The organism is Catenuloplanes atrovinosus (assembly GCF_031458235.1).
Taxonomy (GTDB): domain Bacteria; phylum Actinomycetota; class Actinomycetes; order Mycobacteriales; family Micromonosporaceae; genus Catenuloplanes; species Catenuloplanes atrovinosus.
Window position 1 is genome coordinate 4760001 of sequence record NZ_JAVDYB010000001.1, and the last position, 57386, is coordinate 4817386.

The 57386-nt window shown below is 73.1% G+C and carries 51 protein-coding genes (2 of these 51 cut by a window edge); 30 read left to right on the top strand and 21 right to left on the bottom strand.

Annotated elements, in window-relative coordinates; all coding sequences use genetic code 11:
• The 5 genes from J2S41_RS21105 to J2S41_RS21125 form a co-directional block, all read left to right on the top strand.
• On the top strand, positions 1 to 875 hold the 3' portion of the coding sequence (locus tag J2S41_RS21105; protein ID WP_310369757.1) for an OmpA family protein. It extends 94 nt beyond the left edge of the window; only the last 875 of its 969 coding nucleotides appear in the window; its start codon lies beyond the left edge, outside the window; its stop codon occupies positions 873 to 875.
• A gap of 137 nt (positions 876 to 1012) precedes the next feature.
• Positions 1013 to 1672 carry a bifunctional 4-hydroxy-2-oxoglutarate aldolase/2-dehydro-3-deoxy-phosphogluconate aldolase gene (locus J2S41_RS21110; protein ID WP_310369759.1) on the top strand — a complete coding sequence of 220 codons (660 nt, stop codon included), beginning with the start codon at positions 1013 to 1015 and terminating at the stop codon, positions 1670 to 1672.
• 156 nt (positions 1673 to 1828) lie between these two features.
• A complete protein-coding gene (locus J2S41_RS21115) occupies positions 1829 to 2098 on the top strand; it encodes a hypothetical protein (protein WP_310369760.1) in 270 nt (89 codons plus the stop codon).
• Positions 2091 to 2708 carry a DUF6879 family protein gene (locus J2S41_RS21120; protein WP_310369763.1) on the top strand — a complete coding sequence of 206 codons (618 nt, stop codon included), beginning with the start codon at positions 2091 to 2093 and terminating at the stop codon, positions 2706 to 2708. Before J2S41_RS21115 ends, J2S41_RS21120 begins: the two co-directional genes overlap by 8 nt.
• Positions 2709 to 2712: 4 nt before the next feature.
• The gene (locus J2S41_RS21125; RefSeq protein WP_310369764.1) at positions 2713 to 4986 is read left to right on the top strand and encodes an ATP-binding protein; all 2274 of its coding nucleotides are present in this window, start codon (positions 2713 to 2715) and stop codon (positions 4984 to 4986) included.
• Here J2S41_RS21125 and J2S41_RS21130 read toward each other — a convergent pair.
• A complete protein-coding gene (locus J2S41_RS21130) occupies positions 4973 to 5893 on the bottom strand; it encodes a helix-turn-helix transcriptional regulator (RefSeq protein WP_310369767.1) in 921 nt (306 codons plus the stop codon). The genes J2S41_RS21125 and J2S41_RS21130 overlap by 14 nt on opposite strands.
• An 88-nt stretch (positions 5894 to 5981) precedes the next feature.
• Here J2S41_RS21130 and J2S41_RS21135 point away from each other — a divergent pair, with 88 nt between their 5' ends.
• A complete protein-coding gene (locus tag J2S41_RS21135) occupies positions 5982 to 6788 on the top strand; it encodes a sugar phosphate isomerase/epimerase family protein (RefSeq protein WP_310369769.1) in 807 nt (268 codons plus the stop codon).
• On the opposite strand, the gene J2S41_RS21140 is transcribed toward J2S41_RS21135, so the two are convergent.
• Together J2S41_RS21140 and J2S41_RS21145 are read right to left on the bottom strand one after the other, a co-directional pair.
• On the bottom strand, positions 6766 to 8568 hold the full coding sequence (locus J2S41_RS21140; protein WP_310369771.1) for a heparinase II/III domain-containing protein: 1803 nt from the start codon (positions 8566 to 8568) through the stop codon (positions 6766 to 6768). The two genes, J2S41_RS21135 and J2S41_RS21140, sit on opposite strands and share 23 nt — an antisense overlap.
• A gap of 61 nt (positions 8569 to 8629) precedes the next feature.
• Positions 8630 to 9364 carry an AfsR/SARP family transcriptional regulator gene (locus J2S41_RS21145; protein ID WP_310369773.1) on the bottom strand — a complete coding sequence of 245 codons (735 nt, stop codon included), beginning with the start codon at positions 9362 to 9364 and terminating at the stop codon, positions 8630 to 8632.
• Between the two features lie 133 nt (positions 9365 to 9497).
• Here J2S41_RS21145 and J2S41_RS21150 point away from each other — a divergent pair, with 133 nt between their 5' ends.
• The 4 genes from J2S41_RS21150 to J2S41_RS21165 all read left to right on the top strand — a co-directional run bounded on the left by J2S41_RS21150 (position 9498) and on the right by J2S41_RS21165 (position 14604).
• A complete protein-coding gene (locus tag J2S41_RS21150) occupies positions 9498 to 10550 on the top strand; it encodes a carbohydrate binding domain-containing protein (RefSeq protein ID WP_310369776.1) in 1053 nt (350 codons plus the stop codon).
• A gap of 94 nt (positions 10551 to 10644) precedes the next feature.
• Positions 10645 to 12849 carry a carbohydrate binding domain-containing protein gene (locus J2S41_RS21155; RefSeq protein WP_310369777.1) on the top strand — a complete coding sequence of 735 codons (2205 nt, stop codon included), beginning with the start codon at positions 10645 to 10647 and terminating at the stop codon, positions 12847 to 12849.
• Positions 12850 to 13249: 400 nt separating this feature from the next.
• Positions 13250 to 14230 (top strand): chemotaxis protein CheB, encoded by a 981-nt coding sequence (locus J2S41_RS21160; protein WP_310369778.1) that lies wholly within the window; start codon positions 13250 to 13252, stop codon positions 14228 to 14230.
• Between the two features lie 11 nt (positions 14231 to 14241).
• Positions 14242 to 14604 (top strand): ATP-binding protein, encoded by a 363-nt coding sequence (locus J2S41_RS21165; RefSeq protein ID WP_310369779.1) that lies wholly within the window; start codon positions 14242 to 14244, stop codon positions 14602 to 14604.
• Between the two features lie 4 nt (positions 14605 to 14608).
• On the opposite strand, the gene J2S41_RS21170 is transcribed toward J2S41_RS21165, so the two are convergent.
• Positions 14609 to 15715 carry a SigB/SigF/SigG family RNA polymerase sigma factor gene (locus J2S41_RS21170; protein ID WP_310369781.1) on the bottom strand — a complete coding sequence of 369 codons (1107 nt, stop codon included), beginning with the start codon at positions 15713 to 15715 and terminating at the stop codon, positions 14609 to 14611.
• Positions 15716 to 15949: 234 nt separating this feature from the next.
• On the opposite strand from J2S41_RS21170, the gene J2S41_RS21175 reads away from it, so the two are divergent.
• Positions 15950 to 18187, top strand: a complete 2238-nt coding sequence (locus J2S41_RS21175; protein WP_310369783.1) for a catalase — start codon at positions 15950 to 15952, stop codon at positions 18185 to 18187.
• A gap of 46 nt (positions 18188 to 18233) precedes the next feature.
• A complete protein-coding gene (locus tag J2S41_RS21180) occupies positions 18234 to 18650 on the top strand; it encodes a CBS domain-containing protein (protein ID WP_310369785.1) in 417 nt (138 codons plus the stop codon).
• A gap of 208 nt (positions 18651 to 18858) precedes the next feature.
• Here J2S41_RS21180 and J2S41_RS21185 read toward each other — a convergent pair whose 3' ends face one another.
• Complete coding sequence (locus J2S41_RS21185) at positions 18859 to 19758, bottom strand: GNAT family N-acetyltransferase (RefSeq protein WP_310369786.1); 900 nt, start codon at positions 19756 to 19758, stop codon at positions 18859 to 18861.
• A 144-nt stretch (positions 19759 to 19902) separates the two neighbouring features.
• On the opposite strand from J2S41_RS21185, the gene J2S41_RS21190 reads away from it, so the two are divergent.
• From J2S41_RS21190 to J2S41_RS21205, 4 genes are all read left to right on the top strand, one after another.
• A complete protein-coding gene (locus tag J2S41_RS21190) occupies positions 19903 to 20166 on the top strand; it encodes a cyclic nucleotide-binding domain-containing protein (protein ID WP_310369788.1) in 264 nt (87 codons plus the stop codon).
• Positions 20167 to 20189: 23 nt separating this feature from the next.
• Positions 20190 to 20600 (top strand): Crp/Fnr family transcriptional regulator, encoded by a 411-nt coding sequence (locus tag J2S41_RS21195; RefSeq protein ID WP_310369790.1) that lies wholly within the window; start codon positions 20190 to 20192, stop codon positions 20598 to 20600.
• A 66-nt stretch (positions 20601 to 20666) separates the two neighbouring features.
• Positions 20667 to 21401, top strand: a complete 735-nt coding sequence (locus tag J2S41_RS21200) for a hypothetical protein (protein ID WP_310369792.1) — start codon at positions 20667 to 20669, stop codon at positions 21399 to 21401.
• Positions 21401 to 23719 carry an amino acid adenylation domain-containing protein gene (locus J2S41_RS21205; RefSeq protein WP_310369793.1) on the top strand — a complete coding sequence of 773 codons (2319 nt, stop codon included), beginning with the start codon at positions 21401 to 21403 and terminating at the stop codon, positions 23717 to 23719. The genes J2S41_RS21200 and J2S41_RS21205 overlap by 1 nt, the downstream gene beginning before the upstream one ends.
• Before the next feature lie 930 nt (positions 23720 to 24649).
• Here the strand turns inward: J2S41_RS21205 and J2S41_RS21210 are convergent.
• From J2S41_RS21210 to J2S41_RS21245, 8 genes are all read right to left on the bottom strand, one after another.
• Positions 24650 to 25303: a Pycsar system effector family protein gene (locus J2S41_RS21210; protein ID WP_310369795.1), complete on the bottom strand. Its 654-nt coding sequence runs from the start codon at positions 25301 to 25303 to the stop codon at positions 24650 to 24652.
• A 113-nt stretch (positions 25304 to 25416) separates the two neighbouring features.
• On the bottom strand, positions 25417 to 27915 hold the full coding sequence (gene pheT / locus J2S41_RS21215) for a phenylalanine--tRNA ligase subunit beta (RefSeq protein WP_310369797.1): 2499 nt from the start codon (positions 27913 to 27915) through the stop codon (positions 25417 to 25419).
• Between the two features lie 24 nt (positions 27916 to 27939).
• A complete protein-coding gene (gene pheS / locus J2S41_RS21220) occupies positions 27940 to 29001 on the bottom strand; it encodes a phenylalanine--tRNA ligase subunit alpha (RefSeq protein WP_310369799.1) in 1062 nt (353 codons plus the stop codon).
• A 145-nt stretch (positions 29002 to 29146) separates the two neighbouring features.
• Entirely contained in the window at positions 29147 to 29971 is an 825-nt protein-coding gene (locus tag J2S41_RS21225; protein WP_310369801.1) for a TrmH family RNA methyltransferase, read from the bottom strand.
• A gap of 86 nt (positions 29972 to 30057) precedes the next feature.
• Entirely contained in the window at positions 30058 to 30450 is a 393-nt protein-coding gene (rplT, locus tag J2S41_RS21230) for a 50S ribosomal protein L20 (RefSeq protein WP_306832152.1), read from the bottom strand.
• Positions 30451 to 30484: 34 nt separating this feature from the next.
• A complete protein-coding gene (gene rpmI, locus J2S41_RS21235; protein WP_310369806.1) occupies positions 30485 to 30679 on the bottom strand; it encodes a 50S ribosomal protein L35 in 195 nt (64 codons plus the stop codon).
• Between the two features lie 65 nt (positions 30680 to 30744).
• The gene (infC, locus tag J2S41_RS21240) at positions 30745 to 31395 is read right to left on the bottom strand and encodes a translation initiation factor IF-3 (RefSeq protein WP_310369808.1); all 651 of its coding nucleotides are present in this window, start codon (positions 31393 to 31395) and stop codon (positions 30745 to 30747) included.
• 982 nt (positions 31396 to 32377) lie between these two features.
• A complete protein-coding gene (locus J2S41_RS21245; protein ID WP_310369810.1) occupies positions 32378 to 32647 on the bottom strand; it encodes a hypothetical protein in 270 nt (89 codons plus the stop codon).
• 159 nt (positions 32648 to 32806) lie between these two features.
• Between J2S41_RS21245 and J2S41_RS21250 the strand changes: the two genes are divergently transcribed.
• The 10 genes from J2S41_RS21250 (at position 32807) to J2S41_RS21295 (ending at position 44795) form a co-directional block, all read left to right on the top strand.
• Entirely contained in the window at positions 32807 to 33571 is a 765-nt protein-coding gene (locus tag J2S41_RS21250) for a hypothetical protein (protein ID WP_310369811.1), read from the top strand.
• Positions 33568 to 33972: a phage holin family protein gene (locus J2S41_RS21255; RefSeq protein WP_310369812.1), complete on the top strand. Its 405-nt coding sequence runs from the start codon at positions 33568 to 33570 to the stop codon at positions 33970 to 33972. Before J2S41_RS21250 ends, J2S41_RS21255 begins: the two co-directional genes overlap by 4 nt.
• The gene (locus tag J2S41_RS21260) at positions 33969 to 34655 is read left to right on the top strand and encodes a DUF3618 domain-containing protein (protein WP_310369813.1); all 687 of its coding nucleotides are present in this window, start codon (positions 33969 to 33971) and stop codon (positions 34653 to 34655) included. The genes J2S41_RS21255 and J2S41_RS21260 overlap by 4 nt, the downstream gene beginning before the upstream one ends.
• A gap of 353 nt (positions 34656 to 35008) precedes the next feature.
• Positions 35009 to 35614: an RNA polymerase sigma factor gene (locus J2S41_RS21265; RefSeq protein ID WP_310369815.1), complete on the top strand. Its 606-nt coding sequence runs from the start codon at positions 35009 to 35011 to the stop codon at positions 35612 to 35614.
• A gap of 244 nt (positions 35615 to 35858) precedes the next feature.
• Positions 35859 to 37148, top strand: coding sequence for an extracellular solute-binding protein (locus J2S41_RS21270; RefSeq protein ID WP_310369816.1), 1290 nt, complete (start codon positions 35859 to 35861; stop codon positions 37146 to 37148).
• 11 nt (positions 37149 to 37159) lie between these two features.
• The gene (locus tag J2S41_RS21275; protein WP_310369817.1) at positions 37160 to 38080 is read left to right on the top strand and encodes a carbohydrate ABC transporter permease; all 921 of its coding nucleotides are present in this window, start codon (positions 37160 to 37162) and stop codon (positions 38078 to 38080) included.
• Positions 38080 to 38892, top strand: coding sequence for a carbohydrate ABC transporter permease (locus J2S41_RS21280; protein ID WP_310369818.1), 813 nt, complete (start codon positions 38080 to 38082; stop codon positions 38890 to 38892). The genes J2S41_RS21275 and J2S41_RS21280 overlap by 1 nt, the downstream gene beginning before the upstream one ends.
• Positions 38893 to 38904: 12 nt before the next feature.
• On the top strand, positions 38905 to 40404 hold the full coding sequence (gene arfA, locus J2S41_RS21285; RefSeq protein WP_310369820.1) for an arabinosylfuranosidase ArfA: 1500 nt from the start codon (positions 38905 to 38907) through the stop codon (positions 40402 to 40404).
• 18 nt (positions 40405 to 40422) lie between these two features.
• A complete protein-coding gene (locus J2S41_RS21290; protein WP_310369822.1) occupies positions 40423 to 41565 on the top strand; it encodes a GDSL-type esterase/lipase family protein in 1143 nt (380 codons plus the stop codon).
• Positions 41566 to 41591: 26 nt separating this feature from the next.
• Positions 41592 to 44795, top strand: a complete 3204-nt coding sequence (locus tag J2S41_RS21295; RefSeq protein ID WP_310369824.1) for a S8 family serine peptidase — start codon at positions 41592 to 41594, stop codon at positions 44793 to 44795.
• A 58-nt stretch (positions 44796 to 44853) separates the two neighbouring features.
• Here J2S41_RS21295 and J2S41_RS21300 read toward each other — a convergent pair whose 3' ends face one another.
• Positions 44854 to 45309: a PH domain-containing protein gene (locus J2S41_RS21300; RefSeq protein ID WP_310369826.1), complete on the bottom strand. Its 456-nt coding sequence runs from the start codon at positions 45307 to 45309 to the stop codon at positions 44854 to 44856.
• A gap of 66 nt (positions 45310 to 45375) precedes the next feature.
• On the opposite strand from J2S41_RS21300, the gene J2S41_RS21305 reads away from it, so the two are divergent.
• Both J2S41_RS21305 and J2S41_RS21310 read left to right on the top strand, forming a co-directional pair.
• Entirely contained in the window at positions 45376 to 45933 is a 558-nt protein-coding gene (locus J2S41_RS21305) for a DUF4262 domain-containing protein (protein WP_310369828.1), read from the top strand.
• Positions 45934 to 46106: 173 nt separating this feature from the next.
• Positions 46107 to 46991 (top strand): hypothetical protein, encoded by an 885-nt coding sequence (locus J2S41_RS21310; RefSeq protein ID WP_310369829.1) that lies wholly within the window; start codon positions 46107 to 46109, stop codon positions 46989 to 46991.
• Between the two features lie 11 nt (positions 46992 to 47002).
• Here the strand turns inward: J2S41_RS21310 and J2S41_RS21315 are convergent, their stop codons facing one another.
• The 4 genes from J2S41_RS21315 to J2S41_RS21330 all read right to left on the bottom strand — a co-directional run bounded on the left by J2S41_RS21315 (position 47003) and on the right by J2S41_RS21330 (position 53164).
• Positions 47003 to 50038 (bottom strand): hypothetical protein, encoded by a 3036-nt coding sequence (locus J2S41_RS21315; protein WP_310369830.1) that lies wholly within the window; start codon positions 50036 to 50038, stop codon positions 47003 to 47005.
• Positions 50039 to 50093: 55 nt separating this feature from the next.
• On the bottom strand, positions 50094 to 50870 hold the full coding sequence (locus J2S41_RS21320; protein ID WP_310376439.1) for an amino acid ABC transporter ATP-binding protein: 777 nt from the start codon (positions 50868 to 50870) through the stop codon (positions 50094 to 50096).
• Between the two features lie 579 nt (positions 50871 to 51449).
• A complete protein-coding gene (locus J2S41_RS21325; RefSeq protein WP_310369833.1) occupies positions 51450 to 52301 on the bottom strand; it encodes an amino acid ABC transporter permease in 852 nt (283 codons plus the stop codon).
• The gene (locus J2S41_RS21330) at positions 52298 to 53164 is read right to left on the bottom strand and encodes an ABC transporter substrate-binding protein (RefSeq protein WP_310369835.1); all 867 of its coding nucleotides are present in this window, start codon (positions 53162 to 53164) and stop codon (positions 52298 to 52300) included. The genes J2S41_RS21325 and J2S41_RS21330 overlap by 4 nt, the downstream gene beginning before the upstream one ends.
• A gap of 64 nt (positions 53165 to 53228) precedes the next feature.
• Between J2S41_RS21330 and J2S41_RS21335 the strand changes: the two genes are divergently transcribed.
• Together J2S41_RS21335 and hisG are read left to right on the top strand one after the other, a co-directional pair.
• Entirely contained in the window at positions 53229 to 53492 is a 264-nt protein-coding gene (locus J2S41_RS21335) for a phosphoribosyl-ATP diphosphatase (protein ID WP_310369836.1), read from the top strand.
• Positions 53493 to 53534: 42 nt separating this feature from the next.
• Positions 53535 to 54386: an ATP phosphoribosyltransferase gene (gene hisG, locus J2S41_RS21340; RefSeq protein ID WP_310369838.1), complete on the top strand. Its 852-nt coding sequence runs from the start codon at positions 53535 to 53537 to the stop codon at positions 54384 to 54386.
• Positions 54387 to 54530: 144 nt separating this feature from the next.
• Here hisG and J2S41_RS21345 read toward each other — a convergent pair whose 3' ends face one another.
• The 3 genes in view from J2S41_RS21345 to J2S41_RS21355 are tightly spaced (at most 30 nt apart) and all read right to left on the bottom strand, a layout consistent with a single transcriptional unit that may run on beyond the window.
• Positions 54531 to 55055 (bottom strand): hypothetical protein, encoded by a 525-nt coding sequence (locus tag J2S41_RS21345; protein WP_310369841.1) that lies wholly within the window; start codon positions 55053 to 55055, stop codon positions 54531 to 54533.
• Positions 55052 to 56632 carry a serine/threonine protein kinase gene (locus tag J2S41_RS21350; protein WP_310369842.1) on the bottom strand — a complete coding sequence of 527 codons (1581 nt, stop codon included), beginning with the start codon at positions 56630 to 56632 and terminating at the stop codon, positions 55052 to 55054. The genes J2S41_RS21345 and J2S41_RS21350 overlap by 4 nt, the downstream gene beginning before the upstream one ends.
• Before the next feature lie 30 nt (positions 56633 to 56662).
• On the bottom strand, positions 56663 to 57386 hold the end of the coding sequence (locus J2S41_RS21355) for a PQQ-dependent sugar dehydrogenase (RefSeq protein ID WP_310369844.1). Its footprint extends 1964 nt past the window's final position; the window shows 724 of its 2688 coding nt (coding positions 1965-2688); the start codon falls outside the window, past its right edge; its stop codon occupies positions 56663 to 56665.

Below are 57386 nucleotides of genomic sequence, written 5' to 3' on the forward strand. Positions count from 1 at the left end.
TGGAGGACGATCTCGCCCTCCGGTCCGCGCGGGCGCTGGCCGCGGCGGGCAGCCCACCGGTCGAGGTGGCGTTCACCGGGCGGGACGGCGTCCTGCGCGCGGCCGACGAGGCCACCGCCACCCGGGCCCGCGAGATCGTCTCCCGGGTCGAGGGTGTGCGGATCGTGCGTACCGTGGTGCCGCCCGAGGCAGAGCCGGTGCGCCTGGCGGCGCCGTCACTGCGGGTCACGGTCGCGGGCGGGCGCGTCGCGCTGGCGGGCACCGTTTCCGGCGCGGCCGACCACGCGCTGCTGCGGGACGCCGCGGCGGAGGGTCTCGCCGTGGTCGACGACCGGATCGCCGTCGGGCAGGTGTCGGACCGCGGGCTCGCCACGCTGCCCCCGTTCCTGGCCGCGCTACCGCGCGACGCGGAGGATCTCACCGTCCGGGTGGAGAGCGGCGTGCTGACGCTGACCGGCACCGCGCGGTCCGAGGTGGAGTGGGTCGCGGTGACCGAGGGCGCGCGCCGCACCGGCTTCACGGTGGTGGACGATCTCGCGGTCGCGGACCTCGGCGAGCAGCTCGCGGACGTACCGCCGCTGCTCTTCCCGTCCGGCAGCGCGTGGCTGTCGCCGCAGGCGGTGCGCAATCTGTGGCGCACGGCGGGGCTGCTCGCCGCGAACCCGAGCGCGACGGTCCGGATCGAGGGTCACACCGACGCGGCCGAGGCGAGCGCGCCGCTGAGCCGGGAGCGCGCGGCCGCGGTCCGGGACGTGCTCGTCTCGTTCGGCATAGCGGAGGACCGCCTGACCATCGTCGGGTACGCCGACGCCCGCCCGGCCGGCACCGACGACGGGCGCGCCCGCGATCGCCGCGCCGAGCTGGCGGTCACCTGACGCCGGCGGCCGGCCCGGGGCGGTGCGAGATCCCCCGGGCCGGCCGGCAGGGGTCCAGGTCGTGGCACGCGAGCGCCGGTCGCGGTTCGGCACCGGATTCAGCGACCAACGCCATAAAATATGGGCAAAACACCACCATGGGGGTACGGATCAGCGCGCGCCGCCCGGGCACCACCCGCGCCGGAACCGAACTGCCGTCGGCCGCGCAGGTTCTCGACCGCGTGTTCCACGGCCGCCCGTTGCTGGCCGTGCTGCGCGGCCTGCCGATCGACCGGACCGTCGCGCTCGCCGAGGCCGTCTGGGACACCGGTCTCGGCGTGGTGGAGGTGCCGCTGCACGCGCCCTCGTCCCGCGACGCGCTCGCGGCCGTCGCCCGGCTCGGCGCCGAACGAGGCGAGGTGGTCGGCGCCGGCGGCGTCCTCACGCCCGACCTGGTCCCGATCGCGAAGGCCGCCGGCGCCGCGTTCACGCTCGCTCCCGGCTTCGACGCGGACGTGCTGCGGGTCAGCCTGGCCGCCGGCCTGCCGCACCTGCCCGGCGCCGCCACTCCCACGGAGATCCAGCGCGCGCTCCGTACCGGCTGCCGCTGGTTCTCGATCTTCCCGGCCGCCCCGCTCGGCCCGCCGTGGGTGCGCGCGCTGCACGACGCCTTCCCGCACGTCTCCCTGATCGCCACCGGCGGCATCACTCCCGCCGACGCACCCGCCTTCCGTACCGCCGGCGCCCGGTCCCTGGGCGTCGACGCCCCTCTCCTCACCCCCGACCGCCTCCCGGATCTCGCCGCGGCACTGACCTAGCAGACCGGACCCGGTGTGCGATTCGCCGTCCCCGGGATCCGGCAGGGTAGCGACCCCGGACAATGTTGAGACCCTTTCGTCCGGCCTTGATGTGACCAGGTGCCCACGCTTACGTTCGTGAAAGATAAAGGTATTCGTCGATATAGGGGGCGACGCGTGAAACGACCATGGGATGCCGACGCGAACACATTTCTGATGCGGCGACTCGGTAAGTCACCGCAGGAGCTGGGGCTGACCGGGGGCCGGGACGACTGCCCGGACATCTGGGAGCTGGGCAACGGCGACATCGCGGTGATCGGGCGGGATGTGACCGCGGCGTTCCGGGACAGACTGCCGGACGGTGTCCGAATTGCCGCGGATGAGCGGCTTGTTATTATTCCTCGAACCATGCTGGTGGCGGCGAAGGCGGACATCCCGGATGCGTGAGGTGCTCGATCGTTCTGCCGGAGTCAGATTGAGCGCGGATGAATACCGCGCCGATTTCCGAGAACGATTCTGGCAATCCCACGAATACGATTTTTGGAAGCTGGAACGGCGGCAGACGTTCGCCGAGCCCGGTGACGAGAGCTGGGTGGCCTTCTCCCACGGCGACTGGGAGACGGCGCTGCGCCTGATCGCGGCGCGGCGACCGCAGTACGAGAGCGACGCACGGCGCATGGCCGAGTTGGGCTTCGCTTCGTACCGGGTGCGTGTGGTCGAGGCGCCGCTCACACCGTACCTGCAATGGGAATTGCGGCTCTTGCGGCTGATGGGAGCGACGTCCGACCGGGTGCGTGTGCTCGACGCCGCCCGGGTCGGGCTCCACGAGGCCTCGGGCCCGCTGCCGGAAGTGGTGACGCTGGGCGCGGACGTCACCTACGAGGTGCTCTACGACGACGCCGGCCTCGCCGACGGCGCGATCCGGCACACCGGCGCCGCGCTCACCGCGGCGTGCCGGCAGTTCATCGCGCGGCTCTACGAGTCCGGTGAGGACGTGGTGGCGTACGTCGACCGCGAGGTCGCGGCGCTACCCCCACCGGTCCCGCCGCGCGGATAGGCGCATGCCCGGCGACGACCCGGGGCGGCCGCCCCGGCAACTCCCGGCCGACGTGCGCGGCTTCGTCAACCGCGAGGCCGAACTGCGGGCGCTGGACGCGATCCTCGGCGACTCCGGCGCGACGCCACCGCTCGCGGGCGTGCACGTGCTCGCCGGCACCGCGGGCGTCGGCAAGACGTCGCTGGCCGTGCACTGGGCGCACCGGGTCCGCGAGCACTTCCCGGACGGCCAGCTCTGCATCAACCTCCGCGGGTACGACCCGGGGCCACCGCTGCGGCCGGCGGACGTGCTCGACCGCTTCCTCCGCGCGCTCGACGTGCCCGCCGCCGCGGTCCCGGCCGATCCGGAGGACCGGGCCGCGCTCTACCGGTCGATGCTCGCGGACCGGCGCATGCTGATCCTGCTCGACAACGCGTCGAGCACCCGGCAGGTTCGGCCGCTGCTGCCCGGCGCGCCGCGCTGCCTCGTGATCGTCACCAGCCGCAGCCGGCTGTCCGGGCTCGTCGCCCGGGACGGCGCCCGGCGGTTGACCGTCGACCTGCTGCCCGAGCCGGACGCCGTCTCGTTGCTGCGCACGCTCACCGCCGGCTACCGGTTGGACGACGACAGCCCGGACTACGCGGAACTGGCACGGCTGTGCGCCCGGCTGCCCCTGGCGCTGCGCATCGCCGCCGAGCGCGCGGCGAGCCGTCCCCACATGCCGCTCGCCGACCTGATCCGGGACCTTCGCGACGAGTCGGCCCTGTGGGACGCGCTCACCGCGGAGGACCAGGACGAGGCGGACGCCGTGCGTACCGTGTTCGCCTGGTCCTATCGGGCGCTCGACGAGGGGGCCGCCCGCCTCTTCCGGCTGCTCGGCCTGCACCCCGGCGCGGAGTTCGGCCCGGAGGCCGCGGCCGCGCTCGCCGGCGTTCCGATCACCACGGCCCGGCAGCGGCTCGACCTGCTCGTCGGCGCCCACCTGATCGAGCAGACCGAGGCCGACCGGTACCAGTTCCACGATCTGCTCCGGGCGTACGCGGCCGACCAGTGCCAGGAGGAGCCGCCCGCCGAGCGGGACGCCGCGCTCCGCCGCGTCCTCGAGTGGTATCTGCACACGGTGGACGCCGCCGAGCGACTCGCCGGCGGCCTCGACCTTCGCGTGCCGCTGGATCGGCCCGCCGAGCCGGTGCCGGCACCTCCGTTCGGTGATCGGAGCGCGGCGGTCCGCTGGGAGCGCCGGGAGCGAGGCACCCTGCTCGCCGCCGTCCGCGCGGCGGCCGGCGACCCTCGCACCTACGACCTGGCCTGGCTCCTCGCCGCCGTCCTGCGCGGCTTCCACATGCGGGAGAACGTGCTGGAGGACTGGTTCGCCGCCGCCACGCTCGGGCTGCACGCGGCCACCGCGCTCGGCGACCGGCGTGCCGAGGCCGAACTCTACGACAGCCTCGGGGTCGCGCACGTCCACGCGCACCGGCTGCACGACGCGCTCGCCTGTCACACCAAGGCGCTGTCCCGCCGCCGGGACCTCGGCGACCGTCTCGCCCACGCGGTGTCGCTGAACGCGCTCGGCCTGACCGCGCTGCGCGCGCGCCAGCTCGACGCCGCGGTCGCGCACTTCGCGGACGGCATCGAGATCTTCGGCTCGCTCGGGGAGCGCGTCTGGGAGGCGACCGCGCGCGCCAACCTCGGCACCGCCCAGTACGAGCTGGGAACGCTCGACGACGCCGACGCGTCGGTGCGGCAGGCGCTGGACACGCTCCGGGCGGCCGGGGACGCGCAGGGCGAGGGCAACGCGCTGCGGCTGCTCAGCGCGATCCACCGGGCGCAGGGCCGGATCGACGACGCGCTCACCGCGGGCCTGGCCGCGGTGAACCTGGCGGCGGCCCACGGCAACGCGCACTGGCAGGGGTACTGGCTGATCGAACTCGGCGCCGCGCAGGCCGCGGCCGGGGAGCACGGTGACGCGCTCGGCTCGTACCAGCACGCCGCGACGCTGCACCGGCGGGCCGGAGACCGCGGGCGGGAGGGGATCGCGCTGATCGGGGCCGCGGACACGTACCACCTGATGGGGCGGTACGGCGACGCGATCCGGATGTACCGTGGCGCGCTGGCCGTGCTGCGCACCACCGGGGACGCCTGGCAGCTGGCCCGCGCGCTGGACGGCCTCGCCACCGCGCTCGACGCGACGGGTGAGCCGGAACGGGCGGGCACCGCCCGGCGCCAGGCGCTCGATCACCTCGCGGCGTTCACCGATCCCGAGGCGCGACGGCGACGCGACCGGATCAGTGGGCGCTGAGGTCGCGGGCGTACCGGGCCGGGGTCTGGCCGTAGTGGCGGCGGAAGGCGCGGATGAAGTGGCTGCTGTCGGAGAAGTGCCAGCGCGCCGCGATCGCGGAGACCGGCAGGGGGTGGGGGGCGGTGAGCGCGGCGCGGGCGGCCTCGAGCCGGCGCCGGCGGATGTAGGCGGAGACGGGCTCGCCGGTGGTGGCGAAGGCGCGGTGCAGGGTGCGGACGGAGACGTGCAGGTGGCGGGCGAGCAGGGCTGGGGTGAGGGCCGCGTCAGTGAGGTGCCGGTCGGCGAGGTCGCGGGCGGCGCGGGCGAGCGCGGGGCTCAGCGCGGGCTCGGTGCCGTCGACGTAGCGGTGCAGGACGCCGCGCATCAGTTCGACGGTGGCGTTGCGGGCGGCGTCGACGCCGGCGTCGGTGAGGTGGTCGATGGTGTCGTGCAGCAGGCTGGTGTGGGCCAGCAGCAGGCGCACCTCGGGGGTGCCGGCGGAGCCGGTGACGGGCGCGTCCGCCGGGAGCGGCGCGATCGCGCCGGGAGCGAGGCCGACGGTACGGGTGGAGGTGCCCGGGTCGACGTCGAATCCGGTCATGCCGGTGGAGCGGCCGAGCAGGAACCGGCCGGCCGGGACCGGGACGGTGGCGCGGTCGTGCTGGAACGTCCAGGTGCCCCGGCGGACCAGGTGCAGCCGCAACTCGCCGCCGCCGGGGGTGCCGGAGGCCCGTACCCGCGTGGTGGTGTGAAAGTCCATCACGGCCACGTCCCGGGCGCGGGAGGACCGGCTGCGCACCCGGGCCCCGCCGGTGGTGTCCTGGGTGAACGTGGGCAGCGGCAGGCCGATCTCCCGTTGCCAGCCGTCCAACGCGCCGTCGTCGAGCCGGGCGGTGTCCAGCCGGAGGGTGCCGCGCGATGCGCTCATCGCCCCATCAAACACCTGTCGCGCAGGTTCCATCGAGTGGCGTGCGGGTGCAACGCGGGGTACGCGGCGCGCCTCTACGGTGGCCGCCATGGAACTGATGTTCACCAACCTGCAGCTGACCGGCACGCTGCCGCCGGAACCGCCGCGGTACGCGTTCGCGGAGCGGGTGGCGGCCGTGGCCGAGGCGGGCGCGACCGGGATCGGCGTCACCGCGGCGGAGCTGGACGGCATCCCGGACGGCGCGACGCACCAGCTGCTGGACGGCCACGGCGTACGGATCGTGGAGCTGGAGGCGATGTTCGGCTGGTTCGACGGCGACACCGCGCCGGAGGAGGCGCTGTTCCGGCTCGCGGAGACATACCGGGTGCCGCGTATCAAGACCGCGGTGCTGCTGATTCCGCCGGCCGGGGCGCCGGACCCGGACGTGCTGGCCGAGCGGTTCGCTGGCCTGTGCGACCGGGCGGCGGCGCACGGTACGGCGGTGGCGCTGGAGCCGGTCGTGGTGCTGCCCGGCTTCGGCCACGCGGCCGCGCACGACCTGATCCGCACGGTCGACCGGCCGAACGCGGGCCTGATGTTCGACGCCTGGCACGTGTTCCGCGACCCGTCCGGGCCGTCCGTGGCGGAGACGGTGGCGGCCCGGCACGTCGCGGGCCTGGAGCTGACCGACGGCCTGGCGACGCCGGGCCCGGACCTGATGGACGACTGCGTCAACCGGCGGATGCTGCCCGGCGACGGCGAGTTCGACCTGGCGGGCCTGCTGCGCACGCTGCGGGCGACCGGCGCGGAGGTGCCGCTGTCGGTGGAGGTGCTCTCCGCGGAGCTGCGCGAGCTGACCCCGCGGGAGCACGCGGCGCGCGTGGTGGCCGCGGTCACGAAGGTGCTGGAGGCCTGAACCGGACGGTGACCTCACCGGTGGCGGCCGGCGAGGTCACCTCCAGCGTCATCAGCACCAGGCGGTCGCCCCAGACCGCGCGCAGCCTCGGATCGGTCAGCGCGATCTCTTCCGTGCGCGGCCGCACGTGGTCCGGCAGCGCGATGCGTACCGCCGGGGGCTCGTCCCGGAGGAGCAGTCGCAGCCGGATCCGCTGCGGCGGATGGTCGAGGCGCCAGGCGTCGGTGAGCGTGATCAGATCGTCGGCGACGGTGAACGTCCTGCGCAGCGAGACGATGCCGGCCTCCGCGGGATACGCGCCGGCCAGGTCCATGGTGAGCACCGTCCCGTCCAGTGAGACGTCCCGGGCCGCGAACGCCGGGCCGGGCGCCTGCTCGTAGCCGTCGATCTCCGGGACGCTGTGGAACGCGGAGCGGGTGAACCAGGCGCGGTAGCGGCCGGGGCCGAAGCTGTCCCGGTCGTAGACGCCGGCGCCCGCGTCGACCACCACCGGCTCGCCGCGCACGGCCAGCACGAAGCCGCCGACGTCGTTGTGGTTGTGCGGCTCGTCGTTGTGGCCGGCCTTGGCGATCAGGTGCAGCGCGCCGCCGCGCAGCGACGCCACCTGGGTCCGGGGCAGCCACTGCACCGGCGGCTCGGGGAACGCCCGGGGTGCGGCGTCGCGCCAGACCGGGTCGGTGAGCGCCGCGATCGCGCGTCCCATCGGGCTGGGCAGCGTGGTCAGCGGGTCGTCGCCCCGGCTGGCACGGGCGAACGCGGTGATCTCGTCGTCGCCGACCGCGCGGCCGTACCGGTGCAGCAGCGCGGGTGACAGGTGGTCCTTCTGGGCGCGGCCGTGCGCGCGCGGCACCCGGGCGCCGCCGTCGCCGAAGCTCGCGCTCCACTCGCCGCCGAGGTGCGCGGTGAGCGGGAACCTGGCGATCCGGTGGATCAGCGGATCGTTCCAGACCTCCGCGGGTACGCCGAGCAGCTCCAGCGCCTCGAACAGCCGCGCACCGGAGTGCCACCAGTAGGAGATGCCCTCGGGGCAGCCGCCGTCCGCGGGCACGCCGTCCAGGTAGGCGTCCAGGCTGGCCACCGCCCGCTCCACGATCGGTGCCGGATCGTCACAGGTGAGCAGCGCGACCGCGACGACGTTGTCGGTGATCCACGGGTTCCAGTTCATCGGCGCGCCGAACCAGTGGTACGCGTCGGCGTGCAGCCGGTACGGGTCGAGCACCCGGCGCCGGATCTCGGCCGTGATCCGCTCGCGGACGCCGGGGACCGTGGCCAGCAGGTCCGCGTGCAGGTGCACCAGCCAGGCGAGCGTGGCCGCGGTCTCGGCCGCGAACAGGTCCAGGTACGGGTGCGCGGGGTCGGGCACCACCCGGTCCGGGCCGGTGGCCGTGTCGTCGTGGGCGGGCAGGCACCAGGTGGTCTCCTCGGCCAGCAGCCAGACGCCGTCCAGCACCTCGTCGGCGTACCGGGCCCGGTCGCCGGTGAGGGCGAGCGCGAGCGCGGCGGCGTGCAGCCGGTGGCGGCGGGCGAAGTACGGGTCCTCCCAGGCGACGCGGCTGCCGTCGCGCAGGTAGGCGCGCCATCGCGTCAGCGTGGGTTGCGGCCAGGGCGTTCCGGCCGTCTCGTCCGCGATCGCGACGATGGCCGCCTTCGTCTCTTCTGGCACGCCGGCGAACGCGGCGTGATCGATCGTGGCGCGCGGCGCGAGCCGGCCGGCGCGCAGCGCGGTGCTCAGCAGGCGCGGCCGGTGCGCGGTCCGATCGGTTCCGGGGACGGGGTGCATGGCGGCCGAAGCTAGCACCGGCCGGTCCCGGACACGATCGATCGTTCACAGCCGAACACGATCAGATCGTTTCGAGCAGTCGCTGGTGGAGGCGGCGCAGCACCGGGCCGGGCTCGATCGCGAGGTCGGTGACCAGGCGGTCGCGCGTGCGGCGGTAGAGGTCGAGCGCCTCCGGCAGCCGGCCGGACGCGTCCAGCGCCTGCATGAGCTGGCCGACGAACCGCTCCCGCAGCGGGTGCCGGGCGACCAGGCGGACCAACTCCGGCACCAGCCGCACGCCCTCGCCCACGCGCAGCAGCGCGTCCAGCCGGTCACCGGTCGCGGCCAGCCGCATCTCCTCCAGGCGCGGCGCCTCGACGTGGTGGATCGGCAGCGTCCCCAGGTCGGCCAGCGCGGGGCCGCGCCACAGCGCGAGCGCCCGGTCCAGCAGCGGTACGGCCGCGGCCGGCGCGGCCGTGCGCGCGCTCGCGGTGAGGCGCTCGAACCGGTCCAGGTCGAGCGCGCCGGGCGGCAGGTCCAGCCGGTAGCCACCGGACACCGTGGACACCTGCGGAACCGCCTTGCGCAGCCGGGACACGTAGTTGCGCGCGGTGACGGTCGCGGTGGGCGGCGGCCGGTCGCCCCAGAGCAGATCGGTGAGCGTGTCGACCGCGACGACGCGGCCGGCCCGCAGCAGCAGCGCGGCCAGGATCGCGCGTTGCCGCGCGGCCGGCACCGGCACGGCGTCGTCGCCGTGCCGGACCTCGACCGGCCCGAGCAGGTGGAACCGCGTCTCCGGAAGGGCGTCGGAGTTCATGGCGGATACCGAACCAGTGCGGACGATCATCCGGCAAGCACCCCGGACGGAACCGAACGCATCCGGACGGGCACCCACAGTTGCCGATCGACAAGTACTGTCTCACCTGCGGCACCACGGAACGGGGAGCACTGTGGATTCGTCAGGCGAGCGCGTGTCCGGTTGTCCGGACCCGTCCGGGGCGGACGGTCCCGCACAGTTCGTCGCCGCGCTGATCCAACTGCGGGCCTGGGCCGGGCAGCCGTCGCTGCGCACGTTGCGGGACCTGGCCCGGCCGGCCGGCGCGCTGCCCACCAGCACCGTGCACGAGATCCTGGCCGGGCAGCGGCTGCCGCGGCTCCAGTTCGTCGAGGCGTACGTGCGGGCCTGCCTGCGCGCGCACGGCGACGCCGGACCCGGCACGGAGGCGGTGCTCGACCAGTGGCGGGAGGCGTGGCGGCGGCTGGCGTCCGGCCGGTCGCCGTCGGCGCCGAGGGGGTCGGCCGCGCCGTCGCCGCTGCCGCCGGCCGAGATCGTGACGCCGGCGCTGCTGCCGGTGGCCGGCCCGCCGCCCAGGGAGATCATCGCGAGCACGATGCCGCCGCGGCGGTCCTCCTCGCCGGTGGCGGCCGTGGCCGGGTTCCTGGCCGGGCTGGTGCTGGGCGGGGCCGGTGTGTGGTTCCTGCCGGAGCCGGCGGCCGAGCGGGGCGCGCCGGCGTCCGTACCGTCGGAGGGGTTGTGCGCGTCCGCGCCGCCGGAGCGGCCGGGCGGCCCCGAGCTGATCGTCAACGGCGGGTTCGACCGGCCGCTCGGCCGTCCCTGGCGGACCAGCTCCGCGAAGGTGGAGCTGACCGCCGCGGACGACGCACTGGTGGCGCACGTGATGGGCGGGACCGGCAACCCGTGGGACGCGATGGTCGTCCACGATGGACTCGCGCTGCGCGCCGGCGCGTCGTACACGCTGCTGTTCCGGATCTCGGCGAACGTGCCGGCCCGGGTGCGGGTCACGGTGCAGGACGGCGCGCCGCCGGACTCCCACGCGGCGCTGGTCCGGGACGTCCCGGCCGGGCCGCGGCCGTGCCTGGTGGCGCTCACCTTCACCGCCGGCCGCGACACCGCGGCCGGTGAGCTGTCGTTCGGCGCCGGCGGGCTGCGGACCGCCTACTCCCTGACGCTCGACGACGTGTCGCTGAGCGGCCCGGGCTGACCCGGCGCTATCGCGGCGCTACCGGGACGATGACGGCGGCGGCCATTCTTCCGCTTGGGATCGGCGGGGGCCGGTCCGCATCGGAGGGAACCGCATGAGATCCGTTCCGCGTCGCTTGGGCCTGACCCTCGTCCTCACCCTGATAGCCGGGCTGCTCACGGTCGTCACGACCGGCACCCCGGCGCTGGCCGGCCACTCCAACCAGATCCCGGACGGCACGTTCGGTGCCGGCACGGGCACGGGCGCGTGGTGGGCCACGTCCGGCGCCGCCATCCACACGGACAACGACGAGCTCTGCGCGGACGTCGCCGGCGGCACCGCGGTGGTCCACGACGTGATCGTCGGCCGGTCCGGCATGCAGCTGGCCGCCGGCCGGTCCTACGCGCTGACCTTCGACGCCAAGTCGACCGCGAGCGTGCAGCTGCGCACCCGGGTGCAGGACGGCGTCGCGCCCTACACCGGCGTGCTCGACCAGGGCTTCACCGTCTCCCCCGGGCTGCGCCGGTACGCGATGGCGTTCACCTCCGGCATCACCCGCACGGACGGGCAGGTCACGTTCCAGGTCGGCGGCGTCTCCTCCGCGATGACGGTCTGCTTCGACAACGTCGTGCTGATCGAGACGGACGAGGTCTCCAACGGCACCTTCGACGCCGGCATCGACCACTGGTGGAAGGGGCGCGCGCAGACCTCGATCGCGCACGAGTCCGGGCAGCTGCGCATCGACTCCCCCGGCGGCACCACGAACCCGTGGGACGACATCGTCGGCATCAGCGGGGTGTCGCTGCGCGCCGGTAAGCAGTACAGGCTGGCGTTCACCGGCTCGGCGAACACGGCGCGCACGATTCGGGCCGTGGTGCAGACCGAGGCGTCGCCGTGGACGTCGCCGCTGCTGCAGGACTTCGCCCTGAACACGAGCGCGCAGACCTACTCGTGGACGTTCACCTCACCGCTGACCGTCACCGCGGGGCAGCTGCTGTTCCAGATCGGCGGCGCGGCCGGGTTCACCGCCCGGTTCGACAACATCTCCGTGGTGGAGCAGCCGCGGCTCGCCAACGACCCGGTCATCTACTGGGACAACGTGCTCCAGCAGGCGATCCGGGAGTCGGTCGAGCCGCAGCGCAGCCCGACCAACCTGGCCCGCGCGGCCGCGATCATGCACACCGCGATCTTCGACGCGGTCACCTCGGTGACCAACATCGGTACGCCGTACGTCGCCCGGGTCACGGTGCCGGTCGACACGCACGCCACGTCGCTGGAGTCGGCGGTCAACATGGCCGCGTTCGACACGCTGCGCGTGCTCTTCCCGAACCTGACGTTCACCGACGAGCTGACCGCCGCGCGCGGGCTGCTGCCGAACGGCACCATCGGCATCCAGCGGGACCGGGGTGAGGGCGTCGGCGCGGCCAGCGCGTCCGCGGTGCTGGCCAACCGGGCGAACGACGGCTCCACCTCCACCGGGACGTATACGCCGAGCACCACGCCGGGCGCGTGGCGGCCGACGGACTCGACACCCGCGGTCACGCCGTTCTGGGGTCAGGTGCGGCCGTTCACCATGACCAGCGGCTCGCAGTTCCGGCCGCCGCTGCCGGGCGGGTACAGCAGCTACTCCACGCTGCTGGCCAGCCAGGCGTACGCGGACCAGCTCAACGAGGTGAAGAACCTGGGCCGCGCGACCGGCTCCACCCGCACCGCGGAGCAGACCGACATCGCGTTCTTCTGGGCGAACGACGTGCCCGGCACGTACAAGCCGCCGGGCCAGCTGCTGGAGCACACCGAGATCGTGGCGGCGCAGCGCGGGCTGGGTCTGCTGGAGCACGCGCGGCTGTTCGCGCTGGTGTCGCTGGCGATGGCGGACGCGGCGATCGCGGCCTGGGACGCGAAGTTCCTCACGCCGATCGACCTGTGGCGGCCGCAGTCGGCGGTGCAGAACGCGGACCAGGACGGCCGGGCCGACACGGTCAAGGACGCGGCCTGGCTGCCGCTGTCGATCAATCCGGCCGGTCAGCGGTTCTCGCCGGCGTTCCCGGCCTACGTGAGCGGGCACGCCACGTTCGGCGGCGCGTGGGCGGCCGTGATGCGCGGCTACTTCGGATTCGACCACCTGGAGATGCGGCTGACCACGGAGGACCCGAGCCGGCCCACCGTGGTCCGCACGCTGCCGAGCTTCACGGCCGCCGCCGCGGAGAACGGGCGGAGCCGGATCTACCTCGGCGTCCACTACCAGTGGGACGCGGACAACGGCGTCGCCACCGGCACCCAGATCGGCAACCGGGTGATCGCCAACTTCCTGCGCCCCTGACGCCACCACCGGCGGTGCGGGCGGCCGGACGGGCCGCCCGCATCTCCGTTCCGCTCGGCGGGCCGGCAGCCGGACCAGGTCGTCGACCAGGGTGGGCGGGTCCGCGCGGCCCTTGCCGTCCACCGCGAGATGGCCGGTGGCGGCCATCGCCACCGCGCCGTGCGCCACCGCGCGCGGCATGGCCGCGCGCCGCTCCGGGTCGCCGGGCGGCCGGCAGCGAGCGGGATCTCCTCGACGCCGTCGTTTCCGCGAGCACCGACTCGACGGCGTCCACTGTGCCGTTCGGCAACCCGGCGGAGAACGTCTCGACCCGCTGACGCCTGACTGACCCCTTCCGTGGTTGACGTCGTCAACCTCAGGTGGTGGGTTTGCCGCGCCCCAGCACGGGCACCCCGGAGCGATGGCACACAGGGACGTCGTCGCCGTCGGGGCATCCGCCGGAGGGGTGGAGGCACTGCGCGCCCTGGTCCAGGGGCTGCCCGCGGACTTCCCCGCGGCCGTGCTGGTGGTGCTGCACATCCCGCGCGACTCGCCGAGCGCGCTGCCCGCGATCCTGAACCGGGCCGGCCGGCTGCACGCGGCGCCCGCGGCGGACGGCGAGCGGATCCGGCCCGGGCAGGTCTACGTCGCACCGTCCGATCACCACCTGCTGCTGCTCGGCGACCGGCTGCGCCTCAGCCACGGCCCGGCGGAGAGCCGGCACCGGCCCGCGGTCGACCCGCTGTTCCGCTCCGTGGCCCGGTCCGCCGGTCCGCGCGCGATCGGCGTGGTGCTCTCCGGGTCCCAGGCCGACGGCGCCTCCGGCGCGTACGACATCGCGCAGCGCGGTGGGCTGGTGGTCACGCAGGATCCGGCGGAGGCTCTCTACCCGTCGATGCCGGAGGCGGTCGCGGCCCGGCGCCCGCCCGACCACGTCGCCGCCGCGGCCGAGCTGGGCGACCTGCTTGCCGGGCTCACGGCGGTACCCCTGCCCGACTCCGTTGATCTTCCGGCTGACCCACGGATGGACGATGAGATCGCGATGAGCGACGCCGAGGCCCGCACCACCGATCGGATGCCCGGCGCCGTCCCCGCCGGGTTCGGCTGCCCGGACTGCGGCGGCGGCCTGTTCGAGGTCACCGGCGAGCCGATACCGCGCTACCGGTGCCGGATCGGGCACGCCTGGTCACCGGAGAGCCTCCTGGACGAGCAGACGGTCGCGACCGAGAGCGCGCTCTGGACCGCGCTGCGCGCGCTGGAGGAGAAGGCCGCGCTCAGCCGGCGGATGTCCGCGAAGGTGTACGGTGACCGCTACCACCGGTCCGTGGACGACGCGGACCACGCGATCCTGCTGATCCGGCGGCTGATCGACCGGCTCGCCGGCCGCACCGAGCCCTCGTGAGGACCGCGCCCGTGACCCGGCCCAGAACGCTCCGCGCGAACCTGCTGCCGCTGCCCGGCGCGGCGCGGCAGGCCCGGGATCTGGCCACCGAGGCATGCCTGCTGTGGTCGCTGCCGCACCTGATCGTGCCGATCGCGCTGATCGCCTCCGAGCTGGCGGCCAACGCGGTCGAACACGCCGGCACGATGACCACACTCACCGTCACCCGGCACGTGGATCACCTGCGGGTCTCCGCCGTCGACGGCTCCCCCGTCCCGCCGACCGAGGCGCGCCCGGGCTCCGGCCTCGCGCTGCTGCAGGCGTGCGCCAGCCAGTGGGGCTGGCGCACGGTCACCGGCGGCAAGGAGGTCTGGGCGGTGCTGAGCACCGACTAGGGCCCTAGCCCAGCAGCGCGCCCAGGCCGGTCGCGCGGATCAGCCGGGTGAGGTGCGGCGAGACGCCGGTGAACCGCAGGGGGACGCCGCGCGCGGTCGCGGTCTCCCGCACCGCCATCAGCACCCGCAGGCCCGCGGCGTCCAGCAGCGGCACGCCGCCGAGGTCGACCTCCAGGCGGCTCGGCCGGCCGGCGCACAGCGCGGACAGCAGCCGCGTGCGCAGCTCGCCCGCGTTGTCCCGGTCCACCTCGCCGTAGACGCGCGCGGTCCGGACCCGGCCCGGCGCGGCGGTGACCAGCACGCGCACGCCGGGGTCGTCGGCCTCGCCCGGCCACGGCGGCACGGTGTCGCTGAGCATCGCGGTGCGCAGCCAGGTCAGCGCGCGGCTGAGCAGCCGGGACACCTGCATCTGGGAGATGCCGAACTGCTCCGCGATCTCCGCCTGACTGAGGTTGCCCCAGAAGCGCAGCGCCAGCATGCGGCGGTCCCGGCGTGGCAGCCGCAGCAGCAGGTTCTCCAGCGTGGTCCGGTCCTCGACCGCGGCCATCTCCGGGTCGAGCGCGCCGAGCAGGTCGCCCACCTCGGTGTCGTCGGCGTCCGAGATCCGGCGGTTGAGCGACTCGGAGGAGTATCCGGCCATCGAAGTCCGGGCCGCCAGCACGTCGGCCTCGTCCACGTCCAGGTAGTCCGCGATCTCCGCCTGCGTCGGCGGGCGGGCGAAGCGCGTGGTCAGCGTGTCCGCGGCGCGCTTGACCTCCAGGCCGAGATCCTGCAGGCGGCGGGGCACGTGCACGCTCCAGGTGTGGTCGCGGAAGTGCCGGCGCAACTCGCCACGGATGGTCACCACGGCGAACGCGGTGAACGAGCCGCGGTCCGCGTCGTACCGGTCGACGGTCTTGACCAGCCCGATCCGCGCCACCTGCTCCAGGTCCTCGGCGGGTTCACCCCGGCCGCAGTACCGGCTGGCCAGGCGCCCGGCGAGGGGCATCGCGGCGCGCACGAAGTCCTCCCGCAGCCGCTCGACCTCGGACGGCCCGGCGGCCGCGCGGGCACGCATGTACTCCTCGGCGCACACGTCGAGATCGGGCTCGTCGCTCACGAAGGTCGACATGCGCGCACCTCTTCCGGTCTGGTTTGCCCTTACGCTCCCGGTTCCTTCCCTGGGCCGCGTGCCTGAAACCAGAACCGGGTTATTGATCGCTCACCTGATCCGACGAATACGCGATACATACCCGGCAGAACCGCGAGTATTCGCGCAATTACTAAGAGTTCTTGAACTCGTCCGTTTGGCAGGTCATTGCCCGGGTACGAGGCCAGCGTCACCGACCCGGGAGGATTCACACGCATGGAAGCCCGTAAAATCGTCGACGCGGTCAAGGACGCCGTGGAGAACATCACCGAGCCCACGGTCCCCGGCGTGCCGGGTAGCGGCACGCCGAGCGTCGAGGAGCCGACCACGCCGCGGGAGCCGCTGCCGCCGAAGGGCGACCAGGGCACGCCGAAGAGTGTCACGCCGACCGGCTTCGACACCAAGGCCCCGCCGACCACGCGTGGCCAGCAGGGCGCGTTCCTCACCACGTCGCAGGGCGCCCGGCTGCGCGACACCGACCACTCGCTGAAGGCCGGGCCGCGTGGGCCGATCCTGATGCAGGACCACCACTTCCGCGAGAAGATCACGCACTTCGACCACGAGCGCATCCCGGAGCGCGTGGTGCACGCGCGCGGCACGGGCGTGCACGGCACCTTCACCGGGTACGGCAGCGCGGAGGCGATCACCAGCGCCGGCTTCCTGAAGAAGGGCGCGGAAACGCAGGTCTTCGTCCGCTTCTCCACCGTGCTCGGCTCCCGCGGCTCCGCCGACACGGTTCGGGACACCCGCGGCTTCGCCGTCAAGTTCTACACCGCCGAGGGCACGTTCGACCTGGTCGCGAACAACATCCCGGTGTTCTTCATCCAGGACGCGATCAAGTTCCCGGACATCATCCACGCGGGCAAGCCGCACCCGGACCGGGAGATCCCGCAGGCGCAGAGCGCGCACGACACGTTCTGGGACTTCGTGTCGCTGCACACCGAGGCGCAGCACCACGCCATGTGGAACATGTCCGACCGGGGCATCCCCCGGTCGTACCGCCACATGGAGGGCTTCGGCGTCCACACGTTCCGGCTGGTCAACGACGCCGGCGAGACCGTGCTGGTCAAGTTCCACTGGAAGCCGAAGCTGGGCGTGCACTCGCTGGTCTGGGAAGAGGCGCAGCTGATCGCCGGCGTCGACCCGGACTTCCACCGCCGCGACCTCTACGACGCGATCGAGGCCGGCGCGTACCCGGAGTACGAACTCGGCGTGCAGGTCTTCCCGGACACGCCGGACGAGACGTTCGCCGGCATCGACCTGCTCGACCCCACGAAGATCGTGCCGGAGGAGCTGGCCGAGGTGCAGCCGATCGGCCGCCTGGTGCTCAACCGCAACCCCACCAACTTCTTCGCGGAGACCGAGCAGGTCGCGTTCCACCTCGGCAACCTGCCGCCCGGCATCGACGTCACCAACGACCCGCTGCTGCAGGGCCGGCTGTTCTCCTACGTGGACACGCAGCTGACCCGGCTCGGCGGCCCGAACTTCTCCCAGATCCCGGTCAACCGCCCGCACGCGCCGGTCAACGACATGCTCCGCGACGGCTTCCACCAGCACGCCGTGCACGCGGGGGTCGCACCGTACAAGCCGAACTCGCTCGACGCCGGCAACCCGTTCGAGACCGACGAGAAGTCGTTCGCCGACCTGCCGGTCCGGATCGCCGAGGCACCCAAGATCCGCGCCAACCCGGTGTCGTTCGACGACCACTACTCGCAGGTGCGCCTCTTCTGGCAGAGCATGACGCCGGTCGAGAAGGAGCACATCGTCTCCGCGTACACGTTCGAGCTCGGCAAGTGCTACCAGCAGGCGATCAAGGAGCGGCAGCTGCGCTGCCTCGCCAACATCGACCCGGAGCTGTGCGCCCAGGTCGCGGCCGGGCTCGGCCTGCCGGCCCCGGCGCCGTCCGAGGGCGTCGCGCTCACCGAGGTGGCGCCGAGCCCCGCGCTGTCCCAGATCGGCCAGGAGTGGCCGCCGGACGGCCGGATCATCGGCATCGTGGTCGGCCCGGACGGCGCGGACGGCGCCGGCTCCGTGCGCGAGGCCGTCCAGGCCGCGGGCATGCTGCCGCTGATCATCGCGCCGGCCGGCGGGCACGCGGGCGGCCTGGTCGTACAGCGCACGTTCAACACCGCCCGCTCCGTCGAATTCGACGCGATCCTGGTCGCCGACGCGCCCGCGCCCGCCGCCGACGCGCTGCCCGCGCGCGACGCCAAGGCCGGCGCCGCCGCCACGGTCGCGGTCGACCCGCGCGTGCGGCTGCTCATCGAGGAGGCCTGGCGGCACGGCAAGCCGGTCGGCGCGTGGGGCGACGGCGTGGCCGTGCTCCAGCAGGCCGGCATCTCGGACACGCCCGGCGTCTTCCTGGCCGAGTCCGGCCCCGGCGCGTTCACCACGCTCCAGCAGTTCCTCGCGCGGCACCGCGTGTGGGAGCGGTTCCCGGCCACGCTCGCCTGATCCCCGGCGGGCGTTAAGTTCCGTCCTCAACCGGAAGGGAGAACACATGACCACCGCTCGAGAGATCATGACCCCCGACGCGACGTGCGTGGGCGAGCAGGAGACGCTCGCGGACGCCGCCCGGAAGATGGCCGACCTCGGCGTCGGTGCGCTGCCCATCTGCGGCACCGACAATCGCCTGAAGGGCATGCTCACCGACCGCGACATCGTCATCAAGGCGATCGCCCAGGGCCGCAACCCCGCCGACGTCCGCGCCGGCGACCTCGCCCAGGGCAAGCCCGTCACGATCGGCGCCGACGACGACACCGCCGAGATCCTCCGCACCATGAGCAGCCACCAGGTCCGCCGCCTCCCGGTCATCGACGGCCACGACCTGGTGGGCATGGTCGCGCTCGCCGACGTCGCCCGCGCCCTCCCCGACAAGCCGACCGGCGACCTGCTCGACGCGATCAGCCACCCGTAACCCCGGCCGAGGCGTCCCGTTCCATTCCGATGGAGCGGGACGCCTTTTCTCATGGTCCCGCTTCCGGCGTGCCCGCTCCCCGCACGCTCCCGCGGGCAAACCTCGCGCCGGCTCCGCCGCCGCTCCGCCGCCGCATCGGAGCCGGTCCCAGCCCACTCACCACGATCCGCGACCCCCAGCGGCTCTGCTTCCGGCCGCCGAACCGCGGTCAGCGGGCCGGGTCACCCGGTGCGAGCCGGACGGCTTCCATGGTCCAGTAGCCGAGGTCGCGGCGCATGCCGAGAGACTCGCTCAGGGCGAGCATCGGGGCGTTCCGGTCGTCGTTCTCCGCATGCATGGCGGTGCCGCCGCGTTCGGCCGCCGCCGCGAACGAGCCGAGCTTCACCGCGCGCGCCACGCCGCGCCGCCGGGCACGGGTCGCCACGCCGGTATAGCTGGTGTGCCACCCACCGGTGCCCACGTCCCGGCGGATCAGGCACACGCCGGCCGTACCCTCGTGGTCCTCGGCGAACAGGACCACCACGTCAGCCGGCATGTGCGCGGCGAACTCGACCAGATCGATCGGCGTGTCCGACGGCATCCCGGCCAGCGAGTCCGCGGCCGCCGCCACGAACCGCTCCCGCGCCTCCCCCACCGTGGTCGCCTCCAGGCGCACCCCGGCCCGCACCGCCGCCGCGTCCGCCGCCACCCGCAGCGCCCCGGCGTCATCCAGCGCGACCGTCCAGCCCGTACAGTGGTTGACCACCCGAAATCCCAGCCGCTCCGCGAACCGGCGGCCGTCCGGCCGGTCGTCCCGCAGCGTCAACGCCAGCGGCTCCGCCACGTCCCGGTCGATCCGCGCCAGTTCCACGGCGAGCGCGGTCCCGATGCCTCGCCCGCGCGCACACTCCTCGACGCCGATCCGGACCGGCCGCTGGCCCCGGTAGTCGGGCACCGCTGCGGCCATGGCCGCACCGACGACGCGCCCGGCGCGCTCCGCCACCACGGCCCGCACGTCATCCCCCGACCTCAACAGCCGCCGCCACCGCACCCGCGTGTCCGACGAACTCCCGAGATCCAGCAACCCCACCGCCACATCCAGATCCCGCGGCTCGTACGTGCGTATCACGGCGGTCAGTCTATGGCTCAGGCCCCCGCACGGCACAGTACGGCACTACGAGTGATGAATCAGTCACTCTGAGCTTTATTTGCGATCGACGATGTCCTACCGTATTGACGTCAGCCGCCATCGTCCCGGGCGCCGGAGAGGCACATGCACGACGACGAGGACCCCGCCAGCGGACTCACGCGCTCGATACTGCCGGCCGAACTGCGCGAGGCCATCGGCGCGCTCCCCGAGGGCCGCGTCGCGCGGTACTCATCGGGCGAACAGATTCTCGGCCAGGGTGAGACCTCCGATCACGTCGTACTCATCATGTCCGGCGTCGTAAAGATCACCGCCGTCACGCCAACGGGGCGTGAGGCGCTTCTCGGACTCCGCGGCCCCGCGAACTGGTCGGCGAACTCGCGGCGCTGACCGGCATCCCCCGCACCGCATCGGTGCGCGCGATCGACCGGGTGGAGGCACGACTGGTAGCCGCCTCCCTGTTCCGGCGATTTCTCCAACGCAATCCGGACGCCCTGCACAACCTGCTCGAAGCAGTCATCGTCCGGCTCCGGGAAGCGGACCGGAGACGGCTCGAGTTCACCGGCTGGGACGTACACGAGCGGGTCTGCTCCCTCCTCGCCGAACTGGTGCACACGCATGGCCGCCCCGGGCCCGGCGGGAGCATGACGATAGGGCTCGCCCTGTCCCAGGAAGAGATAGCGGGTGCCACCGGAGCATCTCGGGAAGCCGTGGCCAAGGCGTTGCGCACACTCCGCACGGTCGGCGCGATCACCACATCGCGAAAGAAGATCGTGGTGATCGACCTGCTGGAACTCCGGCGGTTCATCGACGGCAACCGGTAAAAGTACACAGACAGCCGATGAGCCCACGGCTAGACACGGACGGGAACCACCGAAGGGGGGCCATCCGTGTCAGAGACACTGCACTCGTCCATCGTCGTGATGGATGTCGAGAACTCCAGCGCACTGGGAAATCACGAGAAGCCGATCGTCCGCAGCGACCTCCGGCGCCTGACCGAGGACGCACTCGATCGCGCCGGGATCACGCCGGACGCCCGCACCATCGAGGACCGTGGGGACGGCATCTACCTGCTCATCTCGGCCGGCGTTCCCAAGCGCCGGCTGTTTGCGACGTTCCTCCCGGCCGTGGACGAATCGCTTGCGGCCAGGCGGGTCGCCGATCTGCCGCTTCGTCTCCGCGTCGCCGTGGCCGCCGGCGAGGTGACACCCGACGAGCAGGGATCCAGCGGGATCGACGTCGACCGCGCGTTCGGTATGGCCGATCACCAGACGGCCCGCGACGCGCTCGCCGCCGACCGCCGGGCCCGCATGGTGGTCGTGGTCAGCGAGTCGCTCTACGAGAGCGTGATCACCGCGCAGTCCGCGCTCGACCCGACGCGGTTCCGCCACTACCGTCTCCCGCTCAAGCAGGCAGAGGTCGGCGTCTGGATTCACCTGTCGGGCGTCGCGCAGCAACCTCGCATGCCGAAGCGGGAGAGCACGCCCGTACCGGCCGCCGCGCAGCAATCACCACTCGGCATCTCGCAGAGCGTCGCCGGCCGCGACCACATCGGCCGGGACAGCATCGCCCCCGGCCGGGACTACGTCCGCGGCGGCCGCGTCCACAACGGTGGGAGCGCGTGATGGCGGAGGACGGCGGAATCACCGAGACGGCCGAGGCACCGCCGGACAAGCCGCCGAAGGAGAACAGCATTCCGTCGCCGGAGGCGGCCAAGCGGAAGGCCGGGGCGCAGAGGAAGAAGAGTAAGGAACGGGAGAAGCCAGACGGCGAAGACGAACCCGAGGACAGCAGGGAGGATGACGAGGCCGCCTACGACCAGCGAGAGGCCGGCGACCTCATGGCGCTGCTCAAGAAGGTCATCGACGACGAGTTCCGCGCGCTGCGCCTCGAACAGCGCCGCGCCTACGACGGCGCCTTCCGCAACCTGGCGCTGCCCGTGGTGGACCAGCACACCGAGCAGAACATCTATCTCGGGCTGGACCGGCGGGAGGACGACGGTCTCGGCAGGCCGCTGCCGGACAGTCTGCTCGCGCGGGTGCAGTCGGAGTTCGTCGAACCCGACGGCTATCGGCAGGCCTGGACGCGGCTCGAGAGCAAGGGCCTGATCATCCTCACCGCGCCCCGGGGATCGGGGCGAACCTACAGCTCGTACCACCTGCTGGATGCCGTGTGCGCACGAGGCGTACGGGAGCTCACGGCGCACGACCTGCCGCGGCTCGACCGGTCGGCGGCCGAGGACACCGGCTTCGTCTGTGCCGAGGTGCCGCCGGAGATGCTCGACGCCCATCGCCTCGGGGCCCTCGCCGAGCGGCTGCGGGAACGCCGGTGCCGGGCGGTGCTGATCGCGGACCGGCCGGCCGGCGCGTGGCCGACCGGGATCGCCGGCTACGTCGCGCGCCTCGACGGCCGGCCGCGACCGGAGGACATCGTTCGCCGCTACCTCGCCGCGCACGCGACCGAACTCGACGACGCAGGCCTGGATGCCATCTGCGCCGATCCGAAGGTCGTCGCCGTCCTTCACTCCTTCACGCCGGAGACGGGCACGCTGGGTGGCATCGCGGACTTCGCGGGCAAGCTCCTCGGCGCGCACCGCGGTGAACTCGCCCTCGACGAGGCCTGCGCACAGGCGGACCGCGCGGACGACGACCTGGCGGAGTGGTTCCACGCGCTGACCATGCTGGAGGAGAAGGCGTTCGCCATCGCGCTGGCGGTGCTCAACAATCAGCCGCTGCCCGTCGTCGCGGACGCCTCCCGCACACTCACGGCGGCGATCAGGCACGCGGAACGACCGGACAAGGCTCCGCCCTCGCACGCGTTCCGCCGTACCACCGCCCAACTCCTCCGGGTGGCACGAGCCGGGCGCTGCGCCGCCACCGACACCGGCGAGCACGGCGACTATCCGGTGGAGCTGATCCGATCGGAACGTGCCGACTATCCCCAGCGGATGGTCACCGTGATCTGGCGGGAATACCCCGAGTTACAGCCCCTTCTCGTCAAGTGGCTCGGTCACCTGAGCATCCACGGTCGCAGCCCACGCGTGCGCGCGCAGGCCGCCACGGTCGTCGGGCTGCTCGCCGAGATGGACTTCGCCGGCATCTACCACTCGCTGCTGCGCCCGTGGGGCGACGGCTTCCGGGAGGAACACTGGGACGCCGTGGCCGCCGCGCTGCGCGTCTCCGCGCTCAACCCCGCGCTCCGCGACACCGTGTGGACGCTACTGGAGCGGTGGGGCGACCCGGAGAAGGTTCGCACATGGGACGAGGCCCGCGTCCGCGGCACGGCGAAGCCGGAGGACAAGGAGCCGCCGCGGTACCTGCGGTTGCGGCGGCACGCCGTCGCCGCCGCACTCGGTGCCAGCGTCGGGCCGACCGACCTGCCGAGGGCGCTGGAGATCCTGGGAAAGCAGGCCGACAGTCCGAACTACGGGCTGATGCGGCAGGTGTGCCGGGCCATGGCGGACCTCTTCTCGTCCACCGGGCCAGCCGGCATGGCGCTCGTCTTCCAGACGCTCGCCGAGTGGGCCGTCTCCACCTGGCCACCCAAAGTCGAGACCGCACTGACCTGCTTCGTCCAGATCCTCATCGACCTGGACGTGGAGGACCTCAACGACGGTCCGACCGGCGTCCTGGACACGCTGGACTGCTCACCGGAACTTCGCCGGACCGTGGCCAGGCTGTGGCGGCGGGCCATCAACATCTTCGGCTTCGAGGTCCCGGCGATGAAGGCGCTCCGGCATCTCGTCGAGGCCGCGGAACGGTCACCCGACCACCGGGAACCGCTCTGCCGGCTCGTCACCGCGATCCCGAGCACGCCGCGGGATCACCGCGTCCTTCAGTTCCACCTGCAGCGTCTGCGCGCGCGCGAGGAGTGCGAGCAGACGTCGACCTTGATTCTCGGCGCACTCGCACCGAAGGAGAGCGAGTCTCATGCCTACGCCTGACCTGAACCCGATCCTGCGGGACTCGGCGATCTCGCTGCTCGACTGGGTCACGATCAGCCGGCCCACCCGAGGCAATACCTCCATCGTCTATCTCGATCAGGATGGCGTCCCGCACCAGAGCAGGCCCCCGATCGGGCGGCGGCTCACCGGGTCCTTCCGCTGCTTCGAGATAGACACCGCACTGCATACCCGGCTCGTCCGCTGGGAGCCTCCCGCACTGGAGGAGGCCTTCCGCTTCGTCGGAATGATGCACGTGACCTGGCGGGTATTCGACGCCGCCGTGGTCTCCGCCTGTGGAGTCACCAACGCTGAGTCGATCTTCGGCCCGTTCCTGGACCAGCGGCTCCGGCAGATCACCCGGCGATTCAGCATCGAGGAGTGCGCGGCCGCGGAGAGCGAGGTGAACCTCGACCTCAAGGCCGCGCCCTTCCGCCTGGACCACGGTATCGAGGTCAGCTCGTGCTGCGTCACGCTCCGGCTCGACGACCGCGCCGAGAAATACCTTGCGGAGCGGGAGACCATCCGCCGAAACGGCGAGCGCGCCCGGGCGCAGCACGACCTCGCGCTGATCAAGGATCAGCTCGCCACCGCGGAGGCGGAGCTACGGTACCGGCTGGAGACCGGACAGGCCGCCGCCGCGCACCGCCTCGCCATGACGAAGCACGAGTACGCGGCGAAGGAGGCGCGGCTCAAGCACGCGCTCGAGCAGACGATGAACGAGCACGAGATCCTGCTGAAGCGGAAGCGGGTCCAGTTCTACCGGCTGGCGCTGGAGGACCGCAACCTCGGGCTCCTGGCGCTGCAGCTCATCGAGCACCCCGGTGACATCTCGGCCGTGGTGCGGATGCTGCGCGAGCGCAGCGACCACTTCTTCGGAACGGCTCAGAAGATGATCAGCATTCTCGACAATCACAGTGGCGAACTCGCCGACTACGACCCCATGCGGCAACAGACGATCCAGCACCTCCAGGAGGCACTGGCCTGGGCCGCACGCGAGGCCAGGACGACGGACGACGTCCCTACCGCCGCGAACGACGTCGCGCCGGACGACGAGTTCCCACCGTCCGACGAGTAGGCGGTCGCACCGAGCCAGATGAGGAGGCAGGCCACCGCGAGGAACGTACTCACGGTGGCCCGCCGCACCCAGCGATACTTGAGGACGGCGATGCGGGCCAGCGTCAACGCCTGCTCCCATGCCTGCCGGCGACGTACCGCGGCGGTGGCGGGCCGCTCGATCTCGACCGGGGAGAGACGACCCGCCACCGGGAACGAGATCGGATTGACGGCCGACGCTACGGACACCGGCATCCGCGGCAGGAGCGCGAGCGCCGTGCAGGCGAGCGAGACACTCAGCGCCAGCAGCCCGGCACCGAGCCACACCGCGCCGGCGGCATTCATCGGCGCCGCACCGGCACGCTGGGCGACCGAGGTGATCAGCAGCCCTTGGATCGCGACCAGCAACACCGCCTTGCTGTCCGAGTTCTTCACCCACTGCCCGAACTCGGCAACGCTGTGCAGCGCAACCATCAGATCCTGGTCAAGGTCGCGTCCCGAATGCCGCCGCGGACTCCGCATGTTTGCCATGTCTCGATGAGACCGTGACGCACGACGGTGATCCACGTATTCGTCCACAGATCGGATCACGGACACGGGAAGAGCCCCGCCGCTCCGGCGGGGCTCTTCCGCAACGTGCGCCGCTACGCGCCGCGGAGGGTGGCGCCGAACTGTGACGCCGCCGCCGCGACCGCGGCGTCGCGGGCGGAGACCGCCTCCTCGACCGTCAGTGTGCGGTCCGGGGCGCGGAAGGTGAGCTTGAAGGCCAGGGACTTCCGGCCCTCGCCCAGTGAGTCGGACTCGTACACGTCGAACAGGCGCACCGCCTCCAGCAGCGGGCCGGCCGCGCCGGCCAGCGTGGCCTCGACGGCACCGGCCGGTACGTCGGCGGGCACGACCAGGGCCACGTCGATCAGCGCCGGCGGGTACGTCGACAGCGGCCGGGCCTGCACCACCGGCGCGGGCGGGAGCGCGGTCAGGTTGAGTTCCATCGCGCAGGTGCGGCGCGGCAGCTCCAGCGCGGAGATCGCCGCCGGGTGGAGTTCGCCGGCGAAGCCCACGATGGTGCCGTCGACCGAGATCGCGGCGCAGCGGCCGGGGTGCCACGGCGCCTCGTCGCCGGCCGAGACCGTGATCTCGCCGGCCGGGATGCCGGCGGCGGAGAGCACGGTGCGTGCGGCCTCGACCGCGTCGGCCCAGGTCGCCTGCCGGCCCTCCCCCCACCAGCCGGACGGGGAGGTCTCGCCGGCCAGCACCACGGCCACGTGCCACGGTTGCTTGGGCAGCGTGGCGTCCGCGGCGAACAGGTCGTCGTCGCTGGGGCGCTCGTCCACGCCCATCGCCGGCGGGCTGCCGGCGCCGGGACGCGGGTGGAAGACCGCGCCGATCTCGTAGAGCGCGAGGTCGCGCGTGCCCCGGCCGATGTTGCGGCGCAGCGTGGTGAGCAGCGGCGGCAGCAGCGTGCTGCGCAGCAGCGGCTCCTCCTCGGAGAGCGGGTTCGCCAGGCGCACCGCGGAGCGGCGGTTGTCCGAGGACGGCATGCCGAACGCGTCGAACACCGCGGCGGACATGAACGGGTAGTTGAGCACCTCCACGTACCCGTTCTCGGCCAGCGCGCGGGCCACGGACCGGCGGCGGGCCTGCGCGGCGGTCAGGCCGTTGCCGGGCGGCGCGGTCGGCAGCACGCTCGGGACCACGTCGTACCCGTCCAGCCGGACGACCTCCTCGACCAGGTCGGCCGGGTCGGTCAGGTCCGGGCGCCAGGACGGCGGCGTGACCGTGAGCACGTCGCTGGAGGTGGACGCGGCGACCGCGCAGCCGACCCGCTGGAGCAGGTCGATGACCTGGTCGCGCGAGTAGTCCACACCGATCCGGCGGGCCGGCAGCGTGGCGTCAAGCTCGATGAACCCGGCCGGGCGGCGGTAGTCCAGGTCGAGGATCTCCGCCGCGGCGGACGCGTCCGGGCCGCCGTGCTCGAGCAGCAGCGACACGGCGCGCTCCAGCGCGACCAGCGTGAGCGCCGGGTCGACGCCGCGCTCCCAGCGCTTCGCGGCCTCGCTGAACAGCTTGTGCCGCCGCGCGGTGCGCCCGACCATGACCGCGTCCCAGTGCGCGGCCTCGAACAGCACGTTCGTGGTGGTGGGCTGCACCTCGGAGGTCTCGCCGCCCATGACCGCGGCCAGCGAGATCGGCACGCCCGGCGCCTCGCCGGAGCAGATCACCATGTCCTCGGTGTCGAGCGAGCGAACCACGCCGTCCAGCGTGGTGATCTTCTCGCCCGGCAGCGCGCGCCGGACCAGCAGCGGGCCGTCGAGCAGGTCCGCGTCGAACGCGTGCATCGGCTGGCCGAACTCGAGCATCACGTAGTTGGTGATGTCCACGGCCAGGCCGATCGACCGTACGCCGGCCACCGCGAGGCGCCGCTTGATGAAGTCCGGCGACGGCGCCGACGGGTCGACGCCGCGGACCAGCCGGGCCGAGAACCGGTCGCAGCCGATCCGGTCCTCGACGGTGACCGGCCACGGCACGTCCTCGGTGCCGGCCGGGGCGGCGGCCAGCGCCGGGTCGCGGAACGGCACCTTGAGCGCGTGCGACAGCTCCCGGGCGAGGCCGCGGACGCTCATCGCGTACCCCCGGTCCGGGGTGATCTCCAGCTCCAGGATGATGTCGTCCAGCCCGACCAGCGGGCGCGCGTCAGTGCCCGGCACGTGGTCGCCGGACAGCACGATGATGCCGTCGTGGTCGTCGCTGAGCCCCAGCTCGGCCGCGGAGCAGATCATGCCCGCGGACATCCGGCCGTAGGTCTTGCGGGCGCCGATCCTGAAGCCGCCGGGCAACTCGCCGCCGGGCAGGATCACGACCACGAGGTCGCCGGCCGCGAAGTTCCGCGCGCCGCAGACGATCTCCTGCGGCGCCTCGTTGCCGACGTCGACCGTGCAGAACCGGATCGGCTTCTTGAAGCCGGTCAGCTCCTCGATGGTGAGCACGCGGCCCACCACCAGCGAGCCGGTGACGGTCGCCGCCTGGTCGACGACCGAGTCCACCTCGATCCCGAGGGACACCAATGCCTGCTCGACGTCGGTGCCGGTGAGGTCCACCGGCAGGTCGACGTGTTCGCGCAGCCAGGAAACTCCGATGCGCACAATTCCTCCGCTTAAAAGAAAGTCTCAGACGGCCATGCCGTACGCGGTCGTGAAGCGCACATCGCCCTCGACCATCTCGCGCATGTCGGAAATGCCGTGGCGGAACATCAGCGTCCGCTCGATGCCCATGCCGAACGCGAACCCGGAGTAGCGGTCCGGGTCGATGCCGCAGGCGACCAGCACGCGCGGGTTGACCATGCCGCAGCCGCCCCACTCGACCCAGCGCGGCCCGTCCCGGTGCTGCGGGAACCACACGTCGAACTCCGCGGACGGCTCGGTGAACGGGAAGTAGTGCGGCCGCCAGCGGGTGCGCGCGTCCTCGCCGAACATCGCGCGGGCGAAGTGGTCGAGCGTCCCGCGCAGGTGCGCCATGGTGATGCCCTCGTCCACGACCAGGCCCTCGACCTGGTGGAAGACCGGCGTGTGGGTGGCGTCCAGTTCGTCGGTCCGGTACGTGCGGCCCGGGCACACCACGTAGATCGGCGGCTTGCGGGTGAGCATGGTCCGCGCCTGCACCGGCGAGGTGTGCGTGCGCAGCACCTGGCCGGGCACGGTGAGGTGGAACGTGTCCATCAGCCCGCGCGCCGGGTGGTCGGCGTGGATGTTGAGCGCGTCGAAGTTGGTCCACTCGAGCTCGACCTCGGGACCCTCGGCGATCTCGTACCCCATGCCGACGAACAGGTCACCGATGCGCTCCATCAGCGTGGTGAGCGGGTGCCGGGCGCCGCGCGGGCGGCGGTCCCACGGGAGCGTGACGTCGACGCGCTCCTCGGCGAGCACGCGCGCGGCGCGCTCCACCTCGAGCACGGCCTGCCGGGCGTCGTACGCGGCCTGCACGGCCTGCCGGGCGACGTTGACCCGCTTGCCGGCGTCGGACTTCGCGGCCGGGGGCAGCGCGCCGATCTCCCGCCGGGCCAGCGAGATCGGCGACTTGTCGCCGAGGTGGGCGGGCTTCAGCGCGACGAGCGCGTCCAGGTCCGCCGCGCCGTCGAAGGCCTTGGTCGCCTCCGCGACCGCGCCGTCGAGGGCGGACTGATCCAGCAGGGCAACCTGCTTCGGGTCATACGGGTCATTGCGATAGGTCATGACTCTGCGTCTCCAACGCCTGCGGGAACCGGGACAGTCTAGTGACGCGCGGCGACGCCGCCGCCCACCGGTACCGAAGGCTCAGAGAGCGTGACTGATCAGGCTCGCTGCCCGCGCGCACCGGCGGGCTGGATAAACGAGCGGATCACGGTCGGTCACTCCTCGAAGCGCGTAGGGCTCTCGCCGAAGCATACAGACACACCGCCGCGGCCGCCGCGAGATTGAGGCTCTCCGCCCGCCCGTACATCGGCACCTTCACCCGGTGATCGGCCGCCGCCAGCACGTCCGCGGAAAGGCCATGAGCCTCAGAACCGAAGATCCACATGGTACGGACGGAGAGCGCCCCCGCGTCGGCCAGCGAGTCCAAATCCGCGTCGCCGTAGCCGGTGGCCGCCAGCACGGTCAGCCCCGCGGCCCGCGCCGCCGTCACCGCCTCCACCGGGTCCGGCCCGCGCACCACGTCCACGTGGAACAGGCTCCCGGCCGTCGACCGCACGCACTTGCCGTTGAACGGATCGACCGCGTCCCCCGCGAAGACCACCGCGCCCGCGCCCGCCGCGTCCGCGGTGCGCAGCACGGTCCCGGCGTTGCCCGGGTCGCGGATCTCCGCCAGCGCCGCGACCAGCCTCGGCCGCCGCTCCAGCGCGGTGGCGAGCGGCACGTCCGTCTGGTGGCAGAGCGCCACCACGCCCTGCGGCTGCACCGTGTCGGCCAGCGCGGCGAGCGCCTCGTCGGAGACCTCGGACACCTCGGCGCCCGCGTCCGTGGCCGCGCGGCTCAGCGACGCGTACCGGTGCAGCGCCTCGGTCGTGCCGAACAGCTCGATCACGGTGCCGGGCGACGCCAGCGCCTCCGCCACCGCCTGCGGTCCCTCGGCGAGGAAGCGGCGCGCGGCGTCCCGGTCCCGGCGCCGGTGCAGCTTGCGGGCGGCGGCGATCCTGGGCGTACGCGGCGTGAACAGGGATCTCATCCTTCGCGGCCGGAACAGCGAAGGCGCCCCGCACGGGAGCGGGGCGCCTCGGCTGTCGGAGATGAAGCGGGTGGAGCGGCTGGAACTCAGGCGGCCTGGGCGGGGGCGCCGCCGGTGCCCTCGGCCGCGACCGCGGCCTTGGCGACCTCGACGAGCCCGGCGAACGCCGTCGCGTCGTTGACCGCGAGGTCCGCGAGGATCTTGCGGTCGACCTCGACACCGGCCAGGCGCAGGCCCTGGATCAGCCGGTTGTAGGTCATACCGTTCGCCCGGGCGGCCGCGTTGATGCGGGTGATCCACAGCTGGCGGAAGTCGCCCTTGCGGTCACGGCGGTCCCGGTACGAGTACTGCATCGAGTGCAGCACCTGCTCCTTGGCCTTGCGGTACAGCCGGGAGCGCTGGCCCCGGTAGCCGCTGGCGGTCTCGAGCAGGGTACGACGCTTCTTCTGGGCGTTTACCGCCCGCTTGACGCGTGCCATTGAACTACTCCTTCAAAGTCAAGTGGCGCGCGCGTCAGCGGCCCAGCAGCTTCTTGATTCGCTTCACTTCGGACTTGGCCACCTCGACCGTGCCGGTCAGCCGGCGGGTACGGGTGGAGGACTTGCCCTCCAGCAGGTGACGCTTGCCGGCCTGCTCGGCAACGAACTTGCCCTTGCCGGTGACCTTCACCCGCTTGCCCATGCCGGTGTGGCTCTTCATCTTCGGCATTGAAAGCCTCTTCTTCCTGATACAGGCCGGGGGTTCCCGGCCGGTTGTGGCCGGGAGGCCGGCCGTTACTGGCCGGGGGTCCCGGCCGCTCCACCCGCGTCCGCGCCTTCGACGACGGACGCCGCCGCCACGGGCTCCTCGGCAGGTGCCTGGGCGTCCTCGTCCCGGGGCGGGCGAGGCGCCTTGGCGCTGGCCGCGACGCGTTCCGCCGCTGCCGCCTTGGTGGCCCGGTGCGGGGCCAACACCATGGTCATGTTTCGGCCGTCCTGCTTCGGCGCGGCCTCCACGTACCCCAGTTCCTGGATCTCCGACTCGAGCCGGCGCAGCAGGCGGTAGCCCAGCTCCGGACGGCTCTGCTCGCGACCACGGAACATGATCGTGACCTTGACCTTGTCGCCCGCCTTCAGGAACCGCACTACGTGACCCTTCTTGGTCTCGTAGTCGTGCGGATCGATCTTCGGGCGCAGCTTCATCTCCTTGATGACGGTCTGCTGCTGGTTTCGCCGGGCCTCGCGCGCCTTGAGTGCAGACTCATACTTGAACTTTCCGAAGTCCATGAGCTTGCACACCGGCGGACGGGCCATCGGCGCCACCTCGACCAGGTCCAGATCGACATCCGCGGCCAGCTGCAGGGCGCGCTCCAGCGGGACGATGCCCACCTGCTCACCCTCAGGGCCGACCAGTCGGACCTCTCGCGCCCGGATCTGATCGTTCACGCGTGGTTCGGCGCTGATGGGGCCTCCTCATAACTGCTTCCCACGCCCGCCGGCCGGCCGGCGTGGGTCTGGCTGACGACTCGCCCGCCTGCCCCGGCGGATCGAGCCTGCGCACACGGCGTGCGCCGTCGGCCACAAGCAGAAAGGCCCCGGCGACAGTGCACGCCAGGGCCCGCTCGACCGGTCACGGCTCGCGACCACGCCGTTGAGCGTGGCGACGAGCCACCGCACTGCGAGCGCGATGCGCCCGAGGCGGTCTGACCGGACCCGGACGCTCAGGGCGACTCGGGTGGGAGCAGGCGCTCCGCTTCATCACCACCACGCAGATTCAGGATCAACGATCATGGACATGCGTGATGGTCAGGTCGACCCGTCGAGTCTAACAGGCGCTCCACGAGGTCGCTAACGACCCCGGCCCACACCCACCCGAGGGCCCACGGTCCCGCTGTGGCCGATGATCAGAACCGCCGCACGGGACCGGGATATTCCCGGCCGCGGCACGCCCACTCCCCCGCCCGACCCGGCGGGCACCCGCTGAGCTCCGCCCTCGCCCGGCGCCGCGACCCGTCGCGATCGACCCAAGCCGGGCGGCGCCGGGCACGTCGCGATCAACCCAAGCCGGGCGGCGCCGGGCACGTTGCCGGCCGTCGCCCGAGGCGGATCGCTCAGGCACACCACGGCCCCCGGGTCCGCTGGGCACGTCGCCCGTGGATCGGGCATCGCGGACAACCTACGTGAGGATCAACGGCCGCCCGTCCCGTGGTCTCACGTGATCGCCCCACCGTGTGAGGCTCCGGCACGTTATTCGGCGTGAATTACGTGCCTGCGGCTCAGATGGTCGAGGCCGACCCCCAACACTCACCCTCAATATGACGAAATTTCGGGCGCCGAGACAGGGGGCCGGGGAGCGTGAGCCGTGCGAGAGCCCGGGCGGCGACCGTGGGCCGCCGCGGTCGCGGCGGCCCCGGGTGGGTGACGGGCGTCAGGAGGCCGCGTTCGGGTCGACGTTCGTGGCGACGCGCTCGGCGGAGTTCTCGGCGCCGTCCATGGAGCCGGACGGATTTACCACGCCGTCGTAGTTGTACACGGTCGCGGAATCATGAGTTTTGCTCGTACGAATATAGCGGTGCACCAGTCCGTCATTCTCGATTTCGATCAGGCCGGTATCGCCCGCGTGCCGGGTCTCACCGTCGTACGGCCCTCCGACCAGTGCGGCGTCCGTACCATCAATGTTCTTGGAATGGTCACTCATGAGCGCCGGGTACCCGTTCTGAACGCGCTCAAACGGGCACGAAATTTGGCGTGATCGTCCGCATGACCATCGGCTTACCAGGGTAGCCAGATCACCGCACGGCCGATTGAGATGGCCGACATTCGTCCCCTGGATAAAACCCGATTGGAGGGCACTGAGATGACGGACATCGCCACGTCCCGTTCAGCGTCCGAGACCGACGGCCAGACGTCCGCCACCGAGACCGCGAAGCAGCAGGCCCGCGAGGTCGGCCACACTGCAGTCGAGGCGGGCGGCAATGTGGCCGGCACCGCCAAGGAGGAGGGCCGCCGCGTCGCCGAGGAGACCTCCCGGCAGGCGCGTCACCTCTACCACGCCACCCGCGACGAGCTGCGCTCGCAGGCCGGCGCGCAGCAGCAGCGCGCGGTCGGCGGCATCCGCTCGGTCGGCGGCGAGCTGCGCTCGATGGCCGACGCGAACGAGCAGCAGGGCCCGGTCGGCGACTACGCCCGCCAGGCCGCCGCGCGGATCGATCAGGTCGCGGACTGGCTGGAGTCCCGCGAGCCGGGCGCGTTGATCACCGAGGTGAAGGAGTACGCGCGCCGGCACCCCGGCACGTTCCTGGCCGGCGCCGCCGTCCTCGGCCTGCTGGCCGGCCGGATCACCCGCAGCGTCGCGGCCGAGGTCACCGACTCCGCGCCGTCCGGCGGCGGCACCACGCCGGCCCCGGCCACGCCGTCCGCCACCACGACCACCACGGTCACCGCGACCGCCCCGGTCCCGGCCGCCCCGGTGCCGGCCGCGCCGGTCACCACCGCGGTCGTCACGCCGGCCACCACCACGCTGCCGCCGACCACCGAGCCCGATCCGCTGTTGCCGCCGGTGACCGATCCGCTGGCCCCGCCGGCGACCGAGCGCCCGTACCCGGGAGATGTCCGGCCATGACACAGGGTCCCGATGTGTCGCAGCGCTCCTTCGGGGAGCTGCTGGGCGAGGTCACCCAGGACCTCTCCACGCTGGTCCGCCAGGAGGTCGAGCTGGCCAAGGCGGAGATGCGCCAGGAGGCGTCGAAGGCCGGCAAGGCGGCCGGCCTGTTCGGCGGCGCCGGAGTCGCCGGCTTCCTGGTGGTGCTGTTCCTGTCGTTCGCCCTCTGGTGGGGCCTGGCCAACGTGATGGACCAGAGCTGGGCCGCGCTGATCGTGGCCGCGCTCTGGGCGATCGTCGGCGGCGTGCTGTTCACGCTGGCCCGCGGCAAGGCGCGCGAGATGCGCGGCCTGCCGCAGACCGCGGAGACCGCGAAGGAGATTCCCCAAGCCCTCAAGCCGAATCGTGGAGGCGTGTCATGACCAGCGATCCCGACCAGATCCGCGCCGAGATCGAACGTACCCGCGCCGGCCTCAGCTCCGACGTGGACGCGCTCGCGTACAAGGCGAGCCCCACCCGCATCGTCGAGGAGCGCAAGCAGCGCGTGCGTGACGCGCTCCGTAGCACCCGGGAGAAGATCATGGGAACCGCCTCCAACACCGGCTCGGCCGTGAGCGGCAAGACCTCGGACGCCGCGCACGCGGTGTCGAGCACCGCGTCCGGCGCCGCGCAGACCGTCTCGGACAAGGCCTCGGGTGCCGCGCACGCGGTGTCGGAGAAGGCGTCCGACGCGGCGGACGCGATCCGTCAGGCCCCGGCCGTCGCCCGCGCGAAGACCGAGGGCAACCCGCTCGCCGCCGGCCTGATCGCGTTCGGCGCCGGCTGGCTGATCTCCTCGCTGCTCCCGCCCACCCAGAAGGAACGCGAGCTGGCCGCCAGCGCGAAGGCCGCGGTCCAGGAGAACAAGGAGACGCTGGTCCAGGAGGCGAAGCAGCTCGCCGGTGAGCTGCAGGAGAACCTGCGCGGCCCCGCCGAGGAGGCGGCCGGCCGGCTCAAGGAGACCGCGACCGACGCGGCCGAGACCGTGCGCGGCGAGGGCCGCTCCGCGGCCGACGGCGTCAAGCAGCGCGCCGCGGAGGCCCGCGAGGAGGTCCGCTCCTCCTGAGCGTCACAGCAAGGCAGCACCCCGGGAGCGCCGGTCCACGTCGGACCGGCGCTCCTCCGCGTCGCGCCGCCGGAAACGCGTCGCGCCACCGGAAACACGTCGCGCCGCCGGAAACACGTCGCGCCGCCGGAAACACGTCGCGCCGCCGGAAACACGTCGCGCCGCCGGAAACGCGTCGGCCGTCCGGTCACACAACCGACACCGAGGAGCCGAGCCGGGGCCCTCCGAATGTGCGAGGCTTTCCGCAGGGCCGGAAGCCGCCGGGGGGCGGCACGGCACCCGGATACCGCACGCGTCCCGCACGGCCGAGGACGGGCGGGTCGCGAGCGTCTCCCAGGGGGATGGAGACCTCAGTGACCAGGTTGGACGGATCGACACAGGACATCGGAGCGCTCGTCACGGCCGCGTCCCGGGGGGACACGCGGGCCTGGGACACGATCGTGGCCCGGTACGGCGGACTGGTGACCGCGGTGTGCCGGCAGTGGCGGCTGAGCGACGCCGACACCGCCGACGTGAGCCAGACCGTCTGGCTGCGCCTGTTCGAGCAGTTGGACCGGCTGCGTGACCCGCGGGCGCTGCCCGCGTGGCTGCTGACCACCACCCGGCGCGAGTGCCACCACGTGCACCGGGCCGCCAAGCGCGAGCTGCCCGGCGCGATCGCCGCGCGGCTGGAGGGGCAGGCGGACGCCACCGCCGCCTCGATCGACGACGGCCTGCTGCGCCGGGAGCGCCGCGCGGCCGTGCGCGCCGCGTTCGACGAACTGCCGCCGCACTGCCGTGAGCTGCTGGAGTTGCTGCTCAGTGACCCGCCCACGCCGTACGGGGAGATCAGCGCCCGGCTCGGCGTGCCGTGCGGCGGCATCGGGCCGAACCGCGCCCGCTGCCTGGACCGGATGCGGCGCAATCCCCGGTTCCGCGCGTTCATGACCGAGCCGGCCGGGCCGCCCCGGAGCCGATGACAGCTAGTGATGCCGCCCCTGCGCGCGCCAGACCTCGTCCCGGTCACCGGGCGAGGGGCCCTCGACCACGGGGCGGGGATCGAGGGTCAGGCGGGGGCCGCCGATCGGGCGGCGGCCCCCGTCGCATTAACCCACATCACTGGCGTTCATCGACGTCCCCCCATTGACTTTGCTCATTGTGAGCGCTAACACTCTTCCCACACGTAACGCACCCGACATACGCGAGTACGAGGGGATGCGATCCATGAACCGTCGTCAGGTGCTGCTCGGCGCCGCCGCGGTGATGGGCGCCGCCGCGTGCGGCGCACCGTCCGGCAACGACCGGCTGCGCTACTGGAACCTCTTCGGCGGCGGCGACGGCGTGCGCATGGTCGAGCTGATCGACGCGTTCGCCGCGAGCCGTCCGGACCTGGACGTCAAGGCCTCCACGCTGACCTGGGGCCCGCCGTACTACACGAAGCTGTCGATGGCCGCGGCCGGCGGGCGCGCGCCGGACGTGGCGATCCTGCACCTGGCCCGGCTGTCCAGCTTCGCGCCCGGCCGGCTGCTCGACCCGTTCCCGCAGGAGCTGCTCACCGCGGCCGGGATCACGCCGGACCGGTTCCTGCCGGCGATCTGGGACCGGTGCGTGGTGGACGGGCAGGTCTACGCCATCCCGCTGGACACCCATCCGTTCGTCATGTACTACAACACCGAGCTGTGCCGGCGGCTGGGGCTGATCGGCGCCGGCGGCGACCTGGTCCCGCTGCGCGGCGCGGACGACCTGGTGGCCGCGTGGTCCGAGGCGCGGAAGCTCACCGGCGGGTACGGCCTGGTGCTGGACACCTTCGGCGTCTCCCCGTGGCGGCTGTGGTGGACGCTCTACCGCCAGCTCGACGGCGACCTGCTCACCGAGGACGCCACCGCGCTGGTCATCGACGACGCGAAGGCGCTGCAGGCGCTGGACTTCATGCGCCGGCTCTCCGTCACCGACGCGGTCGCGCCCGGCCAGATGCTGCTCTCCGGCGCGGTCGCGCTGTTCGGCAGCGGCAAGGCCGCGTTCCTGTTCAACGGCGAGTGGGAGGTCACCACCTTCCAGACGCAGAAGACGCCGTTCTCGATGGTGCCGTTCCCGGAGGTCTTCCCCGGCACCAGCACGGACGGCATCGCGCGCACCCAGGCCGACTGCCACACCTTCGTGCTGCCGCACCAGCGGGGGCGCACGGCGGAGGGCAGCCGGGCCGCGCTCGACTACGTGCGGTTCATGCTCGACCGCAGCGTGGACTGGGCCGAGGGCGGGCACGTGCCGGCCTGGCTGCCGGCCACGCGCAGCGCGGAGTACCTGGCGCTGGACCCGCAGTCGCGCTACCGGGACGCGGCCGCGACCGCACAGCTCGATCCGCCGGCCTGGTTCAGCGGCTCGGCGTCCAACATGGAGACCCTGGCCGGATCGGCGTTCGGCGCGGTGCAGGCCGGCACGCTCACCCCGGAGGCGGGGCTGGCCCGGTTCAAGGCCGACATGCAGCGCCTCATCGACACGCCCGCACCGGTCTAGGGAGGCAACCGATGGCCGTGGAGACGGTTGACACGCCGGTGCGGGACACGGTTCCCACGCCGGCACGCGGGGAACGATCACTCACCGGGCTCTGGTTCGCGCTCCCGTTCCTGGTGATCTACGCGGTCTTCATGATCTGGCCGATCCTGGCCGGGCTGTGGAGCAGCCTGTTCAACACCAGCCTGGCCGGCGGCGACGTCGAGTTCCTGGGGCTGTCCAACTACGCGGAGCTGGCCCGGGACGGCGCGGTCTGGGACTCGCTGTGGAACACGATCTACTTCACGCTGCTCAGCACGCCGCCGCTGGTGCTCGTCGGGCTGGTCATGGCGCTGCTGGCGCACCGCGCACGGCGTACCGGCTGGTTGTTGCGGTTCTCGTTCTTCATGCCGTTCCTGCTGCCGGTCACCGTGGTCGCGCTGATCTGGCTGTGGATCTACCAGGCCGACTTCGGGCTGCTCAACGCCGCGGTGCAGTGGTTCGGCGGCGGCCGGGTCGCGTGGATCAACGATGAGCGGACCGCGATGTGGGCGGTGGTGATCTGCACGCTCTGGTGGACGGTCGGCTTCAACTTCCTGCTCTACCTGGCCGCGCTGCAGGGCATCCCGCGGGAGCTGCACGAGTCGGCCGCGGTGGACGGCGCGAGCCCGCGCCAGCGGCTGTGGCGAATCACGCTGCCGCTGCTGCGCCGCACCACCGGGCTGATCCTGGTGCTGCAACTGATCGCGTCGCTGAAGATCTTCGACCAGGTGTACCTGCTGAACGAGGGCGCGGCGGCGCCGATCACCCGGCCGCTGATCCAGTACGTGTACGAGCAGGGCTTCACCTCGTACCGGATCGGCTACGCGAGCGCGATCTCGTACCTCCTCTTCCTGATCATCATGCTGGTGGCCTTCGCCCAGTTCAAGATCTTCCCGGCCGGGAGGGACGACTGATGCGCACCCGTCTACCGCTCTCACTCCTCGGGGTCGCGGTGGCGATCCTCTGGCTCATCCCGCTGGCCTGGGCGATCGACACGTCGATCAAGCCGGAGGGGGAGACCACGCGGGTCCCGGTCACCTGGATCCCGGACGTGTTCACGCTGGACGCCTACCGGGACGTCTTCACCGCCAGCGACGTGCCGCTCTGGCTGCTCAACAGCCTGGTGGTGGCGACCGGCGTGACCGTGCTGACGCTGGCCGCGGCCAGTCTCGCCGCGTACGGCTTCTCCCGGCTGGACTTCCCCGGCAAGAACTGGCTGTTCGCGCTGATCCTGGCCGGCATCATGGTGCCGCCGCAGGCGCTGATCGTGCCGCTGTTCCACCAGATGCAGTCGCTCGGGCTGATCGACACGTACTGGGGCATCATCCTGCCGCAGCTGGCCGCGCCGGTCATCGTCTTCATCCTGAAGAAGTTCTTCGACGGCCTCCCGCGCGAGTACGAGCAGGCCGCGGCGCTGGACGGCGCGAGCCGGCTGCGGATGTTCTGGAGCGTGGTGCTGCCGATGTCCCGGCCGGTGCTGGCCGCGGTCGGCGTGTTCACGTTCGTCGGCGCGTGGAACAACTTCCTGTGGCCGTTCATCGTGATCAGCGACCCGGACCTGATGACCGTGCCGGTCGGGCTCGGCACCGTGCAGAGCTCCTACGGCCTGCGGTACGCGGAGGTCATGGCGTCCGCCGTGATCGGCGGCCTCCCCCTGGTCGTCGTCTACGCGTTCCTGCAACGGCACGTCATCCGCGGCGTCGGCGACGCCGGACTCAAAGGTTAGGAGTCTTCCGAAGTGCAGCACGCGACAGTCACGCTCGACCCCGCGTTCACCGTGGCCCCGGTGCGCCGGCGCACGTTCGGCTCGTTCGTCGAGCACCTCGGCCGCTGCGTCTACACCGGCATCTTCGAGCCCGGCCACCCCGCCGCGGACGCGGACGGCCTCCGCCAGGACGTGCTCGCGCTGGTCCGGGAGCTGGGCGTGTCCATGGTCCGCTACCCGGGCGGCAACTTCGTCTCCGGTTACCGCTGGGAGGACGGCGTCGGGCCGCTGGACCGGCGGCCACGCCGGCCCGACCTGGCCTGGCACACGATCGAGACGAACCGGTTCGGCACGGACGAGTTCCTGCGCTGGTGCGGGCGGGCCGGCGTGGAGCCGATGATGGCGGTCAACCTGGGCACCCGTGGCGTGGCCGAGGCCGTCGACCTGCTCGAGTACACCAACCACCCGGGCGGTACGCACTTCTCCGACCTGCGCGCGGCCAACGGCAACCCGAAGCCGTACGACGTGCGGCTCTGGTGCCTCGGCAACGAGCTGGACGGGCCGTGGCAGGTCGGGTTCAAGACCGCCCGGGAGTACGGCCGGCTCGCCGCGCAGACCGCGCGCGCCATGCGCATGCTCGACCCGAACCTGACGTTCGTGGCCGTGGGCAGCTCCGGCTCCGGCATGCCCGAGTTCGGCGCGTGGGAGGCGGAGGTGCTCGCCGAGACGTACGAGGAGGTCGACCTGATCTCCGCGCACGCCTACTACGAGGAGGTGGACGGCGACCTCGGCTCGTTCCTGGCGTCCAACCTGGACATGGAGCACGTGATCCGCGCGGTCACCGCCACCGCGGACCACGTCGGCGCGCGGCTGAAGTCCACCAAGCGGATCGGCATATCGTTCGACGAGTGGAACGTCTGGTACCTCAGCCGCTTCCAGAACCAGCCGCCGCCCACCACCTGGGAGACCGCGCCGCGCCAGCTCGAGGACGTCTACCACGTGGCGGACGCGGTCGTGGTCGGCAGCCTGCTCATCTCGCTGCTGCGGCACAGCGACCGGGTCGAGGCCGCGGCGCAGGCCCAACTGGTCAACGTGATCGGCCCGATCTTCACCGAACCGGGCGGGCGCGCCTGGCGGCAGACGATCTTCCACCCGTTCGCGCAGGCCTCCGCGCTGGCCCGCGGCACCGTGCTGCGCGTCGCCGTGGACTCGCCGGTCTACCAGACGCCGAAGTACGGCGACGCGCCGCTGGTCGACGCGGTCGCCACCCGGGACGACGACACCGGCGAGGTGGCGCTGTTCGTGGTCAACCGGTCGATCGACCACCCGGTCCGGCTGACCATCGGCACCCGCGCGTTCGACCGCGACCTGACCATCGGCGCCGCCACCGTGCTGGCCGACGACGACGTCTACGCGACCAACACCGCGGACGCGCCGGACCGGGTGGCGCCGCGCCCGCACCCCGGCGTCACGCCCGGCTCGCTCGACGTGGTCCTCCCGCCGGTGTCCTGGAACGTGGTCCCGCTGTCCTGAGGCGTCTAGTTTTCAGGGATGGACACCGCACTTCTGCGCGGTGCGCTCGAGATCGAGCGCACCGCGCACGGCCTGCTCCCCCACCGGCTGCCCGGGTGGGCCCGCGCCCAGGCCGACGACCCGCAGCTCGCCATGGTCGAGGCCGAGCCCTCCGGGGTACGGCTCGCGCTGCGCACGGCCGCGACCTGGATCGAGCTGGACACGCTGCCGCTCCGGTGGAGCTACACCGGCGTGCCGGCCCGCCCGCCCGTCGCCTACGACCTGCTGATCGACGGCGTGCTCGTCGCGCGCGCCGTGGCGGACGGCGGCGACGACGTGGCGATCGACCTGGCCACCGGCGCGCGCACGCACACCACCGGGCCGGTCGCCACGCTGCGCTTCGACGGGCTGCCGGCCGGCGAGAAGGACGTGGAGATCTGGCTGCCGCACCGGGAGCGGACCGAGCTGCGCGATCTGCGCGCGGACGCGCCGATCGCGCCGGCCACGGACACCGGGCGCCGGGTCTGGCTGCACCACGGCAGCTCGATCAGCCACGGCTCGAACGCGGACGGCCCGTCCACCACCTGGCCGGCGCTGGCCGCCCGGGCCGGCGGCGTCGAGCTGATCAACCTGGGGTTCGGCGGCAACGCGCTGCTCGACCCGTTCACCGCGCGCGTCATCCGGGACACGCCGGCCGACCTGATCAGCGTCAAGATCGGCATCAACGTGGTGAACGCGGACCTGATGCGGCGGCGGGCGTTCCGGCCCGCGGTGCACGGCTTCCTGGACACGATCCGGGACGGCCACCCGGACGTACCGCTGCTGGTGGTGTCGCCCATCCTCTGCCCGATCCACGAGGACACGCCGGGACCGGGCGCGTTCGATCCGGACGCGCTGGCCGAGGGCCGGATCGCGTTCCGCGCCACCGGGAATCCGGCCGAGGTCGCCGCCGGCCGGCTGACGCTGCGCGTGATCCGCGAGGACCTGGCCCGCGTGGTGGCCTCCCGCGCCGACCCGCGACTGTCCTACCTGGACGGGCTGGAGCTGTACGGCGAGGCGGACGCCGCGTCGCTGCCGCTGCCGGACCGGCTGCACCCGGACGCGGCGACACACCGGCTGATCGGCGAGCGCTTCGCCGCGCGCGTCTTCGGGGCCGATCTCTGGCCAACCGGCACAACCTGATCGGCGATCCTCGTGTCTATACCGTCGTGAATGTCTACTTACGACGAACGATCGCCGCGCTAGCCGCGTCCACGGTGGCCGTCACCGTGCTCCCGGGCACGCTGACGGCCGCACCCGCCACCACCCCGTCGCCGACGCCGGCCGACGCCCGTACCGTCACACTGATCACCGGTGACCGGGTCACCGTGCACGACGGCGGGAACCTCACGTTCGACCGCGGCGAGGGCCGCGAGCACATCAGGTTCGGCGTCGAGCGCCTGAACGGGCGCATCCAGGTGATCCCGTCCGACGCGCGGGCGCCGCTGCGGCAGGGCCGGGTCGATCCCCGGCTGTTCGACGTCACCCGGCTGATCGAGTCCGGCTACGACGACCGGGCGCTGCCGCTGCTCGTCGAGGGTGCCGCCCCCGGCGCCCGGGCGGCCGGCACGCTCCCCGGCGGCCTCACCGCCATGGACGCCGACCCCGCCGGCGGCACCTGGAAGACGCTGACCGACGGCGACCGTCAGCGGCGCGCCGGCATCACCAAGGTGTGGCTGGACGGCCTGATGCGCCCGTCGCTGGACGTGAGCGTGCCGCAGATCGGCGCGCCCACGGCCTGGGAGCACGGCCTGACCGGCACCGGCACCACGGTCGCGGTGCTGGACACCGGCATCGACGAGACCCACCCCGACCTCGCCGGCCAGGTGGCGGCCGCGCGGAACTTCACCGAGGGCGAAGAGGGCGACCGCGACCTCGTCGGCCACGGCACGCACGTCGCCTCCACCATCGCCGGGACCGGCAGCCGGTACCGCGGCGTGGCGCCCGGCGCGAAACTGCTCGACGGCAAGGTCTGCTCGCTCCAGGGCTGTGCCGAGTCGTCGATGTTGGCCGGCATGCGCTGGGCCGCCGAGCAGGGCGCGGACGTGATCAACATGAGCCTCGGCCAGTACGACATGCCCGGCGACGACCCGGTCGAGGCCGCGGTGCGGACGCTCACCGACGAGTACGGCACGCTCTTCGTGGTCTCGGCCGGCAACTCCGGCGACCGCGAGGGAACGGTGGAGAGCCCCGGCAGCGCGGACGCCGCGCTCACCGTCGGCGCGGTGGACAGCCAGGACCGGCTGGCCGGCTTCTCCAGCCGCGGGCCGCGCCAGGGCGACCACGCGATCAAGCCGGAGATCACCGCGCCCGGCGTGGACATCGCGGCCGCGCGCAGCGCGGACGCGGTCGAGATGGTGGACCCGGGCCCGGACGAGGGCTACACGTCCGCGGACGGCACGTCGATGGCCGCGCCGCACGTGGCCGGTGCCGCCGCGCTGCTCGCCCAGCAGCACCCGGACTGGACGCCCGAGCGCCTGAAGTCCGCGCTGGTCAACTCCGCGAAGCCGCACCAGGACACGCCGGTCACCGCACAGGGCTCCGGCCGGGTCGACGTGGCCCGCGCGATCAGCCAGGCCGCCACCGCGTCGCCGGCCGTGCTCAACTTCGGATTCCAGTCCTGGCCGCACCAGGACGACGAGGTCCGGACCGCCACGGTCACGTACCGCAACAGCGGCACGGCCGACCTGACGCTCACGCTCGGCACCGCGAAGGCCGGCAACCCGCTGCCGGACGGCCTGGTCACGTTCTCCGCGCCGGCGGTCACCGTGCCCGCGGGCGGCGAGGCCTCGGTGACGGTCAGCGTCGACACCCGCGGGGACCTGCCGGACGGGTTCCTCGGCGGCGCGATCACCGCGACCGCGGGCGACCTGGTGCTGCGCACGCCGTTCGGCGTCCAGCGCGAGGTGGAGAGCTACGACGTGCCGGTGACCGTGCTCGGCCGGGACGGCGCCCCGGCCGGCGACTACCGGGTCATCCTGATCGACAAGAAGCAGCGGCAGGGGTACGGCGCCTGGCCTGACGGCGGCGGGACGGTCCGGCTGCCGAAGGGCGAGTACGCGCTCAGCGTGAACATCGGCGAGGACACGTACCTGGCCCAGCCGCACCTGCTGATCGACGCCGGCACGTCGCTGACACTGGACGGCCGGACCGCGAAACCCGTCTCGCTCACCGTCCCACGCGCGGACGCCGAACTGGAGAGCATGTGGATCGGCTCCGGCTCCACCTGGTACAGCGCCGGCGTGGGCGCCTCCGGCAAGGAGGCGATCTTCGTCGGGCGGATCGGCCCGGAGACCGCCACGCCGGACTACAACTCCTACGTCATCGCCACGTTCGGGCAGCGCAACGCGGTGGGTGAGTTCGACGGGACGCCGTACCTGTACTCGGCGTTCTACCTGACGCCCGGCACGATGATGGACGGCTTCACGCACGCGGCCACGCAGTCCGAGTTCGCCACCGTGCACGCGGAGCACGGCACGCAGGCCGCCGTGGACCGCGCGGCCAAGGCCCAGTTCGCCATGCACGACGCGCTGAGCGGCGCCGCCGCCAGCATGCTGATCTATCCGGCCGGGTTCAGCCGCACCGAGTACTACAACGCGGACCACGGCGTGCGCTGGATGCCGTTCATGATGGAAGCCAGGATGACCCCGAGCGGCTGGCACGAGTACCTGTCCGAGCTGTGGGCGCCGGCCACCGCGTACCGGCCGGGCAAGACCACCACCGAGACCTGGAACCGCGCCGTCTTCGGCCCGGCGTTCCCGGACGACCGCCCGGTGGTCGGACGGGTCGACGAGTACATCTACGCGAACGCCGCGCTGTTCGGCGACGGCGCGGGCCGCGAGGGCTCGTCGCCGGTGACCGGCGCGCGCCTCGCGCTGTACCAGGACGGCCGGCTGCTCCGCGAGTTCGGCGACACGTACGGCGAGTGGGCCGCGCCCGCGTCGGACCGGCCGTACCGGCTGGACATGACCGCGGACCGCGGCGCCCCGCACCGGCTCTCCACCACGGTCTCCGCGAGCTGGACGTTCACCTCCGGACCGGTCACGCCGGGCGAGACCGCCGCGCTCCCGCTCTCCACGGTGATCTTCACTCCGCCGGTCGACGCCGCCGGCGTCGCACCCAAGGGGCGCGCGTTCGCCGTACCCACCCGGGTCGCCGGCCAGGCGAACTCGGACGCCGCGCCGAACCGGTCGCTGTCCGTGGAGGTCTCCTACGACGACGGCAAGACCTGGTCCGCGGCTCCGGTCCGCCACGGCGCCACGCAGCTGCGGCACCCGGCCACGGCCGGTTTCGTCTCGCTGCGCGCCACCGCCACCGATCGCGCGGGCAACACGGTCACCCAGACCGTGATCCGCGCCTACGAGATCCGCTGATCCGTCGTTCCCGCCGGGCTTCCGGGCGTCGTTCGCGCCGCTCGGGAGCCCGGCCCCGTCAGGCCGTGGCCGTCGCCCTGGCGTGCAGCGCCCGCAGCGCCCGCACGCCCTGCACCGCGTAGTCCCGATCCGCCGCCTGCAGCGCCAGCACCGCGACCGACTCGTCGTCCGCCAGCTCCAGGAACGCCCACGGCGAGTGCTGATCGAACCGGATCCGGCGCACCACCTCCCACGGCAACTCGTAGCCGCCGAGCAGGTTCCGCACCCGGATGCCCTTCGCGTCCGCCTCCACCCGGGGCCGGGTGAACAGCAGCACCCCGGCCGCCGCCAGCACCCCGAGCACGATCATCGCGATCTGGTCCCCGGTCTGGAACACCGCCGCCGTCTCGTCGTTGATTCGCCCGGACAACCCCAGCCCGACCAGCGTGAACACGACCACCACCGCCGCCGCCGCGACATAGCAGACGACCCGCACCCGCTGCGGACGCAGCCGCACGACCTCGGTCTCGCTCATCCGTCGAGTGTCGCAAACCCCCGAGCCGCAAGCCTGTCAGGGGTACGCCGGCGCTACCCTCACCGCGTGGATGATCAATCCTGCCACTGCCTGCTCTGCGCCGCCCCGCCCACGTACCCCGAGGAGTCCTGGGACGCCCGGGACCGGACCATGGCCGACAAGATCCGCCGGTACGGCTGGAACGTCACCGGCGTGGCCGGCGACCCGACCCCGGACTGGGCCTACTCCACCGGCCTCTGGCACACGCTCCGCGCCCCCGAGGTGTGCGTCTTCGGCCTCCCGGCCCGCCTCGGGATGCGCATCGTCAACGTGGTCGGCAACCTGCTCCGCGACGGCGACACGCTGCTCGACGGCGAGCGCCGCGACGACGTTCTGACCGGGTACGACGTGATCGTCCGCCGGGTGCACCCCCACTGGTACCGCGGCTTCTTCGGCGCGGGCATCGACTTCTGCCGGCGGCCCCCGATGCCGATGACGCAGATCGTGTGGCCGGACCGCGCGGGCCGCTTCCCCTGGGAACCGGACGCCGACCCGTCGAACCGGGACGCCCAGCCCAGCCTCTGGCTCCTCCCCGACGATCACCCTCCGAGCCGGTGGACCCACACCGACCCGTCCGCCGGCTGACCCTTCCAGGTGATTCCGTCCGGTCTCCTCCGGTGTGCCGGTCCGGCGGACGGGTGGTGAGCAGGCCGGAAGCACCGATTCGTCCGATCCGGTCCGGGAAGGGGCCGGTCCGGCCCCGCGATGGTCTTTCCTTGTGCTGCCCGTTCCGAACGACCGGCGAGGGAGACCCGATCATGCTGGACCGACCACGGCGGCTTCTCGCCGCGCTCGCCGCCGCGCTGTGCCTCACCGCGTGCGGTGGCGGCGGCGACGGCGGCGCCGGCCCGGACCCGGCGGCGACGCCGACGGCCTGGCCGCAGCCCGTCGACGGCAAGCTCACCGAGGCGACCTGCGACGTGCTGACCGCGGACGACTTCCTCGCCGTGGGCGTCCACGCGCTGCGGTGGGAGGAGCGCGAGCCGGCACCGCACCTCGGCCCGAACGCCATCGGATGTCACGCGCTGGGCGACCACTGGGCCTCGTTCATCCTCCAGCCGGACCCGGTGTCGGCGGAGCTGTACTTCGATTACATGCTCAACACACGGACGGACACCGTTCCCGCCGAGACGAACGACGTGCCGGGCGCCGACGAGACCTGGTTCACCACCGCCGGCCTCAACTCGAACCTCGCCGTCCGCAAGGGCTCGCTGATCTTCAACCTGAGCATCGGCTTCGCGCGCGACGACACCGACTTCGATCCGCGCACGGCGACGGCCACGCTGGCCGGCAAGATTCTGGAGCGCCTGCCCGGCGTCGGCGCCATCACGACCGGCAAGCCGCACGAGATGGTGCTGACCGTCACCGGCAAGGGGACGAGACAGGCGCAGATCATCTACACCGACCCGCTCGGCGGCGAGCCGGTGCGGGAGACGGTCAACCTGCCCTGGACGACGAGGATCAAGTTCCCCGCGTTCGGCCAGCCGCTGTCGACCACCCTGGACGCCTCCGCCGGCACCGTGTCCATGACCGCGCTGCCCTCCCTGACCTGCGCCATCACCATCGACGGCATCGAGCAACCGAGCACCGCCGGCCCCGGTCCCTCGACCTCCTGCCGCAGTTCCTTCGCCGAGCCCCGCTGACCCCCGCCGGATCAGCGGACGGTGAGCGCGCCGCCCAGCAACTGCAGGACCGTCGCCATGCCGCCCGGTTCCAGGGCGGGGACGAGCGTGCCCGCCGCGCGTTCCGGGATCGTCGCGCAGCGGGCGCCGGACGCGGTCTGGCGGTCCAGTTCGGCGGACAGGTCGCGCCGGGCGGCGTCGGACAGGACCCAGCCCAGCGGGGCCTCCACGCCGGGCTGTTCGTCCGGGGCGACGCGGAAGACGCGGCTGCCGCCGCACGGGTCGTCGCCGACGCGGAGGGTGCCGGAGTTCAGGCCGGGTGGTGGGCCGGAGAGTTCCAGCAGCGCGTCCTGGAGCATGATCGGCTCGTCGTGGGCCTCGTGCGGCGCCCGGTACGCGGTGAGCGGCGCGAGCAGTTCGGTGGGCTGGTCGGAGGCGGGGGGCACGCCGCGCCGCTGGTAGTGGCTGTCCAGCACGACCAGCATCGGCACGACCACGGGCGCGCCGGGGCCGGCGGCGCGGTTGTGCGCGGCGACCAGCGGTTCCAGGCCGCGCCACAGGTCCAGCGCGAGCGCGATGCCGTTGTTCTCCAGGTATCCGCCGTCCACGTCGAACGTCTTGGACACGTCCCCGCCGGCGGCGCAGGACACCAGGCCGCCGGTCGGGGTCACGTACGGGAACCGGGCGGACAGCAGCGCGGCGGTGGACAGCCGCAGCGTGGCGCCGTCCGGCACGATGCAGTCGCCGCCGCCCGGCTGGTCGGCCAGGTAGTCGCGGGCGTCGAGCGCGCCGATCGCGAACCGGCCGGAGTCGGTGCCGCCCGGGGGTCCGGCCGCGGCCCGGCAGCTCGGCAGCTCGTCGCCGCGCTGTCCGCCGCTGACCGCGGCCGGGATGGGCGCCACGACCACCCGGCAGCCGGTCTCCACCGCGGTGCCGTTGAACAGCAGCAGCGGCCGCCAGCCGGTGCCGGCCGGCGCGACGGTCATCATGTCCGCGGCCAGCGCGGGATTGTCCTGCTCCCAGGCGTACTCCAGGACCCGGGCGCGGTCGGCGATCCGCGTCGGGCCGGCGCCGTCGATGCCGTGCAGCAGGTGCGGGAGGTCGCGGTAGAAGCCGGCGGCGAGCAGCGCGGCCAGCGGCGTCTCGGACACCGGCACGCCCGCGGCGCCGTCCTGGCCGCGGGACGACGCCCACACGGCCGCGCCGAGGCTGCCGCCGGAGACGCCGCTGATCGCGAAGATCGCCCGGTCGCCGCAGGCGGTGGCGCCGCGGCCGCGGCCCTGCAGACCCTCGTCGGTGAGGTTGTCCAGCGCGGCAGCGGTCCAGAACGCGGCGCGCGCGCCGCCGCCGGGCGCCGCGACCAGCACCAGCGGCACGGCGGGACGGCCGTCCGCGACCGGCGCGGGCGCGCAGCCGCCGGCCGCGTCCAGCCAGCCGCGGAACGCCGCGTCCAGCGCGCTGCCGGCGACCGCGGGCGGCGGGGCGCCGCCGTTCCCGGCGACCGACACGTTGTGGTAGCGGCCGGCGTCGAACTGCGCGGCGAGCAGCAGCGTGACCAGGCTGAACGTGAGGACGGGCGTGCGGTTGACCCGGCTGAACACCGGCGTCGGCAGCCGCACCTCGGCCGCGCGCTGCGCCCGTCCGAAGACGATCACCAGCGTGGCCAGCACGGTCGTCACCAGGCCGATCACCCGCAGGCCCTCGCCGGTGGCGCGCGGATCGGCCATCCCGCCGGCCGCGACGGCCGCGCCGAGCACCGCGACCGCGATGCCGGCCACGTCCGGCACCACGACCCGGCGGCGGACACCGGTCGCGTCGATCCAGCCGCGCTCCAGCCGGGCGATGCCCCAGGCGGCCAACGGCGCGCCGGCCACGGCCAGGAGCGCGCCGGTCAGCAGCCACGCCCACGCCGTACCGGCCGGTATGCCGCCGGTGTGGGCCAGCAGCACCGGCCCGCTGAACGCGCGCACCAGCAGCAGCCCCAGCGCGACCAGCGGCGCGACGCTCAGGCAGCGGCCCAGGTAGCGGACCCGCTCCCAGCGGTCGCCGGGATGGTCGGTGACGGTGTCCTTGACGGAGAGCAGCCAGGTGCTGGGGAAGAACCGGGTGATCAGCCAGCTCGTCCCGCCGACCGCGATCAGGATCAGCGCGACGGCGAGCAGGTTGAGGCCCATGTCGAGGCCGGCCACGAAGCGCAGGATCAGGAAGACCGCGGCCAGGACCGCGCCCGCGATCAGCGAGAACCACGAGCGGCCGGGCCGTCGCTCCGGTGCGGTGCCGTCCAGCAGCGCCCACCGGCCGGCCACCCACAGCGCCACGCAGAGCAGCAGCGTGCCGGCCAGCGGGCCGATCACCCGTACCGGCGAGAAGCCCTGGTCGGTCCAGGCCCGGACGATGTCCGGGCCCTGGTCCAGCGGGCCGCCGAGCGGCGCGACCAGCGCCAGGAACAGCGTGGCCACGGCGGCGAGCTGGATGCGGTGGCGGCGCCAGACGCGGTCGCCGCGACCGGGCGGCGGCGGGCCGACGTCCGCGGGGAGCCAGCGCAGCAGCACCGCGCCGGCCGCGAGCGCGGTCGCCGTCCACTTCGCCAGGCTGAACAGCGCGAGGAGCGTGGCGGCGGCGCCGTCCGGCGGTCCGTCCAGGCCGCCGACCGCGACCAGTGTCCACAGTGTCTCGCCCTGGTCCGCGACCGCGACCGGCGCGACCAGCCACCGGGCCGGCCGGCGTCCGTAGCCGACCGCGCGAAGCGCGGCGAACAGCAGCACCGCGTACGCGGGGACGAACAGCAGCGCGTCCAGCGCCGCGTACCAGTACAGCCAGCCGAGCGCCGGGCCGTGCAGGTCGGTGCCCGCGGTCCGCGCCGACCAGGCGGTGATCGCCTCGGTGATCTCGCGGTGCTCCCACGGCAGGCCCGGCCAGCCGTTCAGCGCACCCGCGCCGTACGCCGGCGCGCCCGCCAGCTGCAGTCGCGCCAGCAGGCCGGACGCCTCCCGCATCGCGATGCCGGCCGCCCCGGCGACGATCAGTGCCAGCCACGGCAACCACGACGACGACCGGAATGTCCTCATACCGGACATGATCCCCGGACGGCCCGATTTCCGCTGTCCCGGGGACGACTCGGTCCTAGAGCCGACCCGCCTCGATGATCCGGCGCAGGAACTGGCGGGTGCGCGGATGCTGCGGCGAGCCGAACACCCGCTCCGGCGGCCCCTGTTCCAGAATCCGGCCACCGTCCAGGAAGCACACCCGGTCGGCCACCTGGCGCGCGAACGCCATCTCGTGGGTGGCCAGGATCATCGTCATGCCCTCGGTCTTCAGGTCCTTGATCATGGAGAGGACCTCGCCGACCAGCTCCGGGTCCAACGCGGACGTGACCTCGTCGAGCAGCAGCAGCCGCGGCGAGTTGACCAGCGCGCGCACGATCGCGACGCGCTGCTGCTGGCCGCCGGAGAGCCGGTCCGGGTACTCCCGCGCCTTGTCGCCCAGGCCGACGCGCTCCAGCCAGGTGCGCGCCTCGGCCTCCACCTCGGCCCGTCGCCGGCGGTGCACCCGTTCCGGCGCCAGCGTGATGTTCTGCAACACGGTCAGGTGCGGGAACAGGTTGTACGACTGGAACACCATGCCGATCTTGCGGCGTACCGTGTCCGGATCGACCCTGGGGTCGGTGATGTGCTCGCCGTCCAGCAGGATCGTGCCGTCGTCGATCTCCTCCAGCAGATTGATGCAGCGCAGCAGCGTCGACTTGCCCGAGCCGGACGCGCCGATCAGCACCACCACCTCGTGCTCGGCCACCTCCAGGTCGAGATCCTGGAGCACCAGCCCGCCGCGGAACGACTTGCGCAGCCCGGAGCAGGACAGTGCCGGCTGCGTCGGTACCGGCACGTACGCCACCTCCGGCATGGCGTCGTCCTCGGTCCGGATCGACCGCACCAGCCCGGCCGCGGTGTCGCTCAGCTCGTCCCGCTCGCGCCGGGTCCGCCGTGCCGGCGGCTCGTCGCCCGCCTCCGGCGGCGCCGCATGCCGCGACCGCCGCGGCCGCTCGTCCACCAGCCGCGACTCGCGTTCCGCGGCCGTCTCCTCCACGGGCATGCGGGGGTACGCATCCGCGCCCTCCCGTGGCGGTTCGTCAGAGGTGTTCGCGTCCCGCGTCGCGAACCGGGCGTAGCCGCCCGAGGGAGACTCCGTCTCGTCCCCCTGGCGCTCGCTGCGGCGCCGGCCCCGGCTGTTCGGCGCGGGCGCGTCGTAGAGGCTGTCGTCCGTACCCCCCGACTGCTCCGAAGGGGTTTCCGGCACCGCCGGGAACGCGCCGGTGGACCGGCGCAGCGCCCGCTCCCGGGCCCGCTCGCGCCGCTGCCGTGCCGCGTCGAAGTCCGCCACCCGGGACTCGTCGCCGCCGTCCGCGCGCCGGTCCAGCCGGTCGCGGTCCAGTCGCGCGCTGAAGCTCAGCTCGTCGTCATCGTCGCCGCGCGCCACCGCCGCTCACCGCCCGCCCGCGCTCTGCCGCCGCGCCGCGCGCAGCGTCACCAGGTCCGTCACCGCGATCAGCGGGATCGCCAGCAGCACGAACAGCACGGCCGCCACCACGTACGGCGTGAAGTTGAACGCGTTCGCGGTCTCGATCTGCGCGGCCCGCACCGCGTCGACCAGCCCGGCCACCGAGACCAGACCCACGTCCTTCTGCAACGCCACCATGTCGTTCAGCAGCGGCGGCGCCACCCGCCGCACCGCCTGCGGCAGCACCACGTGCCGCATCGTCTGCCGGTACGTCAGCCCCAGCGACCGCGCGGCCGACCACTGGCTCGGGTGGATCGACTCGATCCCGGCCCGGAACACCTCGGCCAGATACCCCGCGTACGTGATGATCAGCGCGATCGCGCCCAGCACCAGCACGCTCGGCGTGCCCTGCAAGCGCAGTCCCGGCACGCCGAACGTCAGCAGGTACAACCCGATGATCAAAGGCATGCCGCGCAGCGTGTACGTGTACCCGGCCGCCAGCGCGCGCAGCGGGAACAGCACCGCGCCGCGCGTCGTCCGCAGCACCGCGATCAGCAGGCCCAGCAGCAGCGCGCCGATCGCGCACACGACCAGCAGCCGCACGTTCAGCCACAGCCCGCGCAGGATCGCCGGCAGCGAGTCCGCCGCCACCCCCGGGTCGAAGAACGACGCCTGCACGCGCGGCCAGCCCGGCGACCCGGTCACCACCACCACGACCAGCACACCCAGCACCGCGGTGGAGACCGCGCCGACGATCACCGACCGGATCGTCTGCGTGCGCCGGTACGCGACCCGGGCCCGCTGTATCTCGCTCGGCGTGTGGACGTCCGCGGTCATGACAGTTCGGGGGCGCCCGCCACCTGGGCCAGCCACTGCTTCTCCAGCGCGGTCAGCGTGCCGGCGGTGCGCAGCGCGTCGACCGCCTGCGACACGCAGCCGGTCAGCGGCGAGCCCTGGTCCAGCACGATGCCGAACTGCTCCGGCACGCCCACCTGCGGCAGCTGACCCACGATCTTCGCGTCGGTGAGCTCGGCCGCGGTCATGTAGAACGCGGTCGGCAGGTCCACCACCAGCCCGTCGATCGTGCCGTTCTCCAGGGCCTGCTTGGCGTCGTCGTTCGTGTTGAACACCTGCGCCTGCTGGCTCGGCCTCACCAGGTCCGTGATCGCCTGGTAGCTGGTCGTGCCGACCTGGGCGCCCAGCTTCGCGTCCTTCAGCCCGGCCAGATCGGTCACGCCCGCGATCGGCGACGAGTTCTTCGCCACGATCGCCTGCCGGACCAGATAGTACGGCGACGAGAAGTCGACCGCCTTGCGCCGCTCCTCGGTGATCGAGAACTGGTTGATGTCGATGTCGAACGACTTCGGCCCCGGCGCGATCGCGCTGTCGAACCGCACCCGCGTCCACACCACGTCATCCCGGGTGTAGCCGAGCTGGGTGGCGACCGCGTACGCCACCGCGGACTCGAAGCCCTCGCCGCTCTCCGGCTTGTCGTCCTTGAACCACGGCTCATACGCCGGCTGGTCGGTGCCGATCGTCAGCTTCCCCGCGGTGAGCGTCTTGAGCCCGGCCGGCGCGCAGCTCTGACCGGTGGACGCCGCCGGCGCCGCGCCCTCGCCGGAGTCCTCCGGCGCGCACGCGGACACCCCGGCGACCGTGACGAGCAGCAGGGCGACGGCGGGCACGGAGGTTTTGCGCATGGTCCGAAGCATATTGGCTGCCCGGGTGTGGTGGGGCGGAAGGGTGCTGCGAGAATCGTCTCCCGTGAAGACCTTCGACGAGCTGTTCGCGGAACTGCAGGCAAAGGTGGCCGCCGGGACTCCCGGGTCCGGCACCGTGGCGGCGGTCGAGCGCGGCGTCCATGCCATCGGCAAGAAGGTCGTCGAGGAGGCGGCCGAGGCGTGGATGGCGGCCGAGCACGAGGGCCCGGAGCGGGCCGCCGAGGAGATCTCACAGCTGCTCTACCAGGCGCAGGTGCTGATGCTCGCCAGCGGGCTGGAGCTCAAGGACGTCTACCGGCATCTCTGATCGCTCAGTCCGGTCGGTTCCCTTCCCCTCCCTGGAGTCCTGATGCTTCGCATCGCCGTGCCCAACAAGGGCGCCCTCTCCCGTCCCGCCATCGAGATGCTGCGCGAGGCCGGCTACCGCCAGCGCGGCGACGACCGCGACCTGGTCTGCCAGGACCCCGCCAACGACGTCGAGTTCTTCTACCTGCGCCCCCGTGACATCGCCGTCTACGTCGGCTCCGGCGACCTCGACCTCGGCATCACCGGCCGTGACCTGCTGCTCGACTCCGGCGCGCCGGCCACCGAGATCATGGACCTGTCGTTCGGCAAGGCCCAGTTCCGGTTCGCCGCCCGCCCCGAGACGCTGCAGAGCGTCGCCGAGATCGACGGCCGCCGGGTGGCGACCGCGTTCCCCGGCGTCGTCGGCCACTACCTGGCCGAGAACGACCTGAAGGCCACCGTGGTGCGCCTGGACGGCGCCGTCGAGAACGCCATCCGCCTCGGCGTCGCCGACGTCATCGCCGACGTCGTCGAGACCGGCGCCACGCTCCGCCAGGCCGGCCTGGTCACCGTCGGCGAGCCCCTGCTCGTCTCGTCCGCCATCCTGATCGGCCGCTCCCTCGCCCCCGCCGACGAGAAGCCCGGCACCGCCCAGCTCCTCCGCCGCCTCCAGGGCGTCCTGGTCGCCCGCCGCTACGTGATGCTCGCCTACGACGTCCGCGCCGACCTGCTCGAGCAGGCCACCGCGCTCACCCCCGGCATCGAGTCCCCCACGGTCTCCCCGCTCCACCGCGAGGGCTGGGTCGCGGTCCAGGCCATGGTCCAGCGCACCGACATGCACCGCATCATGGACGAGCTCTACGAGATCGGCGCCCGCGCCATCCTCGTCACCGACATCGCCGCCACCCGCCTCTGACCCGGGTGACCCCCGCGGGCCGCCCGACCGCGCGGCCCGCGGGCCGCGCCGGCGGAGAGTCCGCGGCCTCGCCCCGGGTGCCGCCGCGCCGAGGCTTCGAGTGCGGTGCCGGAGACCAGCGATCGGCGGCGCCGGGCGCCGCGGCTACGGGAGGTAGAGCTCGGCCAGGCGGGTGGCGACGCCGTCCTTGGTGGTGAGGCGGACCAGGTGGGTGCCGTCGCCGACCCGGTTGGCGAAGTCGGTGTCGGAGACCTCGCAGGAGCCGGCGCCCTTGTCGTCCATGCAGGCGCTCAGGTCGGACTGGTCGACCAGGGCGAGGACCGCGTCGTCCGCGCGCGGCAGCGTGATCTTCGCTTCGCTGTCCGCGGTGCTCCAGGCGTACCCGCAGCGCTTGTCGTCGGCCGGGATGCGGAAGGTCTCGCAGAAGTCCGGGTTCGTCATGAAGATGACCGGCTCCACCACGACGGCCTGGTTCTTCCCGGGCGTGAACCGCAGCAGCCGCACGATCGAGTCGGTGTCGCCGCGGGTCACGTCGGTGAACGCGGGCGGGGGCGGGGCGGCGGAGCCGGCGGCGGACGGGGCGCCGGTGGGCGCGACGGCACCGTCCGGAGTGGAGCCGCACGCCGCCAGCAGCAGCAGCGCGGGCAGGAGCGGGATGAGCCTCTTCACAGCGTACGGATCTCCACATCCTCGAAGGCCGCGCTGCCGGTCTCGTGACCCAGGTCGGCCTCGACGCCGAGCCGGATCCAGCCGGTGACCAGGCGGCGGTCGTTGACCGGCGCCTGGACGAGATCGTGGCCGTCGACCGTGACGGTGGCCACGTCGTCGCGGATCAGGATGCGGACGCGGTGCTCGCCGTCGCCGGCCAGCGCGGTGGCCGGCACGGTCGCCAGGTCCTCGGCGCGGTCGTCGGCGTGCCGCTCGATCGTGATCGCGTCCGCGCAGAGCGACGCCGCGTACCCGGTGAGGTCGTCGGTCTTGCGGAAGCCGACGAACGCGCAGCTGCCCGGCTCCAGCAGCGTCACCGTGACGGAGATCGACTGGTCGCCGGCGAACATGTCCTGCGGGCCGTCGCACGCGGTCCACACCGGCTCGACGCCGTCGGCGACCAGGCGGCCGCCGGTGTACGTGCAGTCCGCGGACGCGGGCCACTGGCCGGGCCGGTCCAGCGGGTCGATGATCACCGGGCCGTTGCCGAGCAGCGGCGGCTCGGTGACCACGGGCGTGAGGCCGGGTGGCGCCGCGACGGGCGCGTCCCGGTCCTGGAACGCCCACGCGCCCGCGGCGCCCAGCACCGCGGCGGCGGCGACGCCGGCGAGCACGGCCGCGCCCAGCCGGCGGTGGCGCCGCCCGCGCCGGCCGCGTGCCCGGACCGCGTGGGCGGCGCGCTGCACCTCGGGGCGGGCGGTCAGGTCCGGCACGCTGTGCGATCCGGTGTCGAGCAGCAGCTCCAGCAGTTCGGGCGCGGTGGGCCGGTCGGCCGGGTCCTTGGCCAGCGTGCGCGCCACGATCTCGCGCAGCGGCGACTGCAGCGCGCCCAGTTCCGGCGGCTGGGTGAGGATGCGGCCCGCGGTGGCGGCGGCGGAGTCCGCGGCGAACGGCGTGCGCCCGGTGCCGGCGTAGGTGACCACGACGCCCCAGGCGAACACGTCCGAGGCCGGCCCGATCGCGGTGGTGTCCGCGTCGAACCGCTCCGGCGCCATGTACGCCAGCGTGCCCACCATCTGGTTGGTGCGCGTGTGGTGGCTGGTCGCCTCGAACGGCTGCGCGATGCCGAAGTCGATCACCTTGGGCGTGCCGAGCGCGAACAGCACGTTGCGCGGTTTCAGGTCGCGGTGGATGACGCCGGCGCCGTGGATCGCGGTCAGCGCGGTGGCCACGCCGATCGCCACGCTGTGCAGGTCGCCGCCGGTGAGCGGCCCGCGGTCCGCGACCACCTCGGCCAGGCTGGGACCGTCCACGTACTCCACGACCAGGTACGGCGTGGTGTGCTCCGGGTCCGCGTCGAGCACGGCCGCGGTGCAGAACGGCGGCACCTGCCGCGCCCGGTTGACCTCGCTGCGGAACCGGCCGCGGTACTCCGGTTCGCTGGCCAGGTCGGGGCGGATCGCCTTCACCGCGACCATCCGGCCGTCAGCGGATCTGCCGAGGTAGACCGCTCCCATCCCGCCCTCGCCGAGCCGGCCGAGGAGCCGATAGCCGCCGAGTTCCCTGGGATCCCCGGCGCGCAGCGGATCGGTCGCCATGGCTCGCCACCCTACACGGGCGGCGCATGGTCACCCGGGTGCGCCGCCGACGTTCAGCTCCGCGACGGACGCCCAGGCCCGGCCCGCCACCTCGGAGAGCGCGCGAATCCGTACGTACCGCCCGGTCTTCGCGGGGAACGTCACGGTCTGCTCGGCCGTGGTGTCCGGCCAGGTGCCGGTGGCGACCGGCGTGCCCCAGTTCGTGCCGTCGGCGGAGACGTAGATCTCGTAGTTCGCGATCCGGCCGTGCGACAGGTTCTGCCGGGGCAGGTAGTACACGTCCGTGACCTTGTAGGAGCCGCCCAGGTCGAGCTGGATCTCGTGCGGGTACCGGGCCAGGAACGCGCCCCACTCGGTGTGCCAGTACGTGCCCGGGTGGCCGTCCAGCACGCGGGTGGCGGGCGCGGTCTCGTCCACGGTCTCCTGCGTGCTCACCGACCTGATCTTCAGCCCGGACCGCGGCAGCCGCTGCTTGACGTAGGTCGCCGTGTACGTGGCCGGCGCCGCCGGCGCGGTGATCACGTGGGTCTGCCCGGCACCGTGCGACCAGGCGGAGAACGCGTGGCCGGCCTGCGGCGTGACCGCGCTGACCGTGTTCGCCGAGCCCTGGATGACCGTGGTGGTGAACGGGGTGGTGCGCACGGTCGAGTTGACGGTCACCTGCAGCCCGGGCGGGCTGGTGACGAACGTCAGGTCCACGGTCCGCGGCTCCAGCCGGCGGGTGGTGACCACGCTGAGCCCGCCCGCGTCGGTG

Coding starts and splice junctions, on each gene's coding strand:
- J2S41_RS21155 (WP_310369777.1), top strand. CDS start 10,645: ATGAGATCCGTTCCGCGTCGCTTGGGCCTGACCCTCGTCCTCACCCTG.
- J2S41_RS21225 (WP_310369801.1), bottom strand. CDS start 29,971: ATGAGATCCCTGTTCACGCCGCGTACGCCCAGGATCGCCGCCGCCCGC.
- J2S41_RS21125 (WP_310369764.1), top strand. CDS start 2,713: ATGCCCGGCGACGACCCGGGGCGGCCGCCCCGGCAACTCCCGGCCGAC.
- J2S41_RS21330 (WP_310369835.1), bottom strand. CDS start 53,164: ATGCGCAAAACCTCCGTGCCCGCCGTCGCCCTGCTGCTCGTCACGGTC.
- J2S41_RS21210 (WP_310369795.1), bottom strand. CDS start 25,303: ATGGCAAACATGCGGAGTCCGCGGCGGCATTCGGGACGCGACCTTGAC.
- J2S41_RS21135 (WP_310369769.1), top strand. CDS start 5,982: ATGGAACTGATGTTCACCAACCTGCAGCTGACCGGCACGCTGCCGCCG.
- J2S41_RS21180 (WP_310369785.1), top strand. CDS start 18,234: ATGACCACCGCTCGAGAGATCATGACCCCCGACGCGACGTGCGTGGGC.
- J2S41_RS21325 (WP_310369833.1), bottom strand. CDS start 52,301: ATGACCGCGGACGTCCACACGCCGAGCGAGATACAGCGGGCCCGGGTC.
- J2S41_RS21130 (WP_310369767.1), bottom strand. CDS start 5,893: ATGAGCGCATCGCGCGGCACCCTCCGGCTGGACACCGCCCGGCTCGAC.
- pheS (WP_310369799.1), bottom strand. CDS start 29,001: ATGACCTATCGCAATGACCCGTATGACCCGAAGCAGGTTGCCCTGCTG.
- J2S41_RS21275 (WP_310369817.1), top strand. CDS start 37,160: ATGGCCGTGGAGACGGTTGACACGCCGGTGCGGGACACGGTTCCCACG.
- J2S41_RS21255 (WP_310369812.1), top strand. CDS start 33,568: ATGACACAGGGTCCCGATGTGTCGCAGCGCTCCTTCGGGGAGCTGCTG.
- J2S41_RS21160 (WP_310369778.1), top strand. CDS start 13,250: ATGGCACACAGGGACGTCGTCGCCGTCGGGGCATCCGCCGGAGGGGTG.
- J2S41_RS21310 (WP_310369829.1), top strand. CDS start 46,107: ATGCTGGACCGACCACGGCGGCTTCTCGCCGCGCTCGCCGCCGCGCTG.
- J2S41_RS21250 (WP_310369811.1), top strand. CDS start 32,807: ATGACGGACATCGCCACGTCCCGTTCAGCGTCCGAGACCGACGGCCAG.
- J2S41_RS21320 (WP_310376439.1), bottom strand. CDS start 50,870: ATGCCGGAGGTGGCGTACGTGCCGGTACCGACGCAGCCGGCACTGTCC.
- J2S41_RS21315 (WP_310369830.1), bottom strand. CDS start 50,038: ATGAGGACATTCCGGTCGTCGTCGTGGTTGCCGTGGCTGGCACTGATC.
- J2S41_RS21290 (WP_310369822.1), top strand. CDS start 40,423: ATGGACACCGCACTTCTGCGCGGTGCGCTCGAGATCGAGCGCACCGCG.
- J2S41_RS21260 (WP_310369813.1), top strand. CDS start 33,969: ATGACCAGCGATCCCGACCAGATCCGCGCCGAGATCGAACGTACCCGC.
- J2S41_RS21110 (WP_310369759.1), top strand. CDS start 1,013: ATGGGGGTACGGATCAGCGCGCGCCGCCCGGGCACCACCCGCGCCGGA.
- J2S41_RS21170 (WP_310369781.1), bottom strand. CDS start 15,715: ATGTCGACCTTCGTGAGCGACGAGCCCGATCTCGACGTGTGCGCCGAG.
- J2S41_RS21120 (WP_310369763.1), top strand. CDS start 2,091: ATGCGTGAGGTGCTCGATCGTTCTGCCGGAGTCAGATTGAGCGCGGAT.
- J2S41_RS21190 (WP_310369788.1), top strand. CDS start 19,903: ATGCACGACGACGAGGACCCCGCCAGCGGACTCACGCGCTCGATACTG.
- J2S41_RS21245 (WP_310369810.1), bottom strand. CDS start 32,647: ATGAGTGACCATTCCAAGAACATTGATGGTACGGACGCCGCACTGGTC.
- rplT (WP_306832152.1), bottom strand. CDS start 30,450: ATGGCACGCGTCAAGCGGGCGGTAAACGCCCAGAAGAAGCGTCGTACC.
- J2S41_RS21270 (WP_310369816.1), top strand. CDS start 35,859: ATGAACCGTCGTCAGGTGCTGCTCGGCGCCGCCGCGGTGATGGGCGCC.
- J2S41_RS21175 (WP_310369783.1), top strand. CDS start 15,950: ATGGAAGCCCGTAAAATCGTCGACGCGGTCAAGGACGCCGTGGAGAAC.
- J2S41_RS21280 (WP_310369818.1), top strand. CDS start 38,080: ATGCGCACCCGTCTACCGCTCTCACTCCTCGGGGTCGCGGTGGCGATC.
- J2S41_RS21300 (WP_310369826.1), bottom strand. CDS start 45,309: ATGAGCGAGACCGAGGTCGTGCGGCTGCGTCCGCAGCGGGTGCGGGTC.
- J2S41_RS21140 (WP_310369771.1), bottom strand. CDS start 8,568: ATGCACCCCGTCCCCGGAACCGATCGGACCGCGCACCGGCCGCGCCTG.
- hisG (WP_310369838.1), top strand. CDS start 53,535: ATGCTTCGCATCGCCGTGCCCAACAAGGGCGCCCTCTCCCGTCCCGCC.
- J2S41_RS21350 (WP_310369842.1), bottom strand. CDS start 56,632: ATGGCGACCGATCCGCTGCGCGCCGGGGATCCCAGGGAACTCGGCGGC.
- rpmI (WP_310369806.1), bottom strand. CDS start 30,679: ATGCCGAAGATGAAGAGCCACACCGGCATGGGCAAGCGGGTGAAGGTC.
- J2S41_RS21205 (WP_310369793.1), top strand. CDS start 21,401: ATGGCGGAGGACGGCGGAATCACCGAGACGGCCGAGGCACCGCCGGAC.
- J2S41_RS21145 (WP_310369773.1), bottom strand. CDS start 9,364: ATGAACTCCGACGCCCTTCCGGAGACGCGGTTCCACCTGCTCGGGCCG.